The sequence below is a fragment of the Megasphaera paucivorans genome (genome assembly GCF_900103535.1).
Taxonomy (GTDB): Bacteria; Bacillota; Negativicutes; order Veillonellales; family Megasphaeraceae; genus Megasphaera_A; species Megasphaera_A paucivorans.
On the sequence record NZ_FNHQ01000010.1, the window covers coordinates 1 to 57,671 of the forward strand.

The 57,671-nt window shown below is 43.6% G+C and carries 56 protein-coding genes (1 of these 56 running past the window's edge); 39 read left to right on the forward strand and 17 right to left on the reverse strand.

The window, feature by feature from the left end; translation table 11 throughout:
* The first annotated feature begins 169 nt into the window (after nt 1-169).
* On the forward strand, nt 170-1,063 hold the full coding sequence (locus BLR11_RS05840; protein ID WP_091649335.1) for a hypothetical protein: 894 nt from the start codon (nt 170-172) through the stop codon (nt 1,061-1,063).
* 496 nt (nt 1,064-1,559) lie between these two features.
* Here the strand turns inward: BLR11_RS05840 and BLR11_RS05845 are convergent, their stop codons facing one another.
* The 4 genes from BLR11_RS05845 to BLR11_RS05860 all read right to left on the reverse strand — a co-directional run bounded on the left by BLR11_RS05845 (nt 1,560) and on the right by BLR11_RS05860 (nt 4,166).
* Nucleotides 1,560-2,468: a DMT family transporter gene (locus BLR11_RS05845; RefSeq protein ID WP_091649337.1), complete on the reverse strand. Its 909-nt coding sequence runs from the start codon at nt 2,466-2,468 to the stop codon at nt 1,560-1,562.
* A 57-nt stretch (nt 2,469-2,525) separates the two neighbouring features.
* Nucleotides 2,526-3,242 (reverse strand): heterodisulfide reductase-related iron-sulfur binding cluster, encoded by a 717-nt coding sequence (locus BLR11_RS05850; protein WP_091649340.1) that lies wholly within the window; start codon nt 3,240-3,242, stop codon nt 2,526-2,528.
* Nucleotides 3,243-3,258: 16 nt separating this feature from the next.
* Nucleotides 3,259-3,483, reverse strand: a complete 225-nt coding sequence (locus BLR11_RS05855) for a 4Fe-4S binding protein (RefSeq protein WP_425433750.1) — start codon at nt 3,481-3,483, stop codon at nt 3,259-3,261.
* 284 nt (nt 3,484-3,767) lie between these two features.
* Nucleotides 3,768-4,166, reverse strand: coding sequence for a helix-turn-helix domain-containing protein (locus tag BLR11_RS05860; RefSeq protein ID WP_091649341.1), 399 nt, complete (start codon nt 4,164-4,166; stop codon nt 3,768-3,770).
* Nucleotides 4,167-4,325: 159 nt separating this feature from the next.
* Here BLR11_RS05860 and BLR11_RS05865 point away from each other — a divergent pair, with 159 nt between their 5' ends.
* Together BLR11_RS05865 and BLR11_RS14110 are read left to right on the forward strand one after the other, a co-directional pair.
* Nucleotides 4,326-4,565: a helix-turn-helix domain-containing protein gene (locus BLR11_RS05865; RefSeq protein ID WP_091649344.1), complete on the forward strand. Its 240-nt coding sequence runs from the start codon at nt 4,326-4,328 to the stop codon at nt 4,563-4,565.
* Nucleotides 4,566-4,709: 144 nt separating this feature from the next.
* The gene (locus BLR11_RS14110) at nt 4,710-4,868 is read left to right on the forward strand and encodes a hypothetical protein (RefSeq protein WP_176762890.1); all 159 of its coding nucleotides are present in this window, start codon (nt 4,710-4,712) and stop codon (nt 4,866-4,868) included.
* A gap of 228 nt (nt 4,869-5,096) precedes the next feature.
* Here the strand turns inward: BLR11_RS14110 and bcaP are convergent, their stop codons facing one another.
* The gene (bcaP, locus tag BLR11_RS05870) at nt 5,097-6,551 is read right to left on the reverse strand and encodes a branched-chain amino acid transporter BcaP (protein ID WP_091649348.1); all 1,455 of its coding nucleotides are present in this window, start codon (nt 6,549-6,551) and stop codon (nt 5,097-5,099) included.
* A gap of 547 nt (nt 6,552-7,098) precedes the next feature.
* Nucleotides 7,099-7,320: a hypothetical protein gene (locus tag BLR11_RS05875; protein WP_091649353.1), complete on the reverse strand. Its 222-nt coding sequence runs from the start codon at nt 7,318-7,320 to the stop codon at nt 7,099-7,101.
* Nucleotides 7,321-7,799: 479 nt separating this feature from the next.
* Here BLR11_RS05875 and BLR11_RS14115 point away from each other — a divergent pair, with 479 nt between their 5' ends.
* On the forward strand, nt 7,800-8,000 hold the full coding sequence (locus BLR11_RS14115) for a hypothetical protein (RefSeq protein WP_091649356.1): 201 nt from the start codon (nt 7,800-7,802) through the stop codon (nt 7,998-8,000).
* A 188-nt stretch (nt 8,001-8,188) separates the two neighbouring features.
* Here the strand turns inward: BLR11_RS14115 and BLR11_RS05885 are convergent, their stop codons facing one another.
* The 4 genes from BLR11_RS05885 to trhA all read right to left on the reverse strand — a co-directional run bounded on the left by BLR11_RS05885 (nt 8,189) and on the right by trhA (nt 10,383).
* A complete protein-coding gene (locus BLR11_RS05885) occupies nt 8,189-8,449 on the reverse strand; it encodes a hypothetical protein (RefSeq protein ID WP_091649358.1) in 261 nt (86 codons plus the stop codon).
* A 229-nt stretch (nt 8,450-8,678) separates the two neighbouring features.
* Nucleotides 8,679-9,191 carry a folate family ECF transporter S component gene (locus BLR11_RS05890; protein ID WP_091649361.1) on the reverse strand — a complete coding sequence of 171 codons (513 nt, stop codon included), beginning with the start codon at nt 9,189-9,191 and terminating at the stop codon, nt 8,679-8,681.
* Nucleotides 9,192-9,301: 110 nt separating this feature from the next.
* Entirely contained in the window at nt 9,302-9,571 is a 270-nt protein-coding gene (locus BLR11_RS05895; RefSeq protein ID WP_091649364.1) for a hypothetical protein, read from the reverse strand.
* Nucleotides 9,572-9,723: 152 nt separating this feature from the next.
* Nucleotides 9,724-10,383, reverse strand: coding sequence for a PAQR family membrane homeostasis protein TrhA (gene trhA, locus BLR11_RS05900; RefSeq protein ID WP_091649367.1), 660 nt, complete (start codon nt 10,381-10,383; stop codon nt 9,724-9,726).
* Nucleotides 10,384-10,612: 229 nt separating this feature from the next.
* On the opposite strand from trhA, the gene BLR11_RS05905 reads away from it, so the two are divergent.
* Nucleotides 10,613-11,158 (forward strand): hypothetical protein, encoded by a 546-nt coding sequence (locus tag BLR11_RS05905; protein WP_091649370.1) that lies wholly within the window; start codon nt 10,613-10,615, stop codon nt 11,156-11,158.
* A gap of 46 nt (nt 11,159-11,204) precedes the next feature.
* Here the strand turns inward: BLR11_RS05905 and BLR11_RS05910 are convergent, their stop codons facing one another.
* Nucleotides 11,205-13,385, reverse strand: a complete 2,181-nt coding sequence (locus BLR11_RS05910) for a Tex family protein (protein WP_091649373.1) — start codon at nt 13,383-13,385, stop codon at nt 11,205-11,207.
* Between the two features lie 175 nt (nt 13,386-13,560).
* Between BLR11_RS05910 and BLR11_RS05915 the strand changes: the two genes are divergently transcribed.
* The 12 genes from BLR11_RS05915 to BLR11_RS05970 all read left to right on the forward strand — a co-directional run bounded on the left by BLR11_RS05915 (nt 13,561) and on the right by BLR11_RS05970 (nt 24,441).
* Entirely contained in the window at nt 13,561-13,968 is a 408-nt protein-coding gene (locus tag BLR11_RS05915) for a Fur family transcriptional regulator (RefSeq protein WP_091649376.1), read from the forward strand.
* 227 nt (nt 13,969-14,195) lie between these two features.
* Entirely contained in the window at nt 14,196-14,432 is a 237-nt protein-coding gene (locus BLR11_RS05920; RefSeq protein WP_091649378.1) for a hypothetical protein, read from the forward strand.
* A 110-nt stretch (nt 14,433-14,542) separates the two neighbouring features.
* Nucleotides 14,543-15,379 (forward strand): deoxyribonuclease IV, encoded by an 837-nt coding sequence (locus BLR11_RS05925; RefSeq protein ID WP_091649381.1) that lies wholly within the window; start codon nt 14,543-14,545, stop codon nt 15,377-15,379.
* Between the two features lie 13 nt (nt 15,380-15,392).
* Nucleotides 15,393-16,544, forward strand: a complete 1,152-nt coding sequence (locus BLR11_RS05930) for an exonuclease SbcCD subunit D (RefSeq protein WP_091649384.1) — start codon at nt 15,393-15,395, stop codon at nt 16,542-16,544.
* Nucleotides 16,541-19,585, forward strand: a complete 3,045-nt coding sequence (locus BLR11_RS05935) for an AAA family ATPase (RefSeq protein WP_091649387.1) — start codon at nt 16,541-16,543, stop codon at nt 19,583-19,585. Before BLR11_RS05930 ends, BLR11_RS05935 begins: the two co-directional genes overlap by 4 nt.
* A 105-nt stretch (nt 19,586-19,690) precedes the next feature.
* Entirely contained in the window at nt 19,691-20,167 is a 477-nt protein-coding gene (locus BLR11_RS05940; protein ID WP_091649389.1) for a YbaK/EbsC family protein, read from the forward strand.
* An 11-nt stretch (nt 20,168-20,178) separates the two neighbouring features.
* Entirely contained in the window at nt 20,179-20,544 is a 366-nt protein-coding gene (locus BLR11_RS05945) for a VOC family protein (protein WP_091649391.1), read from the forward strand.
* Between the two features lies 1 nt (nt 20,545).
* Entirely contained in the window at nt 20,546-21,256 is a 711-nt protein-coding gene (locus tag BLR11_RS05950; RefSeq protein ID WP_091649394.1) for a tRNA threonylcarbamoyladenosine dehydratase, read from the forward strand.
* A gap of 30 nt (nt 21,257-21,286) precedes the next feature.
* On the forward strand, nt 21,287-21,919 hold the full coding sequence (locus tag BLR11_RS05955) for a hypothetical protein (RefSeq protein ID WP_091649397.1): 633 nt from the start codon (nt 21,287-21,289) through the stop codon (nt 21,917-21,919).
* Nucleotides 21,920-22,042: 123 nt separating this feature from the next.
* The gene (locus tag BLR11_RS05960) at nt 22,043-22,702 is read left to right on the forward strand and encodes an HAD family hydrolase (protein WP_091649400.1); all 660 of its coding nucleotides are present in this window, start codon (nt 22,043-22,045) and stop codon (nt 22,700-22,702) included.
* A 60-nt stretch (nt 22,703-22,762) separates the two neighbouring features.
* Nucleotides 22,763-23,938, forward strand: coding sequence for a multidrug effflux MFS transporter (locus tag BLR11_RS05965; protein WP_245675098.1), 1,176 nt, complete (start codon nt 22,763-22,765; stop codon nt 23,936-23,938).
* A gap of 65 nt (nt 23,939-24,003) precedes the next feature.
* Entirely contained in the window at nt 24,004-24,441 is a 438-nt protein-coding gene (locus tag BLR11_RS05970) for a YbjN domain-containing protein (protein WP_091649402.1), read from the forward strand.
* A gap of 118 nt (nt 24,442-24,559) precedes the next feature.
* On the opposite strand, the gene BLR11_RS05975 is transcribed toward BLR11_RS05970, so the two are convergent.
* Entirely contained in the window at nt 24,560-25,816 is a 1,257-nt protein-coding gene (locus BLR11_RS05975; protein ID WP_091649404.1) for a M20 metallopeptidase family protein, read from the reverse strand.
* Nucleotides 25,817-26,053: 237 nt separating this feature from the next.
* Between BLR11_RS05975 and BLR11_RS05980 the strand changes: the two genes are divergently transcribed.
* The gene (locus tag BLR11_RS05980; RefSeq protein WP_091649410.1) at nt 26,054-27,577 is read left to right on the forward strand and encodes a cobyric acid synthase; all 1,524 of its coding nucleotides are present in this window, start codon (nt 26,054-26,056) and stop codon (nt 27,575-27,577) included.
* Entirely contained in the window at nt 27,577-28,104 is a 528-nt protein-coding gene (locus BLR11_RS05985; RefSeq protein WP_091649412.1) for a cob(I)yrinic acid a,c-diamide adenosyltransferase, read from the forward strand. The genes BLR11_RS05980 and BLR11_RS05985 overlap by 1 nt, the downstream gene beginning before the upstream one ends.
* 70 nt (nt 28,105-28,174) lie before the next feature.
* On the opposite strand, the gene BLR11_RS05990 is transcribed toward BLR11_RS05985, so the two are convergent.
* The gene (locus BLR11_RS05990) at nt 28,175-28,945 is read right to left on the reverse strand and encodes a LytR/AlgR family response regulator transcription factor (protein WP_091649415.1); all 771 of its coding nucleotides are present in this window, start codon (nt 28,943-28,945) and stop codon (nt 28,175-28,177) included.
* Nucleotides 28,938-30,659: a LytS/YhcK type 5TM receptor domain-containing protein gene (locus BLR11_RS05995; protein WP_091649417.1), complete on the reverse strand. Its 1,722-nt coding sequence runs from the start codon at nt 30,657-30,659 to the stop codon at nt 28,938-28,940. Before BLR11_RS05995 ends, BLR11_RS05990 begins: the two co-directional genes overlap by 8 nt.
* 169 nt (nt 30,660-30,828) lie before the next feature.
* Here BLR11_RS05995 and BLR11_RS06000 point away from each other — a divergent pair, with 169 nt between their 5' ends.
* The 5 genes from BLR11_RS06000 to BLR11_RS06020 all read left to right on the forward strand — a co-directional run bounded on the left by BLR11_RS06000 (nt 30,829) and on the right by BLR11_RS06020 (nt 36,754).
* Entirely contained in the window at nt 30,829-32,271 is a 1,443-nt protein-coding gene (locus BLR11_RS06000) for a CCA tRNA nucleotidyltransferase (protein ID WP_091649420.1), read from the forward strand.
* The gene (locus BLR11_RS06005; protein WP_245675099.1) at nt 32,243-34,231 is read left to right on the forward strand and encodes a penicillin-binding transpeptidase domain-containing protein; all 1,989 of its coding nucleotides are present in this window, start codon (nt 32,243-32,245) and stop codon (nt 34,229-34,231) included. Before BLR11_RS06000 ends, BLR11_RS06005 begins: the two co-directional genes overlap by 29 nt.
* 10 nt (nt 34,232-34,241) lie before the next feature.
* Nucleotides 34,242-35,081: a bifunctional 5,10-methylenetetrahydrofolate dehydrogenase/5,10-methenyltetrahydrofolate cyclohydrolase gene (locus tag BLR11_RS06010; RefSeq protein WP_091649425.1), complete on the forward strand. Its 840-nt coding sequence runs from the start codon at nt 34,242-34,244 to the stop codon at nt 35,079-35,081.
* 23 nt (nt 35,082-35,104) lie between these two features.
* Nucleotides 35,105-36,271, forward strand: a complete 1,167-nt coding sequence (locus BLR11_RS06015; RefSeq protein WP_091649428.1) for a class I SAM-dependent methyltransferase — start codon at nt 35,105-35,107, stop codon at nt 36,269-36,271.
* 105 nt (nt 36,272-36,376) lie between these two features.
* The gene (locus BLR11_RS06020) at nt 36,377-36,754 is read left to right on the forward strand and encodes a desulfoferrodoxin (protein WP_091649431.1); all 378 of its coding nucleotides are present in this window, start codon (nt 36,377-36,379) and stop codon (nt 36,752-36,754) included.
* A gap of 116 nt (nt 36,755-36,870) precedes the next feature.
* On the opposite strand, the gene rpsD is transcribed toward BLR11_RS06020, so the two are convergent.
* A complete protein-coding gene (gene rpsD / locus BLR11_RS06025; protein WP_091649433.1) occupies nt 36,871-37,458 on the reverse strand; it encodes a 30S ribosomal protein S4 in 588 nt (195 codons plus the stop codon).
* 175 nt (nt 37,459-37,633) lie between these two features.
* Between rpsD and BLR11_RS06030 the strand changes: the two genes are divergently transcribed.
* The 3 genes from BLR11_RS06030 to BLR11_RS06040 all read left to right on the forward strand — a co-directional run bounded on the left by BLR11_RS06030 (nt 37,634) and on the right by BLR11_RS06040 (nt 40,892).
* Entirely contained in the window at nt 37,634-38,623 is a 990-nt protein-coding gene (locus tag BLR11_RS06030) for an asparaginase (protein ID WP_091649435.1), read from the forward strand.
* 125 nt (nt 38,624-38,748) lie between these two features.
* Nucleotides 38,749-39,780, forward strand: coding sequence for an S-layer homology domain-containing protein (locus tag BLR11_RS06035; RefSeq protein ID WP_091649437.1), 1,032 nt, complete (start codon nt 38,749-38,751; stop codon nt 39,778-39,780).
* A gap of 29 nt (nt 39,781-39,809) precedes the next feature.
* Nucleotides 39,810-40,892, forward strand: a complete 1,083-nt coding sequence (locus BLR11_RS06040) for an S-layer homology domain-containing protein (protein WP_091649440.1) — start codon at nt 39,810-39,812, stop codon at nt 40,890-40,892.
* Nucleotides 40,893-40,971: 79 nt separating this feature from the next.
* Here the strand turns inward: BLR11_RS06040 and BLR11_RS06045 are convergent, their stop codons facing one another.
* Nucleotides 40,972-41,628 carry an HAD family hydrolase gene (locus BLR11_RS06045; RefSeq protein ID WP_091649442.1) on the reverse strand — a complete coding sequence of 219 codons (657 nt, stop codon included), beginning with the start codon at nt 41,626-41,628 and terminating at the stop codon, nt 40,972-40,974.
* A gap of 240 nt (nt 41,629-41,868) precedes the next feature.
* On the opposite strand from BLR11_RS06045, the gene BLR11_RS06050 reads away from it, so the two are divergent.
* The 11 genes from BLR11_RS06050 to thiT all read left to right on the forward strand — a co-directional run bounded on the left by BLR11_RS06050 (nt 41,869) and on the right by thiT (nt 54,854).
* The gene (locus BLR11_RS06050; RefSeq protein ID WP_091649444.1) at nt 41,869-43,716 is read left to right on the forward strand and encodes an LPO_1073/Vpar_1526 family protein; all 1,848 of its coding nucleotides are present in this window, start codon (nt 41,869-41,871) and stop codon (nt 43,714-43,716) included.
* Nucleotides 43,717-43,728: 12 nt separating this feature from the next.
* Nucleotides 43,729-44,613, forward strand: coding sequence for a UTP--glucose-1-phosphate uridylyltransferase GalU (galU, locus tag BLR11_RS06055; RefSeq protein ID WP_091649447.1), 885 nt, complete (start codon nt 43,729-43,731; stop codon nt 44,611-44,613).
* Between the two features lie 257 nt (nt 44,614-44,870).
* On the forward strand, nt 44,871-45,638 hold the full coding sequence (locus tag BLR11_RS06060; protein ID WP_091649451.1) for a DeoR/GlpR family DNA-binding transcription regulator: 768 nt from the start codon (nt 44,871-44,873) through the stop codon (nt 45,636-45,638).
* Nucleotides 45,639-45,657: 19 nt separating this feature from the next.
* Entirely contained in the window at nt 45,658-46,875 is a 1,218-nt protein-coding gene (locus BLR11_RS06065) for a four-carbon acid sugar kinase family protein (RefSeq protein ID WP_091649454.1), read from the forward strand.
* 325 nt (nt 46,876-47,200) lie between these two features.
* Nucleotides 47,201-48,184 (forward strand): 4-hydroxythreonine-4-phosphate dehydrogenase PdxA, encoded by a 984-nt coding sequence (pdxA, locus tag BLR11_RS06070; protein WP_091649457.1) that lies wholly within the window; start codon nt 47,201-47,203, stop codon nt 48,182-48,184.
* A gap of 75 nt (nt 48,185-48,259) precedes the next feature.
* Nucleotides 48,260-49,132: a 4-hydroxy-tetrahydrodipicolinate synthase gene (gene dapA / locus BLR11_RS06075; protein WP_091649460.1), complete on the forward strand. Its 873-nt coding sequence runs from the start codon at nt 48,260-48,262 to the stop codon at nt 49,130-49,132.
* A gap of 21 nt (nt 49,133-49,153) precedes the next feature.
* Complete coding sequence (locus tag BLR11_RS06080; protein ID WP_091649462.1) at nt 49,154-50,131, forward strand: hydroxyacid dehydrogenase; 978 nt, start codon at nt 49,154-49,156, stop codon at nt 50,129-50,131.
* 61 nt (nt 50,132-50,192) lie between these two features.
* Nucleotides 50,193-51,515 carry an MFS transporter gene (locus tag BLR11_RS06085; RefSeq protein ID WP_091649465.1) on the forward strand — a complete coding sequence of 441 codons (1,323 nt, stop codon included), beginning with the start codon at nt 50,193-50,195 and terminating at the stop codon, nt 51,513-51,515.
* A 35-nt stretch (nt 51,516-51,550) separates the two neighbouring features.
* Entirely contained in the window at nt 51,551-52,834 is a 1,284-nt protein-coding gene (locus BLR11_RS06090) for a nickel pincer cofactor-dependent isomerase, group 22 (protein WP_091649468.1), read from the forward strand.
* Nucleotides 52,835-52,864: 30 nt separating this feature from the next.
* Nucleotides 52,865-54,013: an iron-containing alcohol dehydrogenase gene (locus BLR11_RS06095; protein WP_091649470.1), complete on the forward strand. Its 1,149-nt coding sequence runs from the start codon at nt 52,865-52,867 to the stop codon at nt 54,011-54,013.
* 307 nt (nt 54,014-54,320) lie between these two features.
* Nucleotides 54,321-54,854 carry an energy-coupled thiamine transporter ThiT gene (thiT, locus tag BLR11_RS06100; RefSeq protein WP_091649473.1) on the forward strand — a complete coding sequence of 178 codons (534 nt, stop codon included), beginning with the start codon at nt 54,321-54,323 and terminating at the stop codon, nt 54,852-54,854.
* A 131-nt stretch (nt 54,855-54,985) separates the two neighbouring features.
* On the opposite strand, the gene BLR11_RS06105 is transcribed toward thiT, so the two are convergent.
* Complete coding sequence (locus BLR11_RS06105) at nt 54,986-56,026, reverse strand: hypothetical protein (RefSeq protein ID WP_091649476.1); 1,041 nt, start codon at nt 56,024-56,026, stop codon at nt 54,986-54,988.
* Nucleotides 56,027-56,161: 135 nt separating this feature from the next.
* Here BLR11_RS06105 and BLR11_RS06110 point away from each other — a divergent pair, with 135 nt between their 5' ends.
* Nucleotides 56,162-57,671 carry the 5' portion of a nucleoside kinase gene (locus BLR11_RS06110; protein ID WP_091649479.1) on the forward strand. It continues 137 nt past the right edge of the window, so 1,510 of the gene's 1,647 nt are visible here — the first part of the coding sequence; the start codon lies at nt 56,162-56,164; its stop codon lies off the right edge, out of view.

The window sequence follows — 57,671 nt, forward strand, 5'->3', positions numbered from 1 at the left end:
CTAAAATTATTACCGAGCTTCAACTACAATTAGCAAAGACTGCTTAATCCCATTCGGAGGTTGATGGTTTTTGCGAACATTGCTTGACACTATCACTTTTTAATTTGCAGGAAGGTTATATATAATAACGTGAAAAGGTAGCCTGCTTATTCAAAATTTAGGAGAGAATATGAATGAAGTAGCAATTCAATATCGTATCGAACGTGTAAAGGATGGAGTTAGTTTGCAATCTACGCATAGACTTCCATTCGAGCCCAAGGGTACATTGTTGAAAATGAGAGAGGATTTAAAGACAGCACTTTGGAATATGCCATATGAGCAAGAACAAATATTATACGGTACCTATTCTTTTGTTGAAAATGGTCGCAGAGATGTCGATGTAGATAATATTCTTATTTATAATGTTCAACAGGGAAAAAATGGGTCCACCGTATTTCAACATCTTTGCAGAAACGGATTAATATTAGAAAAATTTAAATATCCTCATTCTTTAGAAAAAGACAAACAAGTACCGTATCAATATTTTCAACAGTACACTATGGTGGATGAAAGGAAACAACAAACCTATTGGAATTTTAATAAATTAATTATTTCTTGGGAGGATATAAGGATACGGACATTATACAATGATCTGGTATTGTACTGGAAAGATATAAAAGACAATCATAATCGCATATATATTGCTGCAAAAGATGATGTTAAAGACGAAAAGTATGGGATGGAAATAATCTTATATACTAATACTGAATATAATCTGGCAGGTAAATTGAAATATATGATAGATGGTATTACTGCAGCATTTCATTCTCATACAGGTAAAGATTTATCGGAGATTTCTCAACGAATAGCAGTGAAATTATCTATTCCAGCACGGGATATAGCGGATATATTGATTGATTCTCAATATGCTGTATTAGGGAAAAGACGATTGGTTTGGCTTTTTAGAAAAGGTATTCAGTGGAATCCGGCAGACGATCGATTTGCTTTTATTAAGATATTGATAAAACCTTCTGCTGATTCATATACTAGATTGAGTGGAAAAATTTTTACTGTTAGTCAATAAAAATCATGAGATGTTAATAAAATATTAGGGATAGTGTGGCAGGTATCAGTAGCAATTTTGCCAAATAATAAAAAGCCTCAACATTGCTATGATGGGGCTTTTTTGCTGTCAAAATGCGTGTTGCAATATGTTCTGGTATAAAAATGCATTTATGTTTTTTTAGGGTCAGCTATCGTGTTGGTAAAAAATCACATCAGTGTTTTCCTGTCATCTTTTAAGAAACGTGATAACCATGCGCTATGGGACATATGTAGATACACGCAAAAATGGCTTAATAATACTTGGAAATCCTGTATAGGGTGAAAACTCTATACAGGGTTCAAATCCCTGTCTCTCCGCCATACGATAAGATGGAACCTGCTTTGGTGGGTTCTTTTTTTTATGTCTGAATACGGAGCGACTGTCAAAAGTCTTGTTAGTATGAGGCATACTAATTCCCGAGAAAATGTTTGCGAAAAATAGGGTACGGCATAGGGGGATTAGAAGGACGGGGGAGTTATATTTTCTTTCGCTGGTTTAAATAACTGAAACCAATCGTACCGATCAGTATAGCTGTAATGCCGATGTACTGATATCCGTAAAGAAGTTCTTTCAGATATAGGACTCCGGCTAAAATAGAAATCACCGTAGAAAGATTGTTGAATTGCCCGACCGTAGAGGCTTCTAATTTTCCCAGAGAATACGTTGAAAGCAGAGAGGTTAACAGGGACGATGCAATGCCTAAGTATAAAATGGGAAAAACAAATGATAGATTGGTAAAGGGGGCAAAATAAGCTGTAATTGTTCCTTCCAGGAGATGGCGAATGATTGAGAGGATATTGAAACTTATACAGCCCAGTAGTGTCATTATATATGTCAGGATGAAGGTAGAGTAATGGTTAGATAATTTTCTTGTAAATACGGTACATAATGCGGCGGAAACAGCAGATAAAAAGATGTATAAAAATCCTATGTACATACTATTTTCGGTGTCCTGTCCGCTCATTATGTTAATAAAAACGACACCGCATATGGAGAGGGACATCAATGCTTTTTGCTTCGGGCTAATGGATTCCCCTAACACGATGTTGGCAATGATCAGCGTGAGAATAGGCGTAATTGCATAGATGATCCCGGCTGCGGTAGAAGATACAATATTCAGTCCCAGCGTTTGAAATAAGAAAAACAAGAAGGGATACATAATGCTTAAGGGGAGTATGTTTAATACATCGCGCCATTTGATGGAAATAGTATTGGATTTGCATATCCGGAAGATAAGAATGGCTATCGCAGCGATTGTAAAGCGATGAGCTAGTAGATCCATAGGATGGGTACTTTGGAGCGCGATTTTTACAAACATATAAGAAAGTCCGATAATACTTGATTGAAGTGTTATTGCATAATATCCTTTAGTAGTATCTTTCATGAGAGATTCCTTTTTGAATGCAGCGTGCGGGATTGTTTTTTTACTGTATAGGGCAACCTATATCGATTGGATTTTTTTCTGTGCTTCTATATAGGCTGTTACTTTTGCGTGATATTCATCCAGTGTATCCGGCATTGGTTCTGTAAGACGGTTCAGTATAAGATCCGGCAAATAGCGCGGTTTTTTTCCGCCTGCGGTCATGGCACGCACGCAGCCGATGCAAGTGACGACGACATTGTCGCAGGGAAATTGATCTGCTCGTTCCTGAATTCGTGCTTCTACTTGTTCGTTCGGCACATGTCCGTAAAAAGTATCCCCGCAGCACACGGAACGGGTCCCGCTGAAGGTTGTTTCTATCATCATGATATTCATCTTGCAGAGCAGGCTGCGAATTGCGTTGTGTACCTGCGGTTTGTGCCGATACCCGCAGGAATCATGGACAGAGACGGTCAACCCATGATAATCGGGCAATCGCAGGTCTTCCAGGCTGTCCAGTACTTCCCAAATGGAGAGAGTGCGGATCCCTTTATACAGAGAACGGAATCGCCGGTCACATCCTGCACAGTTGTTGATGATTGTGGCTCCTTTCGGAAGAAGCGGGTCATGATGACAGCAGATGGGATGGAATGGTACCTCTTCCCAGTAGGTTTTCAGCAGCTCCCACAGCAGGCTGGGGACTTCCGGCTTATATACGCTCATGGCGCAGCCCGGATTAAAGTAACAGCTATTTTTGTTGATTTGACGGAGGGAAATACTTTCTCTTATTGTTGTCATTTCTGTTAGTCTCCTTTTATACAGGGTGCGGGACGCCTAACGGGCAGATGTAAGAGCAGGTCCCGCAATCAATACAAAGAGAGGGGATGATTTCATATTGCCCATTGCCCTCGAGGATTGCGTTTACCGGGCATGCTTTTACACAGCAGCCGCACATGACGCAATCGTTGGAAATAACGTAATAAAACCTATCCTCTACACCGGGAATAATGGGTGGGGCGCAGCACGTTTCACTGTTCACAAGCTGGATCCTCCTGTCTTAATTTCAAAGAATAAAATATGAGATGGCAGTCGACTCTAAGGGAGGGGGATATATTCTTTCCCGTAGATCCGGTTTCTTTGATTGTATCGGATGTATACCGGTATGTCCATCTTTTTATGAAAGGATGGAATTTTTTTGCTGAATCATAGGGCTGCTAGCAGAAAAATAGCCTTCGTATGCTTTTTATTTTTATATCCTGCATGCGAAGGCTGTGTGTGCTTGTATTTATAATAAATAAAAAACATAGGTGACAGAATTTCGAATTAATCTGCCGTATCGTTACTGATTTTTTGGGTTGCGGCATTGTATTGGATATCTATAACAGCATCTACGGTTGCTTTGCCTTCTGAAGGCAGGCAACGGTATTTTTTTATCATATCCTTTTCCGACGCGGTATATCCTTCTGTGCTGTAGTGTTTTATATCGTTTAAAACGTATTGCAATTTTTCAACAGAGAGAATTTTATCATCAATTAAATACAGTAATGGGATTTTTAATTTATCTGCATATTCTTGGGCTACCGTGATTTTAGGAGTACGCTGATTTGTTTCATATCGACTAATCACTTGTTTCGAGGTATGTAAAAAAACAGCTAATTCTTCCTGAGACATATTCTTAGACAATCTTATTTTTTTTAATTTATCTCCAAATTTTTCAGTCATAATAAATCTCCTTTTGTGTATAAATTAATTAAAACATATATTGTCACCAAAATCAATACAATTATATAAATATTGTAACCAAACGATTGACACAACGCAAACTGAATGATACTATAATTATAAAATCACCAAACAGACTACAAGAATGAGGCGAAGAAGATGTCTAAAAAAATAAAAGAATTAACAGATATTATTTATGATAAATTTCATACGGAAGCGGCATGTGCTGAAATGCTGGGCTGGTCCAGGCAACGATTGAATAAAATAACGAATGGGAAAAAAATACCAGATGTAAGTGAATTGAATAGTTTGTCTAATGTTCTGGATACCTCTGTTGGCTCGCTGGCCATTATTTTTTTGCAGAAAAAATCACCAAATGAGCAACGAAAAATAGTATGATATATACGGTGAAAATAGTAATAGAATTATACCATTAAAAGCATCTGGAAGCATCAAAACCGTATAGATATAGAAAAAGTTCAAGATGGACAAACGCGGGAAATAGTGACGATACAACAGATGCGAAATAGGAGACATATCAAAATGCAATGGATCATAAATGCAATTGTAGAAGCGGATGCTGTCATGGAGAACGAACAAAAAGAACATAAAAACCGGCAGTATACATTTGAAAAGTACGTTATTAAGATCAATTTAGCAATAATAGGTATTGCAATCCTTACTTTGAGAGGAGGCATGTGACGCAGCGCGTAATGTATGCAAGTATAAAAGCAGCAAGTTTATCTACAAGATAGATATTGCTGCGCAGGAACAGATACGATTGAGAATGATTTATAGTAGTACATCGTGTATAAAATAACCCGCCCGCATCGATTGGAAACTATGTATTTCCAATCGATGCGGGCGGGTTATTTTATATTCTGTGGAGAGTAATACACGACTGCGTATATGATGGTCCGCAGGATGCGCTTATTTGTTTTTAGCAGTAGGCGAGTCATCGTGCTGCCCCGAGGGTTTCATAGAACCGCTGAAGAGTCCTCCGGAGATAATGCTATGATCATAGCTATAACCAAAATAGATAATTAATCCTAGTATCAGCCAAACAATAAAACGAATTTGCGTAACGACCGGCAGCATCCAAATCAATATGCCGCAGAAAATAATAGCTAGTGCCGGTACAACGGGAACCCAGGGACACTTGAAGGCTCTGGGACGATCCGGCGCTTTTTTGCGCAATACAATAACGGCAGCGGCTACGATCATAAATGCACAGAGTGTGCCGATGTTTGTAAGTTCAGCGACGATGCCGATGGGCAGGAAGCCGGCAACGATAGCCGTAATAATACCAATGATCAAAGAGCTTCTGGCCGGGGTTTTATATTTTTGATTAATATGGCCAAAAATACCCGGAAGAAGTCCATCACGAGACATAACAAACAAAATTCTGCTTTGTCCAAATAGCATGACCAGCAGTACGGAGGTCAAACCACAGATTGCACCGACAGAAATTATGGCAGCCCCCCAATGATAGCCTACTTGCTGCAATGCAAATGCAACCGGCGCCGCTTGGCCTTTAAAGTCAAGATACGGAACCATGCCGGTTAAAATAGCAGATACAATAATATATAAAACGGTACAAATAATTAATGATAAGATGATACCGCGCGGCAAATCTTTTTGTGGATTTTTCACTTCTTCTGCAGCCGTAGATACAGCATCAAAACCAATATAAGCAAAAAATATAACAGAAGCTCCGGACAGTACCCCGTTCCAGCCGTAAGGCATAAACGGATGCCAGTTGTCTGGATTTACATTACTGAATCCCAGTACAATAAATAATAAAACAACAGCTAGTTTAATGGCAACAATGACGTTATTGACAGAGGAACTCTGACGGACACCCATGATATTGATCCATGTTACCAGCGCAATGATCAGCATAGCCGGAAGATTGACGATACCGCCGGCATAAGGAGCGTTTGTCAAAATAGCGGGCAGATTTATACCGATATTAGACATGATATTGGCAAAATAACCGGACCAGCCGATGGCAACGGCACCGATAGCAAATGCATATTCCAAAATCAGATCCCAGCCGATGATCCACGCCCAAAATTCACCGAGAGCAATATACCCATACGTATATGCGCTGCCGGCGACAGGTACCATGGCGGCAAATTCCGAATAACATAAGGCGGCACAGCCACAAGCGATAGCCGCAATAATAAAGGAAATAACCAAAGCAGGTCCCGCATAATCCGCTGCAGCGACTCCGGTGAGGACAAATATTCCTGTCCCGATAATACAACCGATACCTAACATGGTAAGCTCGAAGGTTCCCAGTACTTTATTCATGCCGCCTTCTTTTTGCGTCTCTGAAATAAATTCATTGATACTTTTCGTTCTGAAAATTTTTCTAGTCATAATACCCCTCCCATGTGATTGCTGTCAGAAAATTAAAATAAAAAGCAATATAAAGAATATGGCAGCAAATGATACTATATATAAAAAAACTTCTTTTCAGATATCTGAAAAGAAGTTAGTAAGCAGCAATATACACGTTGATGGCCCTTGGAAAAAATCAATTTTCTTATATATGACTATCTAGCAAGTAATATGTAACACTCCATAGCACTGAAAATAACAGCGATTCTTCTTTCCGATACAGCATGTGTTAAGTATTCGTACAAAATTATAGTAACATAAGTATATTAATATAAATTAATTATTTTGTAAAGTGTATCTTGTTATTTTATATTAAATTTAAGTTGTTTTGCGGATTGTTGCAAAAAAAACATGAACTTCATTTTCTTATAATATTTTTGTATACATTGAGGCGCAGGAGACATGCCCGATGCGGATATCATGTGGTTTGTAACGGGACGGCATATAGTAATTTTTTGCCGGGCAGAAAAAAACGGACTGCAGTTTTTTGCACTGCAGTCCGTTTAGGGGATGATACATTATTTTTTTACGGAAAAGGAGGTGCCGGTGGTAACGTGGGCGGTGCCGGCGGCAATTTCGGCGGCGGTGGAAGATGCGGGCCGTGATGATGCGGCGGCGGGGGAAGCGGGGGAAGCGGGGGAAGCGGGGGAAGCGGAAACGGAGCAGCACCCGCAGTACTGGGACACCAACCCAGCATGAATACTGCCAGTAGGGTAAACAATAATTTTTTTACGGGGGTACTTTTCATGGATATTTTTCCTTTTTTATAAATATGCAATTATATTACATGATTATATGACACGGCGGTATCTGCAATACGATCTGCAGCAAAAGCTGCAGAGATAGAAAGATATCTGAATAGGTAAAAACGTCTTGTACCTCGTGAAATATACAAGATGTTTTTACCTATTGCGGAGATCGTATAGCTGTCAGCTGCTCCGTGTTTCTGCATGTAGTATATACTGGTTTTACTATAAACCATAGTAAAAGTCAAGCAGGAATCCTCTGATTTTTTTTAGCTAAAATAGGATAAAAGACGGGAGACTTTTGCTGTTGTTGTAACATAAGGCATTTCGAAAGAATTGATATGTATTTGTCAAAAAGAGTTTCTTTTTATTTGTTATTTTGATACACTAAAATGTAACAAAATAACAGCAGGTATCGTAAAAATATATTGAATAAAACGGTATCAAGTAATGAAATGAGTTGTGAAGGGAGCGATAGAGTATGCTAGGGTATATACAATATGTAATGAATCGGTATGCAGGAGAAAAAGGACAGGGACTTACAGAATATGCAATCATTTTACTGCTCGTGGTGTTGATTGGGGTTATGATATGGTTTGGCTTTCATGTCAGAGGGTCCGTGTCGATGCTGTATAGTAAAATCGGCAGTGATCTTTCCAGTATTGCTTCCTCATCGAACTAAAACGGATAATTATACGAGAACTATTATTTTCACGAGACGACATAATGAAGAGTCTACATGCAGAGGCTCTTTTTTGTTTGCAGAGGGGAATCCTCTATGATGCTTCTCTTTTTTGAAGCAGTGACAGTGTACATAAAAATAACGCACAACGATGCGTCTTAGCCTCGTTGTGCGCTGTACTGCCGTCCTTAGGATTTTGTCGGCGGCATTTGATGACCGTCATGCTGATGACCTTCTGCTTTTTGTTGGTGTTGATGACAGTTCTTATCTTTACAGTTTTTATTTTTGCAATTCATCTGAGGGCAATTCATGTCCTTGCAGTTTTTGTCTTGGCATTGCTGCTGCATTGGCATGGGAGGCGGAGGTTGTGCTGCGAATGATACAGATAAACCCATCATAAACATACTGCCTATGAGCAATGTTAGCACGTTCTTCCAGGATTTTTTCATGGTATCACTTCCTTTGCATTACAATACATAAATTATAATTGTATAATTTAATTATAGCTTATAATTGTAAATATTTCAACACATATACATCGAATATTTTAGCATATGATGTTATGTTCATAAAAATGATGCGAATATATATGCGTAGTTTTTTCGGAAGTATCCGTTATAGAAGACGGGCGGTAGTTTTTCTGCAGAGAGCCGCATGTAACGTTTTTCTCAGGGGTGTTCAATTTTTCTGCCAGGTTGGCAGCAGTGTATATATGGATTTGTATGCCAGAAAGAACAGCGAGATTTCCATAGGGAAACAGAGGATGTTCTTGAGTAAGCGGCTTAAGAATATAGCTGAAACAGCCTTGCCGTAAAAGAGCGTAAGCCATAGTGTATTGAGTCCCAAATGAATGCAGATAGTGACGAGCAGAAAGGGGAGAACGACTTGACGAAGCGTTATTTTTTTCTGATATAAAAAATGCCCGAATAGCCAGCCTGTCAAAAATCCGGATAGGACAAAACCGGGAAAGAATATACTGAGCCCCAATACGCCGGTTCCGATAACATCTGCCATAGCTGCCACTATTCCGGCTTGCCTCGGTCCGAACCGCATGGCGTACAACGAGATAGGGAGAAAGCCAAACGTAATATGAACAAAGGTTGTTCGGATGGCAAACACATAGGAAAAAATAACGGTTAAGGCAATACATATTCCTGCATATACGATGGTACGGGCTGAATCATTTGACATACGAAAGTAGACATCCTTTCTATTCTGCAATACATTTCCGGCATTGCAGTTTGGTGCGCGGGGGATTTTTATATCGTGACAGGCAGTACGATGGGACCGGAAACGGTCGTTTATTTAGAGAGTAGTTGTTTTATATCCTCTGTTATTTTTTTATTGTTGGCTTCGATTAGATCGGAAACAAAAGGATATAAGATATTTTCCGTATATACAGCGGAAAATATTTCAAGTGATGCGAATACATCTTTTGTGGTTTGAGAGTGTAAATGGCGGATCGTATCAAAATACAATGCATTGAACACCGTATGATACTTTCTGTTGTTCAGATGACGCATGGTTTCAAACACTTCTTTTTTAGTCATTCCAATTATTTTTTCACTCACGGTAATCATCTCCTTTGAGACGATTATAACATAAAAATAAAATAGGAGAATACGGGACAGTTTCAAAAAAAGATGGGACAGATGACCGCAGCAGCCTTATATTGTGCAATATAAAGCTGCTGCGGGAGATTGCATATTATTTTTAACTACTTTTAAAAGATTTCAGATATAGGAAGAACAAAAAAGAAAATACAGTAGAAATGCGTTGCGCTGCCGGCTAAAACAAACATATGCCAAATGGCATGCTGGAACGGCAGTTTTTTCCAAAGATAGAAAATGGCACCTACGGTATAGCAGACCCCTCCGGCGATGAGCCACATGATCGCGTTCCATGACAGATATTCTATCAGCTGCGGCAGCAATAGAACGGATATCCAACCCATTGCGATATAGCAAAGCGTAGACACAATATGAAATCTATGTACGTTGAAGCACTGCCATACGATACCCAGCGCGGCAAGCAGCCAAATCACGGCAGAGATGGCCAAGCCGGAGGACTGGCGGAGCGTGATCCACAAAAAGGGAGTATAGGAACCGGCAATCAGTATATAAATTGCAGAATGATCCAGTATTTTGAAAACATAGGAAACCTTTGGCAGTTTAAAAAAGCTGTGGTACAACGTACTCATTAAATATAAGAGAACCAAAGAAGCGCCATATACAGTAACTGAAAGTACATGCCAGGTTCCTTCATGATGAACCAGGGTCATATACAGCATAATACCGAGAGCCGCAATGGACAACACGGTACCGACGCCATGGGTTACTGCATTTGCAATTTCTTCTATCCATTTTTTTGATTGAAGAGTCATGATATTTCCTTCCTTTCTTTTTCTGCTTTTCGTATCATAAAAGATACAGCAGACGATTTTTCTTTCGGACTATATTATATACCTTATTATCCGAATCGTCATGTCGGAGTCAATGATTTTACAATGCGAGGGAAATAAAATTGATTTGCAGGATTATTGCTTTTCATTCCCAGTGAAATTCAGTATAATAAAACTAAGATCGGCAAGGTTAAACTAAGGAGGCAATTTCATGAAAAGAACATTAGCTATAGTAATGGCTGTCTTGACTATGTTTTTAATAGCCGGATGTGATATGGGTTCTACGGCAACGCAGAAAAATTCGACGCAGCAGGGGCAGCAGGATACAAAGAATACGCAATCATCTAAAGCTGCTGCGCGGCAGGCCGTAGTTTGTGAACTTCCCGGCTTAGGAGATACACGTACGGCATGGACGGCAGAATGGGGCAGTCCGACAGCACAGGGAGATACGATTAAATTGTTTAATAATGGGGCGTATAAAACCATTTTTGAGGGGGATAAAGCGATTACGATAACGTTTGCTTCCAAAGACGGCAAGAATCCACTGTCTGAAAAAATGGTTCCTAAAGATGGCAAGAAGCTCTCCGAAAACAGTAAAAAAACAGGAGATTCCAAAATGATCGTGCAAAAATGGCATAGCGATTTATTGGCGGCGGCTATTCCGGAAACAAAAGGCAATTATACGATCATGCAGCATATGGAAGGAACGGCATATACCAATGTTACGGTAGACTGCACACCGAATTTAAGTAAATAGAGATAAAAAAATGCTGTTCTCATAGGAACAGCATTTTTTTATCTCTTTATTTTTGTGATTTATTCGTCTCTAATTGTTTAATTGAAAGACCGATACGGCTGCGTCCGGCATCAACAGAAATAATGACGGCGTCGATGATATCGCCAACGTGAATGATATCCAGCGGATGCGTAAAGGAATGGGAACTCAGTTCGGAACGATGAATCAAGCCGGGCGTTTTGAGCCCAATATCGACAAAGGCGCCAAAATCGACTACATTATGCACCGTACCGCGTACAATAGTGCCGACCGGCAGCTCATCCAGAGAAACGACATGTTTGCGTGTCAAAGGCTGTGGAAAACCGTCGCGTATATCGCGGCCGGGTTTGCGCAATTCTTCTAATATATCCCGGATCGTAGGAATGCCGGCTTGTAATTTAGCGGCTAATTTAGGAGCTGCGTTCATTTGTAATTTGCTTTGCAGGAGCCGGAGCTTTTCTTCATTTTCTAAATCCTGCATAGTAAAATCATACATCTTGATTATTTCTTCAGCCAGTGGATAGGATTCGGGATGAACGGAGGTGTTATCCAAGGGATTGCTGCCGTTTTTGATACGAAGGAATCCGGCACACTGCGTAAAGGCGGCGGGTCCCAGGCGATTGACGCTGAGCAGTTCCCGACGGTCATGAAACGGACCATTTTCATTTCGGTAGGCAACGATATTTCCCGCTGTACTTGCCGTAAGTCCGGAAATGTGCTGCAACAGGGCGGGAGAGGCTGTGTTTAAATCGACACCTACATAGTTTACGACAGATTCGACGACGTCATCCAAGGTTGCCGACAGTCGTTTTTGATTGACGTCGTGTTGGTATTGGCCGACGCCGATTGATTTAGGATCTATTTTTACTAATTCTGCCAGCGGGTCTTGTATGCGCCGGGCAATCGATACGGCACCGCGTATGGAAACATCGAGTTCCGGTAATTCTTCACGGGCCAGATCAGAGGCTGAATATACGGAGGCACCGGCTTCATTGGCAATGCAATAGCGGCAGGTTAAACCGTTGTCCCGGATCAGTGAGGAAATAAATTGTTCTGTTTCATAGGATGCCGTGCCGTTGCCAATGGAAATGAGCGTAACGTGATGCTGCTGTATCAAGGCGCTGAGGGCCGCGGCACTTTCTTCCCGCTGTTTTTGCGAGCTGGTTAGATAGTAAGTACCATAATCCGCCACATGACCGCAGGAATCAATGACGGCACATTTGCAGCCGGTACGGTATCCCGGATCCATGCCCAAGATGGTTTGGCCTGTAAACGGCGGCTGCAGAAGAAGCTGGCGCAGATTTTCGGCAAAAACGGTGATGGCTTGTTTTTCTGCACGTTCCGTTAATTCATTGCGTATTTCCCGTTCCATCTGTGGAAAAATAGTGCGCTTGTAACTGTCTGCGGCGGCAGCTTCCAGCAGTGCTGCATAGGGGGAGTCCTGCTGGACCAGCAGACTTCTCAAATGCTGAATATAGATATCATCAGCAGCCGTCAGTGTGACTTTTAATACTTTCTGCGCTTCGCCGCGGTTGATAGCTAGAATGCGGTGGCTGGGGAGATGACGGATACTTTCGCTGAAGTCTTTATAGGTAAGCATTGCTTGTGCATCTTGTTCTTCGACCAGCAGCGTACATTCCAGCTTTGCTGATTTCCAAAGAGCGGAGCGGAGGTAGCGCCGGAACGCTGCCAATTCGGACAGATGCTCGGCAATAATATAACCGGCCCCTTGAAGGGCGTCTTCCACTGTCGGCACCTCTTCGCTGAGGAATGAACCAGCCAGTGATTCGGCCGACGGTCCTGCCGGATTTTGTTCCATTAGCAGTGCCGCCAGGGGTTCCAGTCCGGCATCACGAGCCATGGAGGCCTTCGTGCGTTTTTTCGGCTTATACGGAAGGTATATATCTTCTACATCTTGCAGACGTTGTGCGTTTTCCAGCTTTTCTGCCAGTTCTTCTGTAAGCTGTCCTTGTGAAGCGATAGATTGACGCACTGTTTCTTTTCGTTGAGCCAGTGCCATGTCATATTCAAAGTTTTCTTTTATTTGCCGTAATTGTACTTCATCGAGTTCGCCGGTTGCTTCTTTTCGGTAACGAGCGACAAAGGGAATCGTATTGCCTTGATCGAAAAGAGTAAGGGCGGCAGCGACTTGCTTGGGTGTGATATGAAGTGCTGCGGCAATCTTTCGGATAATTTTTTCTGGTTGCATATATATCTCCTCTCTTCTCTATTATGCGTAAAAAAAATGTATACGTCAAATGAAAAAAACATTTGCTATTTTCTTCAATAACCATTACAATGTAATAGTACAAATAATTAACAATAAAGATTATTAAAAAATCTTAAATTGGTAAAAATTGTTGTCCGAAAGGAGGATATAGGTTATGAACATTACTGAAGTTCTGCGTGAGCATGGTTATAAGGTTACGCCGCAGCGTCTGGCTGTGTATGAAGTCATTGATCAGAATAAGACGCACCCGAATGCCGAAGCAATTTATAAAGAATTGCAGCCACGTTATCCGTCTATGAGCTTGGCAACAGTATATAAGACAATGGAAATTTTTGCAAAAATTGGAGTTGTCCAAATCTTGCAATGTGAAGAAGAATCACATCGCTATGATTTTAATGTTTCGCCCCATGCCCATATCCGGTGTACGATTTGCAACCGTGTTGATGATGTGAATGTTGATATGGAAGCATTAAAGCAACAGGCTGCAGACGAAACAAAATATAAAGTAAATGGTGTCGGTGTATCTTTTACTGGTGTGTGTGCAGCATGTCAAAAAAAGTAAGCTGTATCAGCAAGGGAGCTGTCTTCTAACGGGGATGGCTCCCTTGTTTTTTTCATGTTATATCATGAAACATAGATGCTTGAAAATTTTACATAAATGCCTATCTTTTTACTGGATTTATACCATAAGCTGTGTTATACTTTTAGCAATCAAACAACATATAGATGAACGTTGGCGCGTACAGGACATTTGTACATACCGTACGTTGACCGAATGGGGGGCTGACCATGATTAAACATTTGACAGTTGAAAGAGATGATTTTTCGCTGTATCGTGATTGGATGAAGTCACAAGGGTTTATATCGGCAACATATTTTTCGGTAAACGGTTTTGATTTGAAAAAAATGAAGAAACTGGCAGAAGCGGGTAAATTAAATGCAATTTGCTGTTCTGTCGGCAAATCTGTAAAGTGGTACTATGCCGAAAACCAAACGGAATTAGCCTATTTACGCGGTGAAGTTTAATCTATAGTTGTACAAGTATTCTGCAGACCGGAGCGATATGCTTCGGTCTTTTTTGCTCTTTTTGAAGTAGTTGTATATAATAGAAACTAATTATATGATGAGGTGAGACCATGTTACATATAGGATGTCATTTATCTATTTCCAAGGGATTTCTGCATATGGGGCAGGAAGCAGTTTCTCTTGGGGCCGATACATTTCAATTTTTTACCCGCAATCCCCGCGGCGGTACCGTACGCAAGCTGGATATAGATGATATACAGGCGCTGAATTTGTTTCGGGAGGAGAATCATTTTGCCCCCATACTGGCGCATGCCCCGTATACCCTGAATGCTTGTTCCGCCAGTGATAAAACCCGGGAGTTTGCATTTCATGCGATGGCGGAGGATTTGCAGCGGCTGGAGTATGTCGCACAGTGCCGCTATAATTTTCATCCCGGCAGTCATGTCGGGCAAGGTGCGGAAATAGGGATCGCACGCATTGTGGAGATGCTGGATGCCTGTATGTTTGAAGGGCAGAAAACGACGGTGTTATTGGAAACTATGGCAGGAAAAGGATCAGAAGTGGGCAGAAATTTTGAGGAATTGGCCAGAATTTTGGAGGCAGCCCGTCTGTCTGATCATATCGGGGTATGTTTGGATACATGCCATATATTTGATGGCGGGTATGATATTGTGTCTGATTTGGCGGGCGTCTTGGCTGAATTTGACCGTATTATCGGCTTGGACCGACTGCTGGCCGTTCATCTTAATGACAGCAAAAATGTCTTGGGCAGTCATAAGGACCGGCATGAAAAAATCGGACAGGGATACATTGGGATGGATACATTTACCGCTATTATCAACCATCCGCGCCTGCGGACTTTACCGTTTTATTTGGAAACACCCAACGATCTTGACGGGTATGCCCATGAAATAGCGTTGCTCCGCAGCGCATACATCGACAGATAAGGGGGACGGGAGTATGCGTATATTACATACGGCAGATTGGCATTTGGGAAAAATGTTTTATGGTGAATATGTGACGGAAGATCAGTCCTGCATTTTATCGGAACAATTGCTGCCGATGGTGCGGGATGAAGGCATTGATGCGGTCGTTTTGGCGGGAGATGTCTATGACCGCAGCCTGCCGCCGTCAGAAGCAGTGGAATTATTTGATGAGATAGCAACCAAACTTACGTGTGATCTTAAGGTGCCCCTGCTGGTTATCAGCGGCAATCATGACAGTGCGGTCCGGTTATCCTTTGCCAGCCGCTTGTTGAGGCAGCAGCAATTGTTTATCGCCGGGGAACTGACAAAATTGACAGGTCCCATCGTATTGGAAGATGCTTTCGGACCGGTAGCTTTTGTTCCGGTCCCGTTTGCAGAACCCGCCGTGGTACGGCATTTTTTAGGAAATGAAGAAATAAAAGATCATCAAACGGCCTTGGAATGTTTATGCCGGGTGCAGTCCCAAAATCTGCCGGAAGGCATGCGTACTGTCTGTATTGCCCATGCGTTTGTGACCGGAGGTAGTATCAGCGATTCAGAACGTCCATTATCTGTAGGCGGTTCCAGTTGTGTGGATGCAAGTATTTTCAAGCCTTTTTCGTATACGGCATTAGGCCATCTGCATGGTCCGCAGCAAGCAGGACGTCCGGAGGTACGGTATGCCGGCAGCCTGATGAAATATTCTTTTAGCGAAGCACAGCAGCAGAAGGGCGCTGTGTTGGTGGATTTGCAGGAGGACGGACAGGTCGCGGTAAACCTGCTGCCGTTTATTCCCAAGCATGATGTACGCATCATAGAAGGGTCTTTTGATACGATTATGAAAGCAACGGACGACCACGAAGATGATTTTGTTTTGATACGGCTTAGTGATGCAGAACCCATACTCGATGGCATGGCCAAGGTGCGTCGGAAGTATCCAAGAGCGTTGGCACTGGAAACGCCTAACCGGCAATATGAAGGCAGGAACGAACGTGATTTTGACGTACGCAATACAACGGAACGGCAATTGTTTGCAAGCTTTACCGAAGCTATGCGTCCGGAACACCCCTTGTCTGAAGCGGAAACAGCCTGTGCCAATGGATTGTGGGAACAGCTGATCAAAGACGAAGGAGAGGGACTGCTATGAAACCGATCTGTTTGGAAATGAATGCATTCGGCCCGTATGCAGGGCGGCAGATTATTGATTTCCGGCTGCTGCGGGACCGTAAGCTGTTTTTGATTTATGGACCGACGGGGGCCGGAAAAACAACGGTGCTGGATGCGATTTGCTATGCCTTGTACGGAGATACAAGCGGCAATACCCGTACGGGAGCCAATATGCGCAGCGAATATGCATCACCGGAACAAACAACCTATGTGACCTTTACCTTTGCCATCGGGTTAAAAACATATAGAATCGAACGGCAGCCGGAACAGGAAATCGCTAAAAAGCGCGGAACTGGTTTAAAAATAGAATCGGCTTCGGCTGTTTTATATGAACTTTGCGATGATGGAACAGATAAGGCCGTACTGGCCAGTAAAATGGTGACTCCCGCAGTAGAACAGCTTCTCGGGTTTAAGTCGGAACAATTCCGCCAAGTTGTGTTATTGCCGCAAGGTGATTTTCGTAAATTATTATTGGCAAATTCCAATGATCGCCAGCAGATCATGCAGGTCTTATTTCATACAGAACGATACAGCCGCTTTCAAGAGCTAGTCAAGCAGCGGCATGATGAAGTAAAAGAGAAATATACGGCGATACAATATAAAATAGATCAATATTTGCAGACGAATGATGTCGCGCAGGAAGACTCCCTGGAATGGCTGCGGCAGGATCTTTTGGCACAGCAAAAAAAAATAGAAGCCGAAAAGAAAACGGCACTTGCCAGCAGAGATGCCTATCAACAAGTCGTGCAGCATGCACAAGTATTGGCCGATCATTGGCGGGTATTGAAGCATAACCGCAAAGAGAGGGAAGGACTGCAGCAACAGCAGGAAATGATGGAAAAACGGCGCAGTCTGATTGAGCAGCTCAAAAAAGCCCAACTGCTGGCGGAACCATGCCGTACCCTCGAAGAGATACAGCGGCAGGGCATCGCGGCAGGGAAGGCACTGGAGGAAGCGGCGGCAAAATCAAAGCAAGCGGCGGCGGCACTTCGGGATATTGCTGCATATCAGCATGCCCTGGAAGCACAGCAGGAGGATATGCGCAAAGAGCGGGAACGAATCGTGCAGCTCCATGGGTATGTGGAAAAAGCTCATGAATGTACCGAACTGGGAAAGCAGTACGATATGCTCCAAAAAAAATCGCAGGAGGCAGCGCTTCGCCTGCAGCATATACTTTCGCAAAAAGAAGACTGCAAAAAGGCAATAGAAGCGGCGGCTCCTATTGTAGAAAAACAGCAGCAGCTTTTTGTTGCCTTAGAAAAGAACAAAGGAGAGGAAAAAAATCTCCGGGACCGCCTGCAGCAGGAACAGCATATAGACCAGCTGATGACGACGATCAGCCGTACACAAAAACAAATGACGGAGGCAGTACAGGCTTATACGAAACAACAGCAACAGGCACAGCAGGATGCCGTAGACTATGAGTCGGTGCAAACACTGTTTTTACAGGGACAAGCTGCTCTGCTGGCGCAGGGGTTAAAAGAAGGAAGTCCTTGTCCGGTATGCGGTTCCCGGGAACATCCTCAGCCGGCTGCGGCAGCCGCACACCTTCCGCAGAAGGAAGATGTGGAGCGCCGCAAACATATCGCTGCCACCAGTGAAAAAGGACGGCAGCAGGCGGCGGGAGCCGTACAAAAACTGGAAGCCGTATTGGCGGAACAGCAGCGTCAGTATAAATTACTTCGTTCTGCATATGCAGAAGAGGGAAGTGTGGCAGAATGGGCACAGCGGCTGGCTGATAAAAAAGCTGCCGGAGCAGTGCTGGAAAGTGCCGCGGCACAGACGAAGCAGATGCAGAAACAGTTGCAGGATCGTCAAAGCGAATTAAAACAATGGGAAGAACAGGAAACTGCGGCTCGCAGCAGTGCGGAGGAAGCGCGCTTGCATTTTGCGCGGACGGCAGAAGCTAAACAACGAGCAGAAAATGAACTTCCCGAAATATATCGTATAGAACAAACACTGCGGCAGGATATCCAACGGTTGGAAATGAAAGTTACTGACTATGAGAAGAAAACAGCGACAGCCCGGGAAAATCTAACGGCTGCGCAAAAAGCTGATGCAGGATACCAGGAGCAGGTCAGATTACTGACGCAGCAAGTGGAAACACTGCGCAATCAATATTCTGAAAGCATGGAGGGGTTGAAAAAACGGGTGGTGCAGGCCGGATTCGCTACGGTCCAGGAATGCCGGATGCTGCAAAACGATATTCCCCGCCTGCCGGAAGAAGAAAAACAATTGGCCCGCTATGAACAGCTTCTGCAGCAGACAGCCGGACGGATATCGCAGGAGGAAGCTGCAATCGGTCAGGAACCGGAACCCGATGTAGAACGGTATGCAAAGGAACTGCAGGCGAAAAATCAAATATGGCAGCAGCTTTCTGATCAGGAAGCTGCTGTCAGAAGCCGGTATGATACCTTGAAGAAAGGACTCGGACAGCTGCAGTCCTGGCATGCGGAACAAGCAGCGCTTACAGAACAATATAAAACAGTAGGTTCTTTGTATGACTTAGTTAGCGGCAAAGTGACAGGAATCAACTTTGAACGTTATATTTTAGGCGCACTGCTTGATGAAGTACTGCGGGCAGCCAATCTGCGGCTGGGAGACATGAGCCGCAGGCGCTATCAATTGCAGCGATCTCATACTTGGGAGGATAAGCGCATCAAGCAGATCGGTTTGGATATTGAGGTATTTGACAATTATACGGGGTACGCCCGTCCGGCCAATACCTTATCCGGCGGGGAAACCTTTTTGGCTTCGCTGGCCTTGGCCTTGGGATTGGCAGACGTAGTGCAGGCTTATTCCGGCGGCATCCATTTGGATACAATTTTTATTGATGAAGGGTTTGGCACACTGGATGCGGAGACACTGGATTTTGCTTTGAAGGCGCTGCTGGATTTACGGCAGGATGGACGACTGGTGGGAATTATTTCACATGTGCCGGAACTGCGGGAACGCATCGATACCCGGTTAGCCGTGCAAAAAACGGACAGAGGCAGTACCGCAGCCTTTGAATTATTGTGAATAATAAAATTATATAAAAATATTTGATAATTCGACACCTAAAAGGTATAATATTAGGCAACAGCAATTTTAGTTAAAGATGGGATGGAAAAGAGGGGGAACAGAGTGTCTATTGAAAAAGTAAAAGAATATTTTTCACAATGGAACATGCAGGACCGAGTCCGGGAATTGGATCATTCCAGTGCAACCGTGGAAGAAGCGGCGGCTGCTTTGCATACAGAAGGGAAACGGATTGCCAAGACGATGTCCTTTATGGTAGATACGCAGCCGATTCTTGTGGTCATGGCTGGGGACGCACGGGTGGATAATCATAAATTCAAGGAACGATTTCATAAAAAAGCATCTATGATCAAAACCGACGTAGTCGAAGACGTGATTGGTCATCCGGTGGGCGGGGTCTGCCCGTTTGCGATCAAACCGAATGTCAAAGTGTTCCTGGATGATTCCTTGAAACGTTTTACAACCGTGTTTCCTGCCTGTGGGACGGGAAACAGTGCGATTGAATTAACGCTTTCGGAATTGGAAACATATTCTCATTCGTTAGCATGGGTACATGTTTCTAAAGACTGGCAAATCGGATAGGAGGGATAGCTATGCAATATACTTTTAAACATACTAATTTCAACGTTTTGGATTTACAGAAAAGCATGGATTTTTATCAGGAAGCATTGGGCTTGACGGAAGTCCGCCGTATTGAAACGGATGCGTTTACAATCGTTTATTTAGGCGACGGCGTATCGGATTTTTGTTTGGAACTGACCTGGCTGAAGGATCGGAAAGAACCGTATAATTTAGGAGAAAACGAATTCCATACAGCTTTCAGTGTTTCTGATATAGAGGCATCGCATAAAAAGCATGAAGCGATGGGGTGTGTCGTATACGATAATCCGGCCATGGGAATTTATTTTATTGCGGACCCCGATAGATATTGGTTAGAAGTAGTACCTGAAAGGAAATAAGATGAAAAACGAATATACACAGCGGACGGTGCGTCTGATCGGACAGGAAAAAGTAGATATCCTGGCAGAAAAAACAGTATTGATTTTTGGCTTGGGCGGAGTGGGCTCTTATGTTGTCGAGGCCTTGGCAAGAGCGGGTGTCGGCACCTTGATCCTGGTAGATGGAGATGTGTTTGATCCGTCCAATATCAATCGGCAATTAGGTGCGACTGTTGATACGATAGGCTGTTACAAGACAGAAGTCATGGCAGCCAGAGCACGCACTATCAATCCGGATATCACCGTACGCTCCCAGTATTTATTTTATCAGCCGGCTAAGGATGAAGGATATATTGCCGGTTCTGGAGCCGATTACATTGTGGATGCCATTGATACGATCAGCAGTAAAATCGGTATTGTTGAAGAAGCGTATCATGCCGGGATCCCCGTCATATCATCGATGGGAGCAGGAAATAAACTGCATCCCGAATTGTTTGAGTTAGCGGAAATTGAAAAAACATCGGTGTGTCCTATGGCAAAAGTCATGAGACGTGAATTAAAGAAACGGAATGTTCGCCACATTAAGGTCGTGTATTCTAAGGAAGCACCGCGTCCGATACAAGTACCGGATGATGCGGTACATCCCAGTCCCGGCAGCATTTCGTTTGTGCCATCCGTATGCGGCTTGATTATTGCCGGTGCTGTGGTACGAGATTTAACGGGATTACCATAATACAATACGCAGACGTAAAGGAATATGAAAATGGAAACGAGGGTATTGCAGCATCCTGCACGATTACAATTACATAAAAAGGATGGAACAACGATCTATGGGTATAATCAGGATTGGTTCCATACCTCATGGCAGCGGGCAAGCGGCTGCGGACCGACAGCTGCCGCACTGTTATCCGGCTATGTACTGCAGCGCGACGGATATATGCCTGACAATGCGTTGGATTCCATAGGCAAACGCCGGGAAGCGATGGAACGGGTGTGGGACTATGTGACTCCCAGCCACTGCGGTGGCTTGTACAAAACGGAATGGTTCAGAGATGGGCTGCAGCAGTATCTTGAAGAAGCCGCACCGGCGCGATACTGTGTGGAAATGCTGCCGGTGTATCCGTTTCATCTTTGTGAAAAAGGCGCCAAGGATATTGTGGATTTTATCGGAGCCGGCCTTGCCGCGGATTCGCCGGTCGCTTTTTTAAATCGCAGCCGCGGCAATGAACTGGAACTTAGTAATTGGCACTGGATTTCCATCGTGGCCTTGCTGGGACGCAAACACTACCAATCCCTTTGCTATGACAGCGGCCTGATGACGAAATTTGATCCCGCACGATGGTTTAAAGAAGCTGTATTGGGTGGAGGATTTGCATATATTAGACGTGCAGGGTGAAGTCCATGATTTCAAGAGACCGGTCTTGTACCGGTCTTTTTTTTTAAAATTACAACTATTTTCTTGCAAATATAAAATGATATTTTATAATAGATTTACATGTAAAAAAAGGAGAATAGCCTAATGAATACACCTGAATTGCTTATTTTCGATATGGATGGACTCATGACAGATACAGAACGATTAGCGGCAAAATGCTTAAAAGAAGTGGGACATACATATGGGTATACGTTTCCTAAAACGTTATTTGATAAGATAAACGGCATGGATAATCGCCGCATCGGATCTGTTTTTCGAACCGAATACGGAGAAGATTTTCCGTATGAACAAATATATGCGGAAAAAAGAAAACTGGCAGCTGCCTATATCGAAGAACATGGTGTACCGGCCAAGCCGGGATTGCATGATTGCCTTGCGTATGCCAAAAGCAGGCATATACGCTGTGCCGTAGCCTCGTCGACACCGCTGACGCGCGTCCGCCAGTATCTGGAGCAGCTGGCAGTTCTTCCGTATTTTGAATTGATACAAAGCGGCGAAGAAATCGAACGCGGCAAGCCATTTCCCGATATATTCCTTACGGTTTGCAATAAACTGGGAACGGAACCGGCTAAGGCAATCGTATTGGAGGATTCAGCGAATGGATTGCGGGCAGCGGCAGCGGCGGCGATTCCTTCTATTTGGATTCCGGATATGGTGGATATTCCGGCAGAGGTGAAAAAAACCGTATGGAAAGAATTGCAGAGCTTGCTTGAAGTCCCGGCAGCCCTGGAAGAACTGCGGTAAGGAAGAAAGGGTGTATATACATTGATAATAAAGGGTTCTTCGGCGTATATGAGGAAGGCCTTGATCGTATTTTTGGGAATGCTGGCGGCGATAGCGCCTCTTTCGACGGATATGTACTTGCCGGCACTTCCTGCGATGATGACTGATTTCTCCGTAACGCCCTCTATGATTCAAATGACGTTGACCGCTTCTATGGCCGGTATGGCGGTGGGACAGATTTTTGCCGGACCGGTTAGTGATGGAAAGGGCCGCAAGGGGCCGTTGGCTGCGGGGATGTTGATTTTTACTGTTTCTACGGTTATATGTGCCTGTTCGTCGTCTATTTCAGTTTTTCTTGTATTTCGATTTATTCAGGGATTTTCCGGCGGGGCCGGTATTGTAATCGCTCGTGCAATTGCCAGAGATGTATGCAAAGGACCGGCATTGACCCGGTTCTTTTCTATTTTGATGCTGGTCAATGGGATTGCTCCGATTTTGGCACCCGTCATAGGCGGTCAGATTTTACGCGTTTTTTCCTGGCGGGCTATTTTTCTACTTCTCGTATTGATTGGCATTGCGTTAACGGCAGGGGCCTTGCTGATACGGGAAACACTGCCGACAGCGCAGCGCATTACCGGCGGCTTGCTGGATCATTTAAAAAGTTTCGGCAGTTTATTCGGTAATCGGTATTTTATGGGGCATTGTATCATGCAGTGTTTTGCATTTGCCGCCTTTTTTGCTTATATTTCCGGTTCATCTTTTGTGTTTCAAAATATATATGGCGTATCGGCGCAGATGTTCAGCTATATTTTTGGGATCAACGGCATCGGACTGATGATCAGCGGTGTTTTGGTAGGAAGATTGACTGGCTGTGTGGAGGATTGGAAACTTCTTCGCATTTCTTTGTATCAAGCGTTGATCGGAAGTCTTGTCCTGCTGTTGTGTTTTATAATGACAGCACCTCTTCTGCTGGTTGTCTTGGTATTGTTTTTGACGATTCCGACGCTGGCAGCACTCAGTACAAGCAGTTTTTCCATGGCGATGCAGGCACAGGGTCGAAATGCCGGTGGCGCCTCGGCCTTGATTGGCTTTTTCTCCATGATATCCGGCGCTGTGATGGCTCCGTTAGTAGGTATTGCCGGCAGTTATACAGCGATGCCGATGGGACTTATTATGGCTGGCGGGGAAATAGGCGCTATAGCTGCTTTTTATCTATGGATTTATCCTTTTCATAAAAACATAGAAAAAACGAAATAACTTTTCTTTTTTTTTATCAATGTGTTAAAATATAAAAAAAGACGATAGGGGAAAGGAACATTATTATGAATAAAAAAGCGGAAAAGTTTGAAGCCATGCTGAAAACCGAAGGGATTACAGCTTTTACTATGCGGGAAATGGGAGATGATTTCCATGGCAGCGTATATCACTCCAACTTGCAAATCAAGGGACAGCAGCTGCCGCTCATGGTTATCCTGGATGACAGTATTTACGCTATACTGCGTGTTTTTGTTGCCGTCAAGGTGGTAACGGCGGAAAATAAAGACAACATTGCAGCGTATCTCAATGAATGCAACAAGAAATTCAAGGTTTTTAAATATTATATTTCCGATGACGGAGATATCGTGCTGGATAGCTGTCTTGTTGCCAGTGATGATGCCTTTGATGCGGATATGGCCCGGACTATTATCGACGTGATGTTGCAGCATTTGGAAGCGACCTATACCGATACGATGCAGTGCATCTGGGGAAGTCCGGCATAAGTCGTACGTATAGAGACATAAACAAGGTACCGCAGCGTGAACAGCCCCCTGCAAGTTGGATTTTTAAATCTAACGGCAGGGGGCTGTTCCGTGAAGCGGTACTTTGTTGCATATACGATTATAGATTTCGCGATACTAAGTCTTCCATGGAGATGATATTGCGGTGGAAGGGAATGTCCGGCTGTTCTGTTAAATAGTCGAGAGCATAGCCGACAGCGGTTGTTACGCCGTATATAAGACCGTCTTCATCAATGTCGAATTCCGGAGTGTGGTGATTGGCGCCGCAGCCCTTTTCTCCATTAGCAATTCCCGTGAAGGTAAGTACACCGGGATACAGCCGCATGGTGAGTGCCATGGTTTCCGAGGCCATCCAGGGTTCGCAGGGTGTCAGTACGGCATCGCCCAAGTATTTTTGTATGGCCTGTTCTGCACGAGTTACGCAGATTTCTGTATTGCGTGTTTCATACAGCGGCTTTTTCATATGGATAATCTCATAGGAACAGTTATAATTTTTGCAGTCATTTTCCAGCAGTTTTAAAAATTCTTCGTAAAACATTTTTCCGGCATTGTCGTAGCTGAAAAACCGGCTGGTACCTGAAAAAGTCAAATCATTCGGAATGACGTTCAGTACATCGCCGCTATGGAGGCTGCCGATGGAGACCGTCAGTGTTTCCATGGGAGAGACAGCCCGCATGCGCAATGCCTGCAGGTCTTTGTAAAATGCAGTAAAGCAGTCGATGGGGCTTTGTGCCAAATCAGGACGGGAACCATGGCCGCCGTGTCCTTTGATTTTTATTTTGAATCCGAAGCCGCCGGCCATAGCAGGACCGTGGCAGACCGCCATCTTTCCGGCAGGAATATCCCAGCGTACATGAGTAGCATAGCAGGTATCAATATTCCAACCGCTTTCGTTTTCTAAATACGGCAGTAAATATCGTACGGCATCAGAACCTTCTTCTCCTTCTTCAAACATGAGAATGACTTTTCCCGGCCAGGTGTCTTTTTGTTCCTGCAGTAACTTAGCTTCCATGAGCAGCATGGCAATATGACCATCATGACCGCATGCATGCATTACGCCTTTGTTTTGAGAAATACAGGCGCGAGGGCTGTTGAGGTTCTTTTCGTCTTCGACAATAGGAAGTGCATCTATGTCGGCACGCAGCAGAATCGTCTTGCCGCTTCCCTGGCCGTCGATCCAGCCGAAAACACCGCCATTTTTGACGTAATGGTGAGAAATACCATAACTATCCAATTTTTTTTCAATATATTTCATGGTTTCAAATTCTTCAGCCGACAGTTCCGGATGTTCGTGGCAATAGCGGCGGATGGTTTTTAATTCTTCAAAATTTTGCATTACTGTTTCTTTTACATTCATTTTATATATCATCCCTTCGTTTTTAGTATGTGATTACAGGCCATTGACCGAAAACGATCAATGGCCTGTAATCACATACGTTACTCGAATATGCTAACATTATAATCAGTCTTTCCGGCAAAGTCAATGCAGGAATCCGTTCCGGATGTGTTGAAAAAGCGGAAGCGGTGATGCTATAATTATTTATAAAGGCAGGTACGAGCGGTACATAGTGATGATATACAGGAGGAGATTCATATGGCAAAGCCTATTATGGTTGTGGGGACGATGACAAATACAGGAAAAAGCTGGATCGTTACGGGATTATGCCGGATTTTTCATCAAGACGGCAAATCCGCAGCTCCCTTTAAAGCACAAAATACGGCAAGTAGTTCTTTTATTACAGATGCAGGAGAAGAAATCAGCAGGGCGCAGGCTGTTCAGGCAGAAGCCGCGGATATTGAACCGACGAGTTTGATGAATCCCGTACTGCTGAAGCCTGCGGGGGAAGCGAACGTTCAAGTGATTGTACAGGGACATCCCGTGGGCAGCATGACGATGGATAAATTTCAGATATATCATGATAAGAAGCTGGGAGCTGTTTTGCGGGAGTCCTATGAAGCATTGGCGGCTGCCTACGATATTGTTATTCTGGAAGGGGCGGGCAATCCCTCGGAAGTCGATTCCAGCGAAGATGACCTGGCTAATATGGGAATGGCTAACGTGGCACAGGCACCGGGGATTTTGGTTGCCGATATGGATAGAGGCGGCGTATTCGCGACGCTGTTTGGGACTATTATGTTAATGCGGCCGGAAGAACGGGCGATGATAAAGGGAATTATCATCAATAAATTCAGTGGAGAACCGGACAGCTTGACGTCGGGGCTGCGCATGATTGAAGAAAAAACAGGAATTCCCGTGTTAGGAGTTGTTCCTATGGCTCCTATCGATATTGAAGAGGAAGATAATCTGTCGGCAAGTATCAAGAGCGATGATGTGGAAAAAATCATTACGATCGATGTTATTGCGCTGCCGCATATTTCCAATTTTACGGACTTTAATGCATTTGAACGCATTCCCGGAGTCGCTTTGCGCTATATCCATAAAGAAAGTGAATTGACCGATCCGGATATGATCATTATTCCGGGGACGTTGAATACGATCGGTGATTTGAAATGGATGCGGCAGAATGGCATAGAAGAAGCGATCCTGACAAAGGCACGGGAAGGTGTCGTAGTATTCGGTGTCTGCGGCGGGTATCAGATGATGGGAGAAAAACTGGCAGATCCCTATCATGTAGAAGAAGGCGGCGTACTGAAAGGGATGGGATTGCTCAAAACGGTTACGATGTTTTCCGACCGGAAACGGACTTTTCGCGTGGAAGGATTTTTTGGCAATGTCCGAGGCATTTTTCGCCAGTTAAAAGGAAAGAGTTTTTATGGATATGAAATTCATTCAGGAATTACCGATTTTCCTACGGAAAATTGCCTGACCCATATGCGGCCGACATATGAACCGGGAGAAATCGTACCGGAAGGGTCTCAGTATGTTGACGATGTGATGAATGTGTATGGAACTTTTATACATGGCATATTTGATTGCGAAGGCGTAGCGTCGACGATGGCCCGGGCACTGTTCGCCAAGAAAGGAAGAAAACCTGCTGACATGCAGAGTGTTAATTATCGCTCTTATAAACAAGAGCAGTATGATAAATTGGCGGACTGCCTGCGTCGGCATATCGATATGGATAAAATCTACAAGATCGTGGAGGAAGGGTTATAATGGAGACCGGACTGATTCATGTATATTGCGGTGACGGCAAGGGAAAAACGACAGCAGCGCTGGGACTGGCTGTCCGCTGTGCGGGAAGAGGCGGAAAGATACTGTTTGTCCAGTTTCTCAAGGACCGTCCGACAGGAGAACTTGCGTCTTTGAAATTGATTCCTGGAATTACCGTAGTACGGGGGACGGGAAATAAAAAATTCACTTTCCAAATGACAACGACCGAATTGAAAGAAGCGCATGATATACAGAATTCCTTATTTGATACGGTGCTGGAGCAATGCCGTGTCCTGCAGCCGGATATGCTGGTACTAGATGAAATACTGGTGGCCTGCAGTACCGGCCTGGTCGATGAATCGAAACTACTTGCGTTTCTGCGAGCTAAGCCGGCTAAACTGGAGGTCGTTCTGACGGGACGCGGTCCTTCCCAAGCGGTGATAGACGCTGCTGATTATGTATCGGAAATCTGCAAGCGCAAACATCCGTATGATGCAGGACATGCGGCGCGGATCGGCATAGAAGAATAGTTTTTCAAGGTAGAAGTGCGGTGTGTGCGGATGTCTGAGGATAAAAACAGGAGAGAGCCGAGGCTCTCTCCTATTTTATTCCCAATAGTTCCTTGATTTCTTTGAGATGGCTTTTCCCTACAGGAATTTCACCTAATTCTTTTTTCCCGGGCAATGGGATTTTCAGCCAATAGGTACTTTTATACCAAGGAAGAATTTCCCGGACCTGGGACAGATTGACCAGATAGCTGCGATGTACACGCTTGATCGGCGTATCCTTTAATTTTTCTTCTAAGGAGGACAGCGTATCATTATATGTATACATACCGCTTAACGCAATTACATGGACGACGCCGTCGGTTACGTGGATATACAGTATTTCCGACATGTCGATCAAATTGATGTGGCCGTTTTTTTCTACGACTAACTTATGGAGTGGTCTGGGAGAGAGTTTCGGCAGTGAATCATCAATAGAATGAAGTTTCCTGTTTTTTTCATCAGAAGTCAGTTTTTTTAAACGGGAAATAGTATCATCAAGCCGTTCTTCCTCAAACGGTTTCAGCAGATAGTCTATGGCATGGACGTCAAACGCATTGATGGCATATTCATCGTATGCCGTAGCAAAAACGATCAAAGTGTTCTGTGATAATTTACGAATAATACGGGCCGTTTCTATCCCGCTGAGGCTGCGCATCTGGATATCGAGGAATACGACATCCGGTTTCAACTGCGCGGTTTGAGCAATGGCTTCTTCACCGCTGTCGCACTCGGCACAAATGGTTAAATCGCTGTAGCGGGATAATAAATAGTGGAGTTCATCGCGAGCCGGTTTTTCGTCGTCTACAATGATGACATTAAGCATGAACTATAACCTCCTTTGATTTTGACACCGTTGTTGGCAGCAATTGTTTCGGCAAATGAATGAAGACCGTGGTTCCCTGTCCTGCGGTGCTTTCGATCTTAAGGCCGTAGCGGTCTCCGTACAATCCTTGCAGGCGTGCATTGACATTATAGAGTCCAATATGATCTTGCTGTTCCTTGAATATTTCGTTGGTTACCGTCATGCCGATGCCGTCGTCGTGGATGATAAAGCAGAGGGTATCCTCTTCTATAAATCCTTTTATGGACAACGTACCGCCGTTTTCTTTTTTGTGCAGACCGTGCTGCAGCGCATTTTCAACAAGAGGCTGCAGCGTCAGAGACGGGATTCCGTAGGAGAAAATTTCAGGGTCGATATGTTCCGTAATGGATAATTTATCGCCATCCCGTATTTTCGCAATTTCCAAATACGCGTGAACCTGAAAGAGCTCTTCACGGATAGAAATAATTTTTCCTGTTTTTTGCAGGGAAAAGCGGAATAAGGCGCTTAGCTTAGTTAAAATATGACGCGCCGTATCCGGTTGTGTACGGATAAGCGATGAAATCGTATTTAACGTATTAAATAGGAAATGCGGGTTGATCTGCATGTGGAGTGCCATTAATTTAGCTTTGTCAGCCAGTTTTGACTGGTTGTCCAGTTCAGCTAAATCAAGCTGAGTCGAAAAAAGCGTGCCGATATCTTTGGCAAAAACAAAATCGGAATGGCTGATGGCATTGGTTTGTGTATAATACATTTTTAAGGTACCGGCTAAATGATTGCGTTTAAATAAAGGTACGACGATTGCCGAGGCTAGTTTGCAGCCGGGATAGGAACAGCCGATTTCCTCATGATTGGCAGCGACGGTTATTTTTCCGGTTTTCAAGGTGTGGCAGGTAGCACTGGTGAGACCGGCATTGCGGTGGGGACCATGGTGCGCACTTTCGACGCCGGCAAATCCCAGTACTTCCGTTGTATTCGTCAAAGCAACGGCCTGATAATCGGTTGTTTGGAGAATAATATTGACGGCGGCCTGGGCGTTTTTTTCCGTTAGTCCCGTACGAAGGTATGGCAGGGTATGATTTGCGATATGCAGTGCCCGATGAGATTGTTCGGCAGAAATTCTGTCTTCCTGTTCAAAGGCACGGCGGACGATCACCATAAAGATGACAAGTCCCATGGAATTGGCGGCGGTCATGGGCAAGCCGATCGTATTGACTAATTCCAGTGCACGTGAAAACGGATATGCCGTGAGCAAGATCATGACCATCTGCAGGATATTGACGGTGATGCCCAATGTAAAAGTAACGATCCAGGGGATTTTCTTCTTTTGATAATAATAGCAGACAAAACCGGAAATCAGACCGGAAAAGATACAGGATAAGGAACAGGGAAGTGCAGTGAAACCACCCATTGTATACCGGTGGATACCCGTAATGATTCCGACGACGGTGCCGATGATCGGCCCGAATAACAGGCCGCAGAGCATGATGATGACTTCGCGGGAATTGGCAATGGCATCATGGATGGGAACGCCAGCATAGGAGCAAAAAATACCCATACTGCTGAATAAAAGAATAATAACAACATTTCCCATAGAACCTATTTTACGTGTGAGGACTTGATGAAATACAGTTGTTTGCGTCAGCATATATCCCGATATGGCGACCAGGCTGATACGTTCCAGCATTTCTAATAACAAATTGGATATGACAAGCATCTTTATATAAATCCTTTCTTGTAGACAGATAGTAGAATACCATCTTAGTATAGCATATCTGCATGTACATTCAATCGGCAGAAAGAAAAATTGATTTATATGAAAGACGCTCTATGGTATAATTAAACTATTACAGTATATTTATCTGTTGTGTGAGGTGCGTACTCAATTGGAACAAGCTGTGCGAAAAATATTAATAGCATTTAATGCCAAAGGCTATGAGGCGTATATCGTCGGAGGTGCTGTGCGGGATTTGCTGCTGCAGCAGCAGCCCCATGACTATGATATTACGACTTCTGCCCGCCCGGAGGAAATCCGTGCGGTTGCCGATGAGCAGGGCTGGCGTGCGGTAGATATACAAGGTGCCAGATTTGGTATTATCGCGCTTCTTGTAGATTCTGTAGTTGTAGAGACGGCCACGTTTCGTGGGGAATCTTATGGCACCGATAGTCACCGGCCTGAAAAAATATGGTATGCAGATACGCTGCAGGAGGATGTATGCCGACGCGATTTTACGGTGAATGCACTGGCAATGGATGCGGCGGGGACTATATATGATTATGTAGGCGGACGCAAGGATATACGTAAGAAGCGTCTGACGGCCGTAGGGGATCCCGTGCGCCGGTTTCAGGAAGACGCACTGCGCTTGTTTCGTGTGTGTCGCTTTACCGGGCAATTGGATTTTTTGCCGGACAAGGACGTATTGGTTGCGATGCCGAATGCGTTTTCCCGGGTAGAGGGTCTTTCGTTGACACGCGTTGTTGCTGAAATTGACAAGCTTATGGTTGCACCGTATGCGGCCAAAGGCCTGGATATTCTCGTGCGGTCCGGATTGGGGGACTGCTGCTGCCGAAAGAAAAAAGACGGGATCTATACACCTGTTCCGATTTTACCGGAACTATCCCATTTGCCGCATACACCGCAATCCCGTCCGTTTCATGCCTTTGACGCATGGATTCATACATTGGCGGCGGTGGCGCATACCCCGCCGGAACTGACAGTGCGGTATGCGGCGCTGTTCCATGATGCAGCCAAGGGGCTTCCCGGTATCCGCGGTATCCATCAGGGACGGCTGACGGATTATGGGCATGATGAAAAAGGTGCCGCAATAGCCGCACAGATTTTGACTCGCTGGGAAAAACCGGAGGCTATGGTCCGCCGCGTGTCCTGGCTCGTAAAAACACATATGAAATTCCATTATTTTGCGAATACAGGGATGGGAGACGTGGACAAGTGGCTGCGCAGGGAAGCACAACAGGGCCCGTTCCGCAGGACTGCGGATCTTACGGAGGCAGTCGGACAGGCGACGCAGCTGGCCATTGGCGATGTGCTGGCTTGCGGAGGTATTTCTGATACCAGCGGGACAGCATCCTTTGGGGAGTATATGCGGCTGCTGGCTGAACAAATGCCGATCCATACGAAAGATTTGCACTATGACCGGCGTATACCGGAACAGTGCGGTAATTTAACGGGGACTTGTCTGCAGATATTGCTGCAGCGCGTGCAAAATAAAAATTTACAAAATGATCCGGAGATATTAGCAGAAGCTGCCGGCAAATGGTTACAGCGGCAGCGTGGAGCTTATGACAATAACGATGAAAGAAAACAATAAAACTCGTATGAACAATCGAATACGCAGGAGAATCAGCACTTGCTTGATCCTGCTTCTCGCCATGTGCATGGTCATCGGAGGACGCCTTTTCTGGCTGCAGGTCGTTCAGGGAGGCATGCTGGCAAAACGGGCAGATATGCAGTCGGAAGAAGACCGTAAACTGCAATCGCCGCGGGGAACTATTTTTGATAGAAACGGTAATATACTTGCCGTAAGTTCTATGGCAAAATCATTGTATGCGGATCCTACGATGATCAATCGGTCTCCTGCGGAATTGGCGGTACTTTTAGCGCCGTATATTCATCTTAAACCGCAGCAAATCCAAGAACGGCTGCAGCGGGATACCGCGTTTGTCTGGTTGCAGCGGACGATGGATCACGAGAAATACGAAGCCCTGGAAGCGATGATCCAGCGTGAAAAACTCAAGGGTCTGGTATTTATTGATGAAAGCTGCCGTTCGTATCCTAATGGCAGTTTGGCTGCCCAACTTGTCGGTTTTGTCGGGGACAATGACCGGGGGCTGGATGGGATCGAAATGGTGCTGGACAAGGAAATTAAAGGGGATGTCCGTAAATTTCGCCTGACGACAGACCGCAATAATATACCTATTTTTGAATCGACGCTGGAGCAAATTTTGCCGGATAAACAGCGATCTGTTCAACTGACGATCGATAATACGATCCAATATGTAGCAGAAAAAGGACTGGATATGGTCGTGAAGCAAAGTCATCCGACCGGTGCGTCTGTCATTATTATGAATCCGAAGAACGGAGAAATCCTGGCTATGGCCAGCCGGCCTACGTTTGACCCCAACCATTACGGCAAGGGAAACAGCGAATCCTATAAAAACCGGGCCGTGATCAATATGTATGAACCGGGTTCTACCTTTAAAGCCATTGTGGCAGCAACTGCTCTGGATGCGGGAACGTGGGGCGTAGATACAACGTATGATGACGTAGGATATATTAATGTCGATGACCGGCAGATCCGCAATTGGGATGAGACCGGCATGGGCATCGTGACATTAAAGGATATATTGAAGTTTTCCATTAATACAGGTATGGCTAATATCGGGCTTCATACAGGCGGAGATATTTTGACCTCGTATGCTAAGAAATTTGGATTTGGCAAACCAACAGATATCGAACTTCCCGGAGAAGGGACGGGAATACTCTTCAATCCCAAAACGATGAGCCGTGTCGATGTTGCAACTATGTCCATCGGACAAGGCGTGGCCGTTACGCCGCTGCAGATGGTACAGGCCTTTGGGGCGTTGGCAAACGGCGGACATATGATGCGGCCTCACGTCCTCAAGGAAATCGATAATCCCGATGGATCGGTATATGAAAAAATGGAACCGCAGGAAATAGGTACGCCTGTTTCGGAGGAAGTGGCGCATACCATCGCTTCTATTTTAGAGCAGGAAGTATCTTCTGGCGGCGGACAGAATGCCAAAGTCGAAGGATATCAATTCTGCGGCAAGACAGGGACGGCACAGCGGTTGAATGCCGAGGGAACCGGATATGCAGAAGGACAGTATATCGGTTCTTTTATCGGATTTGGACCGTATGATGATCCGCAATATGTAGTGCTTATCGTTGTTGATAATCCTTCGGGAACCTATTATGGCGCGCAAGTGGCAGCACCTATTTTTAAAGAAATGATGACGCAGATCGTCCGTATTAAAGGGATACGGCCGACGGCTTCTGCGGCTAATGCAGATTTTCCTAAAAAGCAGGAGGCAATCAAAAAAAGAGTGATTCCGGATGTGGTGCAAAGTGGGGAGGGAATTTTGCTGCCTTCTTTTATCGGCTGGGATACGAGAGATGTAAATGACTGGCTGGATAAAGCGAATCTCGGATTTGTACCTAACGGGACAGGCCGCGCCGTTTATCAGAACCCAGCTGGCGGCCGGTATGTGGAACCGGGAACGGATGTCCACATAACATTTATGCGATAGAGGTGATATGATGCAGATATTAGACGGAAAAGCCGTGGCTGCGTTTCATAGAGAACGGATCGAACAGAGATTGGATGATTTGCACGAGCGGCAGATTCATCCGGAATTGGCGATCCTATTGGTCGGTTCGGATAAACCGTCTGCCATGTATGCCAAATCAATGTGCAAGGTAGCTTGTTCAATGGGACTCAAGGCTGAAATATATACAGAGCCTAGTACGGTCAGGGAAACCGAATTGATTGCTATGATCGAGCATTTTAATGAACAGCCGTCGATTTTCGGCATCTTGATGATGATGCCGCTGCCGTCACATATGAATGCGACTCGGGTTATAAATTGTATTGATCCCCGCAAAGACGTGGACGGGTTAACAGATAAAAGCATTGCCGATTTATTTACCGGACGCCCGGGGTTTGTTCCCTGTACGCCGCGGGCGGTTATTTCTATCTTGGATTATTATCATATTTCCTTGTCCGGTAAAGAGGTGGCGATTGTTGGCCGCAGCAATGTAGTGGGAAAGCCGCTGGCTCAATTGTGTCTTAACCGCAATGCCACCGTGACGCACTGCCATACCCGCACGCGAGAACTAAGCAAGGTGACGCAGCGGGCCGATATATTGATTTCTGCTGCCGGACGCGCTAAACTAATACGTGGGGATATGATAAAACCCGGAGCAGTAGTAATTGATGTCGGGATCAATCGATGGGAAGGGAAGACCGTCGGTGATGTCGACTTTGAAGAAATAAAAACCATCGCCGGAGCTATTACACCAGTACCGGGAGGCGTTGGCGCCGTTACGACGATGATGATCGTTGAAAATGTAGTTTGCGGGACAAAGCAAACAGAGTGAGTGTTTAAAAAGAAGGTGTAAAAATGCATTTAGCAGATAGTTTTCTAGTACATTATTTGAATCGTTTCGATAAGTATTGCTTTAATGTGATTCTTCACGGAAAAACCTATACCGTAGGAGAAGGAAAACCTGTATTTCAGGTTACCATTCATCGGGATATCCCTAAAAGTGAATTGCTGGCATCTACTTCTCTGGCGCTTGGCGAAGCGTATATGCGTAAGGACATTACCATTGACGGAGATTTATTTACCGTGCTTAAATGCTTGCTGGAACAGACCAGCCAGTTTTCTTTAGATAAAAACGCGTTGGGAAGCATCCTATATACGCCGGAATCTAAAGCCAAGCAGAAAGTACAGGTTTCTTCCCATTATGACTTGGGCAATGATTTTTATAACTCGTGGCTTGATCCATCCATGAGTTATTCGTGCGCTTATTTTAAGCATACGGATGATACGCTGGAACAGGCTCAACATAATAAGGTTCATTATATTTTAGATAAGCTCCATTTAGAAAGAGGCATGTCTCTTCTGGATATTGGATGCGGCTGGGGATACTTGCTGCTGGAAGCGGCCCAAAAATATGGTGTAAAAGGGTATGGCTGCACGCTGAGCAAAGAACAATGGAAGAAAGGGCAGGAGCGGATTCAAAAACTCGGTTTGGAGGGCCAGGTGCAAATCGATTTATTGGATTACCGTGATTTAAATGAAAGCGAACGCAAATATGATCGTATCGTCAGTGTTGGGATGTTGGAACATGTTGGGCGTTCCAATTATCCCTTGTATATGGAAAAGGCGAATCATCTGCTGGTCGATGGCGGTGTATTCATGCTTCATTATATCAGCGGGCATGATGAAGAAATCGGCAATCCCTGGATGCGGAAGTATATTTTTCCGGGCGGTACGCTGCCCTCGCTGCGGGAAATCATCAGTTTAGCCTATGATTATGATTTTCAAGTGCTGGATGTGGAAAGCCTGCGCCGTCATTACTATAAAACACTGCATTGCTGGTATCAGAATTTTGAAAAAGTTCGGGATGCGATCAGCCAAGACAAGGGCGAAGAATTTGTGCGGATGTGGGAACTATATCTGTGCGGCTGCGCTGCCTCTTTTTATATCGGTAGTATCGATATACATGAAATCCTGATGACCAAGGGTACCAATAATCAGCTCCCTATGATCCGGTGGTATTAAAAATACGCTGTAATTATTGAAAATAAGAGATTTTTGTAGTAAGATGAAACCATAAAGGGTATCAGTATTTTTACTGATAATTCAATTACGAAGGAGGCTTTTACTATGACACAAGTAGAATTTTATCGCTGTGAATTATGCGGCAACATTATTGCAATCGTTCATGATGGCGGAGGCAGAGAATTGACCTGCTGCGGACAGGCTATGAAGCATTTGGAAGCAGGTGCGGTGGATGCAGCTAAGGAAAAACATGTTCCGGCTATTGTGAAGGAAGATGGAAAGATAAAAGTTACGGTTGGGTCAGTGGAACATCCTATGCTGCCGGAACATTTCATTCAATTTGTGGCGCTCGCTGCCGAAGATAGAGTAATGATCAAATATTTGAAACCCGGTGATGCACCTAAAGCGGAGTTTTGTGAAGTTCCTTCTGGCACGGTATATGAATACTGTAATCTTCATGGCCTTTGGAAAGCGGATTTTTGATTGCCTTGCAAGTACTGTATATAAAAGGATCTGCGATGCAGATCCTTTTTTTTCAAAAAAAAGCAGATTGGAAATCAGTGATTTCCAATCTGCTGTAATTGTGTAACAGTGTACTATTATTTTGAATAGAATTCGACGATCAATGTTTCGTTGATTTCAATCGGAAGTTCATCACGTTCCGGAATACGAGTCAACGTACCTTCAAAGTTATCAAAGTTCTTTTCGATATACGGAAGATCGAATGTCTTTAATTCCTGGAAGACTTTTTTGAACATTTCGTTGGAACGGGAGCTTTCTTTCAAAGAAATCACCGAGCCGACTTTAACGTTAGCGGACGGAATGTCGCAGCGTTTGCCATTTACCAGTACATGACCGTGGTTGACCATTTGACGGGCCTGACGGATGGAGTTGGCAAAACCGATACGATAAACAACATTATCTAAGCGGCATTCGAGCAGCTTAAGCATGTTTTCACCAGTGATACCGCCTTGTTTTCTGGCTTTATCATAATACCGGACAAACTGACGTTCGAGCAGATTGTAGTATGCTCTGAGCTTCTGTTTTTCCAATAACTGTGTACCATATTCAGAAACTTTCTTTTGACGCTGATCTTTTTTTACACGTTTCAATGCCTTGGGATGTCCGTACACATTAAGTCCGAACCGGCGACATTCTTTAAAACGTGGGTCTCTCCTTGTTGCCATTGATACATCACCTCATTCATTTATTTCTGCCTAAAAAGCAGTACTAAAATAATACCATGAATGGCTGTAAAAGTCAATGAAACGGAGGCTTTTTTGATTGAAAAAGTGCAGGAATCCGTGTGGACAGAGCACGGGAAAATCAGTATACTGGAGAGGTAGAAGGGAGAGTGTATATATGACGCATGCTCATGTTCATATTATTGCCTGCGGCGGCACGATTGCCGGGAAAGCAGAGTCGGAAAAAGAACTGATTGGGTATAAAGCAGGAAAACTTACGATCGAAGAACTATTGCAATCCGTGCCGGAGGTTACGGAATATGCGGATATTACAGGGGAACAGTTTTGTAATATGGACAGCACAAATATGACGGAGGATCTGTGGCTGCGTCTGGCTCGATGCGTAGAAGCGGCAGCGGACAGAGCGGATGTCGACGGTATTGTCATTACACACGGTACGGATACGATGGAGGAAACCGCATACTTTTTAAATCTGGTGGTCCATAGCCGCAAGCCGATTGTGATGGTTGGTTCCATGCGGCCGGCTACGGCACTGAGCGCAGATGGACCGTTGAATTTGCTGGATGCGGTTCATATAGCGGCTTGCCGGCAGGCCGGAGAGTATGGTGTTCTGGTGGCTATGAACGGACGTATTTGCGGAGCCCGCAGTGTAGAAAAAACGGACACTACACATGTAGATACGTTTCGTTCCAGGCAAATGGGATATATGGGAATTATCCAGAATGGGATTCCCTACTTTTATCAGCAAAGCTTGCGGCGCCATACCTATCTTTCGCAGTTGTCCTGTCAAGGAATTACGAAATTGCCTGCTGTATGTATAGTATATTGTTATGTGGGAATGTCACCGGCACTGATTCGGGCAGCTGTCGCGTCCGGTGTTCAGGGAATAGTGACAGCCGGCTTGGGACATGGGAAAATTCCCGAAGCCGTACTTAAAGAATTAAAGATAGCAGCACAACAAGGAATCGTTACGGTATGTACATCGCGTACCTTGGGAGGAATCGTCAGTACAACGGAAGACGATTCTGGATTTTTCCGTATTGCGGGAGACAATCTTCCGGCACATAAAGCTAAGATAGTATTGCAATTAGCTTTATTGCAGACCCGGGATCCAAATACCTTGCAGCAGTTCTTTGATTTGTACTGAGAAATGCCTGCGATGCGGAACCGTATGCATTTATTGAAATAGAATGGTGTCTGTGTTACAATGAATTTATGTGTTGAGATATAACATAGATGGAATGATTACAAATAAGATGGGAGCGATCGGTGATGAAAAAATATGCAGCCTTATTGGCAGCCGCAGCATTGACGGCAACAATCAGTATGTCCGCTTTTGCTGCTGCCGGTACGACACAATTAAAAGATATAGATAATTATTGGGGCAAGGATGCAGTGCAGTATTTTTATGATAATCATTATGTCAACGGCGTCAACGGCAGTTTTTATCCGGACAAGGCGGTTACTCGCGAAGGGGTAGCTTCTATTATCAGCAATATGATCGGCAATGATGCAAAAGCGAAAAGCGCTTTTAGTGATGTAAAAGGCCGCTGGTCGGAAAATGCGATATCTTCACTTTGTGAAAAAGGAATTATGAACGGATATAACAATGGAACGTTTAAGCCGGAACAGAATGTAACGCGTGAAGAGTTTGCCGTTATCGCGTATAATTATCTAAATTACCGGGGGGTTACTACGGGGACCGTCGTTGATACCAGTTATGTCGATGAAAATCAGATTGCACCTTGGGCGCAGAAGGCAGTAGATGCACTGGCGGCTGCGGGCTATATGGAAGGAACCAATAATGTATTTCATCCCAAGGATAATGTGACACGCGGCGAAGCTGTTTCGGTTTTATACCGCATTTTAAAGGGAACACAGGCAGACAATGCAGCAAAGACCAAGGTAGAAAACCAGGTATTCAGTGATATTACGACTGTTTACGGCAGTGTGAAGAGTTTCGCCGGAGATGGAATTATGTACTGGCAGGCAAATAAACTTCATGTAGGAGCAAAAACCAGTAAGAAGCGGGATAAATTGACCACGGCTATTGCAGCTGATGCGGCATTGCCGGCGGATACGGTGTATGTTCAGAAATCGAAATACAGTTATAATGAGTATAAGGCTATGATGACACAGGCGGAAAAGATTTATCGCGCGACGGAACCGGCAGATGCCAAGGTTTCGACGGATGTGGATTATTTAAATGAAAAAATTGTTCTTACATGCAGCTCCATTACGCCGGAAACGCAGCAGGCTCTTAATAAAGCATTAGGCAATACTGTTAAAATTGTAATTCAATAAGGCACAAACCATGAAGGAGTACAGTTCTCATGAAATATATTAAAGCTGCGGTTGTGTTGACGGCAATGGTGCTGACGGCTGCGAATGTTACGGTTTTTGCGCGGGCCCCGTACACGGATATTGGAAATACGGCGGCAGAAACAGCAATCAATTATCTGTATGATACAAAATGTCTTACCTTTGCAGGAACAGCGGATATCCGCCTTTTTCATCCTGATCAAGCTATCACGCGCGGAGAATTAGCACAGCTGCTGTGTGATACGATGCCGGTCTTCCGGACTGCCGGCGATGCCGGTAAAATAGAAGACCCCGTTCAGACAGGCGCTAGAGCTGTGTTGGCTATGCTGCGCTGCGGGATCATGACCAATCAGGGAGATGGCACATTCCATCCAACTGATATTGTTACACGGGAAGAACTGGCAGCAGTCATATATCGCTATATGGCGTATTATCAAATGGAAAATGCGGATACAACTGGTACGCCTTTTGCTGATGAGAAAGAAATTTCTGCCCAATATCTGCCTATGGTTCAGGCATTGCATCGGCAGTATGTTATCGGGCAGAAGACAAATTATTTTAGGCCGCAGCAGCCTGTGACACGAGCGGAAGCGGCATCACTGCTGTTCCGTTTGATTAAACCGGATGGAACTTATATTTCTCATGTTGATGTACAGAAGCAGGTAATGAAGACATTAGGGACTCTGTATGGATCCTCTCTGAGCTATTTTGATCAAGGGACGATGTACTGGCAGGGCGATACGTTGGTACTCGCGTTGAAGGGGGATATTCCTTCGGGATTGGTACGGCGTTTGAAAGATGAAATAACGCCGCCAGGTGTCGTTGTTTTGCGCAAGGCAAAATACAGCCATTCCGATTATATCCATATGAGGGATAAAGCCGTCCGTATATTTGTCAAGGATGAAGGAGTACAGAATTATGTCGGAGCAGAACCGGATTATGCAAAGGAACAAATTGTCCTTACCGCGCACTATCCGGTGCGTCCGGATACTGCCGCCGCTATAGCTAAAGCCGTTGGCAATCATGCCGTGCGGATAGAAGTTTTGCCGGCTATTGGACAATACGGCGCGGCAGCAGTGAGTGTACAAAAATAAATTACATTTAATTCTTACAGAGGAACATAAAAGAAGACCTTGTCAGTGGCAAGGCCTTCTTTTTATGTGTATGTGAAATTTATCTTGCAGGAATAAATAAGTGTTTCAATTCTTTTGGAGAGGATACCAGATAGTCCGGATGTAAAGATTGCAGCAGTGGCTTATCTCGAAAACCCCAAGTAACTAAGGCGGAATCCAATCCGGAGTTATCTGCGGTTTTTTTGTCTACTTCGGAATCACCGATATATATCGCTTCTTGTGCAGAACTGCCGAGCCTCCGTAAGGCTTCCCAGACCATATCGGGTTCCGGCTTCTTTTTATAGTTAGCCGATTCACCAAGAGAAAATTGAACGAGACCTTCAAAAAATTCTTTGTGAAGTTCCGTTACGGCCGCTTGTCCCTTGTTGGAAACAATCGCTGTTTTATATCCGGCATCGCGGAGTGACGCTAATATTTCAAGAATACCTTCATAAGGTTTCGTGTGCCCTTGGCAGTGTGATCCGTAGTAGCTTTTGAACGCATCCTGTAATTCCAACTGAAAATCTTGGTTTGCTTCCGGGACCGCTTGGCGGATTAATCCGGCGTAACCATAGCCTAAATATGAACGGACCTGCATTTTTGTTTTTTCCGGTAGCTGGTACTTCCGCAATATATAATTTAAGCTTTCGGTAAGCTCGTCCAAGGTATCGAGAACGGTACCGTCCATGTCAAAAATAATTGTTTTATACGTATTCATCTGTACTGTAATAATTTGAAAACGTGGCGGTGAATTTCAAATTATATGCCTCCTTATCTTGTAATAAAAAAAGTGTCTGAACCTATTATAGCGGTGAATAGACTGTTTGTCTAATTTTAGTGTCTTTAAGAGCTGTAAAAATATATAAAAACATGTTAAAATGAAGCTTATATTATGTTACAATAAAAAAGAAAATACCTATTGGATATTAGGTGGATAGAGATACAAGGAGTGGATGTTATGACGAAGTTTTTGCCGTATGTTATTTTAGCTGGTGTGGTTATTATATTTTTTGTGATCTGTTATATTATGTATTCCGGGCATGCAACGGAAAAGCCGGCGAAGAAAAAACATAAAAATATAGCATTGGAAGCACAAAAAAAGCGGAATGAAGAACACGCGGCATGGGCAACTTTAGAAACGCTGCACTCCAAAGGCCCGGCATCTTTGAAGGAAGATACAACACCCGTTCCAAAAATTTCTAATGTAAAAGTCAAGGAACGTAGAGAAAATCCGGAGGAAACAGGATTTGTTACAACGAAAGGCGAAGTTGTGCATGCGGGAGATCAGATGTATTATGAAAAAACAACTTCTAAAAAAGCGGCAGATGATAGTTTTGGAACGACCCAGGTAATTTCCCGCGAGGAAGTACTGGCAGCGATGAAGGAAGCGGATAAAAATAAAGAAGCCAAGCAGGAAAAAATCGCAAGTCCGATTGCGGGCATGGCAGCGGTTGTTGCGGCTGATTTGAAAGAGAAAAAATCACAAGAAACGATGAGTGCTGCGGCACCTGTGATACATTCCCCGGCACCGGCAGCTGCTGAACAAAAACATGTTCTTTCCGACGAAACTATGATTATGGATCCGGGAGCTTTAAAGACGAAACTTGCAGCAGCGGGGGCGGTGGCTGGAGCTGTGGCGGTGACAGATGTAACGACTAAAATGGCACCTGTCCACGTCGATACAGCGTATACGAAAAAGGAACCTGTAAATGAAACGAACCGCACGGATATATCATCTAAAAAAGCGGCATCCCAAAGTCCATGGGGCAATGTACTTCCTAGAACTGAAAAAACCACGGAGGCATTACCTTCAAAATCTATCTGGGCCCAGGATACGCATATCGATTCGCCTGTTATCAAGATGTGTATTGCACATTTTCTCGATCATTACGGAATCGTAACACCGGAAATGAAACGCCAAATTGAATTTATTACAGCAGCGGCGTTCCAGCAGGCGGGAGTTTCTGATGAAGCAGAACGGGAGCGTATTATAAAACCCTTTATTATACAGGATGCGCTGCAAGATGTGCAAAAAACCTATTCGGCACATCCGGAGGAACATGCAGCGGCAGTGGCACTGCGGGCTTTTTGTGATGTGCTTCATTGTCCGCCTACATCGACACGTCATTTGGTGGCAATCAACACATTAAAAGTAATGCCCTATCTTTCACAGGAACACTATCGTATTTTAGCTATCTTGCTTGTCTTCTTGTATTCCCGCAACTCCCATAATGTAGACACGGAAACATTTAGGCAGTACATCGATAAATATGTAATGCCTTTCTTGGAACGCTTTCCAACGGAACGTTCATTTTATCAGCAGTTGGATTATTTGCATTGCACGGCGCTGGAAACCAAGGAAACACCGTTTGCCGAAATATTGGCTGATTCATATCCGCTGTTGTTCCGATATCGGGGATTTACGCTGGAAGAATTACAGACCTCCCTGCGGGGAAAACATATTCCGCCGGAATTTATTGTTCCATCCTTTAATTCTGATCTTTATAAACTCGCGCTGGTGGATGAAGGAATGGCTTCGCGCTTTTTCCGACAGACGGGTATCACTGACCGCAATACGCAAAATCACTTGCTGCGGTTGGCTAAAAAACATCCTACGAGTTTCAATGGAGAAGAAGCTTTGGATATTTTGGAAGAAATATCCCCGGTATTTGCCGATATGGGAGATCTTTGGGACAGCACGTTGCTGCGAGTATCGACATTGTCTCTCCTAGGTTTATATTTAGCACAGGCATATGTGAAGGAAATAATCGGGGAAGAGTTTGATTTATTCCGATGGTTTGAATAAGGAGGAAGGAACATGAAGAAGATACGCAAAGCTGTTATTCCGGCGGCCGGATACGGAACTCGTTTTTTGCCGGCGACAAAGGCGACTCCAAAGGAAATGCTGCCTATTGTAGATAAGCCGACTATTCAATATATTGTGGAAGAAGCCCTTCAAAGCGGCATTGAAGAAATATTGATTATCAGCGGGCATGCCAAGCGGGCGATCGAAGATCATTTTGATACGACCTTAGGCTTGGAAATGCACCTGGAGCAGCAGGGGAAAACAGATTTACTGAAAATGATCCGGGGCATTTCGGAAATCAATATTCACTATATCCGCCAAAAACATATGCGTGGATTGGGGGATGCTATTCTTTGCGCCCAGTCTTTTATCGATGATGAACCTTTCGCAGTGCTGTTGGGGGATGATGTTGTTTATAATGATGCCAATCCGGCCTTGCGCCAGATGATCGACGTATATGATAATGTAGGTGCGACTGTGCTCGGGTGCCAGGAAGTACCGCGGGAACGCGTCGCTTCTTATGGCATTGTAAAAGGAAAACGACTGGACGATTCTCGATTGATACGTGTGACCGATATGATCGAAAAACCAACTATCGAAGAAGCACCCAGCCGATGTGCTGTGCTAGGGCGATATATTATTACACCTGATGTATTTGAAGTACTGCGCCGTACGGAACCGGGAAAAGGCGGAGAAATACAGCTTACAGATGCTTTAAAAGTGATGGCTGGGCGAGAAGCTGTATTTGCCTATAATTTTGAAGGGAAACGGTATGATGTGGGGGATAAGCTGGGATTTTTAAAAGCAACAGTAGAATATGCTTTGCGGCGGGATGATTTAGGAGAACCCTTCAAGGCATACTTAAAGGAGTTATTTTCGGGAAAAGATTCTTTTTAATATAATGTGGGGATGCATCAACGGTGGGAACATATTGTTTTCACCGCTTTTTTATAGTTAAAATAAAGATGTTGTTCATCTTGGATGTAAAATAACAATGCATATTATGTATGTAATATGGCATGCCAGATAGGGGAAATTCAAAATAAACAAAGCAAATATGCAATTTTTGATTGACGGTATATCCTAGTCGTTGCTATAATTAAATAAACAAAAACGAACATATAAGAACAATTAAAAGCCGAGGAGGAATATATATGCTGCCAGCAGAACGACGCCAATATATTTTAGATAAGTTATATAAGAATAAAGCAGTTGAGGTAAATGACTTGGCCAAGGAACTGGAGGTCACTCCGATGACGATCCGGCGTGATTTACAGCTTTTAGAGGACAGCGGCCTTGTAGAAAAAAGTCATGGTGGAGCGATTCTTACGGAATCTGTCGTCAAGGAAGCTACCTATCGCAATCGAAAACTCGTACATATTACGGAAAAAAGACGGATAGCAAAAGCGGCACTTTCTTTGATAGAACCTTCTATGAGCATTTATATGGATGCTGGAACGACAAACTATGAATTGGCGGCACTTATAGCAGAACAGTATTGGTCTGACTTAACAATCGTTACGAACGATTTGGCTATCGCCCAATTATTGAGTGCTGTTTCCGGTGTTCGTGTCTTGATGGCGGGAGGAACGATTGATGCCGAATCTGCTGCTACTTGCGGTGTTTTTGCGACCAGCATGGTGAAAAGTATGCACTTTGATATTTGTATCTTAGGAACGCAGGCAATTACTCCGGATTGGCGGATTATGAGTGCCAATGTGGAAAAGATAGGAGTTAAGCGCGCCAGTATTGCGGCTTCGGATAAAGTCGTATTATTGGCAGATCATTCAAAATTCAACAAACACAAGTTGTATTATTTATTTGATTTGTGGGAGGCCGATATTTTGGTTACAGATTACAGAGCCTCTGAAGCAGAAAAAAATGTATTTACGGAACATGACGTTGAATATATCCAGATATAGAAAGGGAAGGAGAAAGACAATGCGTGAATTTGTTATAATTGCAGATGATTTTACCGGTGCCAATGATACAGGAGTTCAAGTAAGGAAACAAGGCATACCGATTGATGTATTACTGGAACTGGACCCGGCTGCCCAAGGCGAGGGCAGTATTGTTATTGATACGGAAAGCCGGGTCATTCCGCCAACGGAAGCCTATGCCTGCATGGTACATATTGCGGAGACTATCGTACAGCAGGGGGGCTGTCGGTATTTATATAAAAAAGTCGATTCTACTTTACGAGGCAATTTGAAGGAAGAAATAAAAGCGCTGCTGGAGATATATAATCCGGAACTCATTATTTTTGATCCGGCATATCCGGCCCAGGGAAGAACCGTGGAAAACCGCCGTCTTTGCGTATACGGAAAACCGCTTCTTACTACAGAAATAGCGGCTGATCCCCGCAATCCCGTTTTTGAAGATGATATTGCGCAGTTATTATCTTCGTATACAGGAACGGCGGTAATACATGTGACGGAAAAGGAACTGGCATCGGAAACTATGCAACTGACGTCTGGGGCATATACGTTTGATACGACCCGGCAGGAACAGATGGAACAAATAGCCAAGATGGTCCTGCAGACAGGCAGAAAAACCGTATGGATCGGGTCGGCAGGATTGGCAGCGGGATTGTTGTCGTCTGTCTATCACAAAGCACCTGTTCTTTCCGTTATCGGGAGCGTCAGCAGTAAGACAATGGAACAAATCGCATATTGCCAAGAACGCGGTATTTCTGTTGTGTGCGTCGATATGACTCGTATTTGTGAAGGAGACGCGATGGAAGAAGCTATTAGGCCTGCCGTTGACATATTGCAGAAGGGACAGGATGTTATTGTGACGGCAGCAGCGACTCGGCAGGATTACGAGACTTTCCTGAAGTACGGTAAGGAGTGCGGTAAAGAACCGGCAGTATTAGCGGAAATAACAAAGCAGACATTGAGTGCAGCGGTTCCTTACCTCGTGTCCAAGGTCCGGATTTGTGGGATTTTTCTTACCGGAGGGGATACGGCGATTGCAGCGATTCACCGTCTGCAGGCCTCTGGTTCTCACATTGACAGTCAAATACTGCCGGGTTTTGTGCAGGGACGGCTGATGGGAGGTATATGTGATGGACTTCCTATTGTTACTAAGGCGGGTGCTTTTGGGGTGGACTCGGATATATACAACAGTATGATGAAACTAAAGGAAATAGTAGGATAACATAGTACAAATATTGCAACGGATAAAAAACAGGTGTCGTAGTAACTAGCGACAGCCTGTTTTTTTATGTTGATATAATAACATAAAAGAACAATGCATATCAGTATAAGAAAACATAAAAGAAATAAAATTATGCATATTTGTAATACATAAAGGGCGTTTCATCAAATTATATTACCAATAAGCATAGAGATAATGCTGTTTTGTATTGACTGTTACAAAGTTATATTGATATAATGGATACGAACAAAAGCGAACATCAAATAACATAAAAGAACATTAAAATTAGTTCGTTATAGTGGCTATAGTAGTAGGAGGTAATGAAGTGAAATCAAAATTTGTAGGAATTACCATGGGAGATCCGGCAGGTATTGGTCCAGAGATATCGCTGAAATCTATCGAAAAAAAGGAAGAATATAAAAAATCCGTATTGATTTATGGGAGTTACGATATACTTTCCTATTATCATACACTGCTGAAACTCACAACACCGTTAGTACAAATAGACAGTGTGGCTGATTTTCAGGAAGGAAAAATCAATGTTATTTCGGTTGTGGATTTACAAGTTGGCCGGGATATTGAAATCGGTCAAGTTTCTCCTGTAGCCGGAGATGCAGCCTACCAGTATGTAGAACGGGCAATCGCAGATGCCCTGAAGGGGGATATCAGCGTGGTAACAACGGCACCTCTTAATAAAGAAGCGCTGCATAAAGGCGGACATAATTTTGCAGGGCACACAGAAATATTTGCTGCTTTAACAAAAACCAAATCATATACCATGATGCTTTGGAGCGACAGGATATCCGTTGTGCATGTATCTACGCACTGTTCTTTGCGGGAAGCTTGTGACATGGCAACAAAAGAAAGAGTGCTGGAATGTGTTCATCTTGCCGATAACGCGATGAAAAAACTCGGTAAAACGATGCCGAAGATTGCAGTAGCAGGCCTTAATCCGCATAGCGGAGAAGCAGGAATTTTCGGACGTGAAGAAATTGATGAAATCGAACCGGCAGTCAAGCAAGCACAGCAGGAAGGCTTGAACGTGACAGGGCCGGTACCGCCGGATACGGTGTTTTTAAAAGCCTACAACGGTACATATGATGTGGTCGTAGCCATGTACCATGATCAAGGGCATATTCCAATGAAAATGGTGGCATTTGACAGCGGCGTGAATGTGACATTAGGTCTCCCTATTATCCGCACATCGGTAGATCACGGGACTGCTTTTGATATTGCGGGCCAAGGAATCGCCAATGAAGAAAGCATGCTCTATGCTGTGGATTTAGGCAAACAGTTTGCTGAAGGATAAAAAATGATATGTTTTTATTATCGTCCAATTATATATAAAACCTAATTTTTATTTATTACAAAGGAGCGTAATACTATGTTTAAAGCAGAAGGACTTATAACACCCGTAGTAACAGCATTAAATGAAAAAGAAGAATTCAATAAGGCGGAATATGTTACATTTATTGATCATTTAATTAAGGCAGGGGTCAGCGGCATTTTTCCCTTAGGTACAAATGGGGAATTTTATGCCTTCTCTATGAAAGAAAAGCTGGAAATCATCGAAGCGGCGGTAGAAGCTGTCAACGGACGCGTACCTGTATATGCCGGCACTGGTTGTGTTACGACCAAAGAAACGATTGAATTATCAAAAGCAGCGAAATCTATGCAGGTAGATTGTCTTTCTATTATTACCCCGTATTTTGTAAAAGCCTCTCAAGCGGATATTATTGCGCATTACAGTGAAATCGCAAAAAGTGTGGATATGCCTATTCTTATGTATAATATACCCGCTCGTACCGGCAATTCCATTGAATATAAAACAGTTAAAACCTTAGCAAAATTCCAGAATATCATCGGAATTAAAGATTCCAGCGGTAATTTTGATACTATGCTGAAATATATTGAAAATACGGATCCGCGTCTGAATGTATTAGCTGGCAGCGATTCTCTTATTCTTTGGGCCTTATTGGCTGGCGGCAGCGGAGCTATATCCGGATGTTCCAATGTTTTCCCGGAACTGATGGTCAGCATTTACACGTATTGGAAAGAAGGAAATATTGAAAAAGCAAACGAAGCCCAGAAGAAGATTCGTCCGTTCCGTAACGTTATGCAGATGGGAAATCCGAATTCTGTTGTTAAATTGGCAGTCAATATGCGGGGCTATCATGTAGGACCGGCCCGTCAGCCGTCAAATTGTACTGATCCAGCTATCAAAGCCGCACTTGAAGACGTCTTTAAATTGTATTAATGCTTAGGAGGTTTATGAATTATGGCAAAAATTGTTATTTCCCATAGATTACATGATGATGGAATGGCTGTATTGGAAAAATCAGGTGTCGATGTAGTTATTACTAATAGCGGTGAACCGGAAGATATGTTGCCGGAATTAAAAGATGCAGATGGAGTCATTATACGTATTGGGCATATCGATAAAGCGACTATGGAACAATGTCCGAATCTTAAGGTTATAGCTCGCCCCGGTGTGGGAGTCGATAATGTCGATGTAAAAGGAGCTACTGAATTGGGAATACCGGTAGTTATTGCGCCGGGAGCCAATACACGTTCAGTGGCAGAGCATTCTATGGCTATGATGTTTGCTTGTGCCAAGGATATGCTGCATAGTGATATTGAAATGCGAAAAGGAAATTTTGCTGTTCGCAGTGCGTATAAGGCGTATGAATTATTTGGCAAAACGCTGGGTCTTGTCGGCTATGGTCATATTGGCAGCGTATTTGCTGAAATGGCGACAGGCATTGGGATGAAAGTCCTTGTGTATGATCCATTTATTAATGAAGAAGTAGTAGAAAATCAGGGTTATGGGTATAGAGCTGATGTACATGACATTATTAAAGAATCGGATGTTATTTCGGTACATACACCGCTGACACCGGAAACACGGGGGATGATAGGAGAAGCAGAATTGAAGATGATGAAACCTACAGCGATTGTGATCAATTGTGCCCGCGGTGGTATTGTCGATGAAGCAGCTTTAGATAAAGCACTGACTGAAAATTGGATTCATAGCGCTGGTTTAGATGTTGTCGAACATGAACCCATAGATCCCAATGATCCTCTGTTTAAACATGAAAACATTATTGTTTCTCCACATATGGCGGGGCAAACGCAAGAAGCAGCCTCTGGAGTCGCTACGATGGCAGCCGAAGGAGCTGTAGCCATAGTCAATGGTCAAAAATGGGACAAAGTTTGTAATCCTAAAGCGTATGATCATTTACGGTGGCAAAAATAATATAGAATAGTTGTAAAAACTTTGTGATGGACAAAATATTTAATATTGAGGAGGATTATATATGTCGAGTCCAAATGAAACAACGATAGGGTTAGAAGTGCAACAATCACAAAAACGTACACATGTTCGTTGGATTGTTGCAGCGATGATGTGGGCGGCTATCGCTATCAATTTTATTGATAGAACAACTCTTGCTATTGCAACTCCGCATATCATGAGGGATTTAAGTATTACAACCGAAGAAATGGGAATGTTAATGTCAGCTTTCTTTTTGTGTTATGCTTTATTGCAAATACCTGCCGGTTTTATTTCGGAAAAAATTGGTCAGCGTAAAGCATTAGGCTTGTCCGTGCTTTGGTGGTCTATTGCAACGGGGCTTACTGGGGTGGCAACTGGTTTTAAGTCTTTGCTGGGATTGCGTATGATTTTGGGTGTTGGCGAAGCGGGAGCTTATCCGAGTAATGCTGCTATTACGAGAAATTGGTTTCCTAAAAGTGAACGAGCTACAGTTGGAGGACTTTTTGACAGTGGGCAAAAGTTTGGAGGTGCTTTTGGAATACCTATTTTGACTTGGCTAATGATTCAAATTGGATGGCGGGAAACCTTTGCAGTTTTAGGCGTTTTAGGCGTTTTTTGGGCAGTTGCATGGCATTTTTTCTTTAAAGATGATCCGGCTAAACACAAAAGTGTCAATGCTTCTGAATTGTCATATATTAGAGATGGTGTTGATACTGCAAATGAAGACAAGACAATGCCGTGTAAGTGGTATCAGTTGTTGAAATATCGTAATGTTCAAGCTATGTGTATTGGATTCTTTACAACTAATTATAGTTCTTATTTTTTCATCACATGGCTTCCTATGTATCTTATGAAAGATCGTGGTTTAAGCTTTGCAGAAATGGGGTTTGCAGCTTCACTTCCTCTGCTTTGTGGAGCTTTTGCAGAAGTTATTGCGGGCTGGGCTTCTGATAAAGTCCATTCATCTGGTAGATTTTCTCTTACTGCAACTAGAAAAGGTTTTATGTGTGGTGGTTTGATTTTAGCGTCATTTATTGGATTTGCTGCAGTTACAGAATCATTGTATGTCACTTTATTCTTACTTTGTTGTGCTAAGTCGGGCACTGTTATTGCAGCTTCTCAGGTGTGGGCTATACCTAGTGAAATCGCTCCACGTAATATGACGGGTATCGTTGCTGGCATACAAAACTGTATTGCTAACTTTGGTGGAGTGGTAGGTCCTATTGTTACAGGTTTTATTGTTGGATATACGGGACATTTTGAATTTGCTTTGTTATTTACAGCATTTTTACTCTTCTTAGGGTTATTAAATTACATTTTTTATTTGGGGAAAATTGAACCAATACAAATAAACGAAACAAAATAAGATGTTTTGTTTATTAAAAATGGGAGATGGTAGGTATGCAATTGTTTGAGAATTTATTGAATGATGTACCAATACCAAAGTTTGTTAAAGTAAATTATCAAATCATACAGAATCATATAAAAAATCCTGCAGATGAATTATGCCAAGCTATTCAGAAAAGAAATATTTTACAAAAAATTAAAGAAGGAGATTCTGTTTGTATTGCATGTGGAAGTCGTGAAATAGCACATTTATCAGATATTGTGAGAGCATTAGTTCAGGAAATAAAAAAATATGGTGGACATCCCTTTATTATTCCTGCTATGGGGAGTCATGGTGGGTCATCTGCTGAGGGACAAAGAGAAATTCTATTAAATTTCGGATTATCAGAAGAAAACGTAGGAGCTCCTATTAAAGCTACAATGGAAACTATTTATGTTGGGAAATCAGCTTCAGGATTAGAAGTGAGATTGGATAAATATGCATCTGAGGCAGACTGGATTATTCCAGTAGGTAGAATAAAACCACATACTGCTTTTCATGGAATTATTGAAAGTGGTATTCAAAAGATGATTACGATTGGTATGGGAAAACAACACGGTGCTAATATTTGTCATTCGCGTGGGTTTGGACAAATGTCAAAAAATATTCATGAATTTGCTCATACAACACTAGAGCATTATCCGAATATTAATGCGATTGGTATAATTGAAAACGCTTATCATGAAACTTATAAAATTATTGCATTTCCACATGATACAATTGAAGCAGAAGAACCTGGATATTTAGAAGAAGCGCGAGCATTAATGCCTAAAATTCCTTTTAAGAAAGTAGATGCGATTTTTGTAGATGAATTAGGAAAAAATATTAGCGGAACGGGGGCTGATCCTAATATAATTGGACGGTCTCCTGTTATGGGACAATGGGAACCTAATGCCGATTCAATTGTTATGTTTGATCTAACAGATGAATCTCATGGAAATGTAACTGGTATTGGGAATGCGGATGTAACTACAATGCGTGTATATAAAAAATTTAATATGGAAGCTACCTATCCCAATAATATTACAAGTTTAGTTCCTAAAGCTGCAAAAATTCCACCAGTTATGCCAAATGATAAATTAGCTATGAAATTTGGATTAAAAATTTGTTTTAATGCTGATCCAAAATATGGACCTAAGGTTGTTTGGTTGCATAATACGCTCATGATGAAACGATTTTGGGTTTCTGAAGGATTAATTCCAGAAGTGGAATTAATCCATAATTTGAAAATTATTTCTGAACCTCAAAAGATTACATTTAATAATGATGACAATGTTGTTAATTGGAATTGGGATTAGGAATTATAGTTATTGGGAGGTAGAAATAGTATGAAACAATATCAATTGACGATTCCGGCTATTACCTATGCAGGACAAGGAAGTATAGAAAAAATTACGGAAATCATTGAACGTGAACAGGTTCGTTCTATCCTTATTTTTACGGATAAGGGGGTACGGGAATCTGGGCTTACCAAGCGAATTGAAGAACTTTGTTCTAAGAATAGTTACACTGTTATTGATGATCTTGCATCGGAACCGTCGTACCAGGATGTAGAACGAGTTATTGAAGAAACGAGAGGGGCTTCCATTGATTTTATTGTAGGTGTAGGCGGCGGCAGCGTTATGGATGCTTCCAAGCTGGCCAGCATTGTAATCGGAGCCGAATATAGCGTTCGTGATCTTTTGCAAGATCCGACGATTGCTAAAAAATATATTAAAACAGTAATGATTCCTACGACCTGCGGCACTGGTTCGGAGGCTACATGCAATGCTATTGTTGCTATTCCGGAAAAACAATCGAAGCAGGGCATTGTGAATAACTGCATGATTCCTGACTATGTCATACTGGATGCCGATATGATCAACCATCTGCCGCCTAAGATTATTGCTGCGACCGGTGTAGATGCATTGGCTCATGTAGTAGAATGCTTTACGTCCAAAAAAGCAACGATTCTTAGTGATACCTATGCCAAAGAAGGTGCTTGCAAAATTTTTCATAATATCCGTGAAGCGTATGCGGATGCGGCGAACATGGACGCGAAAATGGAAATGATGATGGGTGCTTTTTATGGCGGAATTGCTATTACCGGGTCGGGAACGACGGCTGTTCATGCATTGTCATACCCATTAGGCGGCAAATACCATATTGCTCATGGTGTATCGAATGCCATTCTTTTCGCCCATGTCATGGAATTTAATAAGGATGCCTGTGCCGATCGGCTTGCGCTGCTTTGTGATGCCGTATATCCGGAAAAATACAATGAGTCCGTAAATGTCAAAGCAGATTATATTATTGAAGAAATAAAAGATATTGTAGACAAAGTAAATATTCCGACAAATTTGGAAGAATTAGGTGTAAAAGCCGAAGATCTCGATTTTCTTGTAGAAGCAGGCAGTCAGCAGCAACGGTTATTGGTGAATAATTGCAAGGAATTGTCTTTGGATGATATCCGCTATATCTATAAGAAATTGTTTTAAAAATATTGGTTTCATTGTGATCGATTATATAACAAATGATATATAGTATTTTGCTGGATTCTGTTTGTATAGGATCCAGCTTTTATTTTTGGATAATTTATACTATATAAGTTATATTAAAAAACATAAAAATATATATATTCTACTTTTATTCATGAGAAACAATTAAATGTGTTATAATTTAATCATTGACATATATGCTGCATACTTGTCAATAGAGACGTAGAAGTGTTTGTGTTCTCGGCCGCGCGATTGATAGGATACCGTTTGCTGCGGTTTCTTAAGATGCAGCGGGAGGAAGTTTTTGATGATGCATACTCGTTTTAACATGATAGTGGAAGCCGGTCTGGCCATTGCTTTGACGTATATCCTTAGTCTTATTATTTTGTTCCAATTGCCGCAAGGGGGGGCTATTCATCCCGCCAGCATGGCTCCGCTTATCTTTTTTGCTTTTCGCTGGGGCGGACGAAAAGGGATATTAGTCGGGGTCGTATATGGGATGTTCCATTTCCTGCTGGGACTAAAATTTACGATTCATCCCATGAGTATTATATTGGATTACCTTATGGGGTACGGAATATTGGGAATTGCCGGATTTATCAGACCGTCTGCTTGTTGGAAAATAGCGGCGGGAACGCTGCTGGCTTGCATGGGGCGATGTGCGCTTTCCATTATATCCGGGGCGGTCATATTTGCAGCCTATGCTCCTAAGGGACAAAATCCGTGGATATACTCCGCTATATATAATGTTTCTTATATTGTACCGGAAATGATTTTAACCGTTATTGTCGCTTATATTTTTTACCCCAGGATTAAAAATAAGATATTGGAATTTCGATAGGGGAGAGACATATGGCAGGATACAATTGGCTGCCGACGTGTAGGCATGTAAAAAAACAATCTTTTCGAACCTAGCAGGTTCAAAAAGATTGCTTTCTGCCGCGATATGACAGACACGGTCTGTTTTCTTGTTTATGTTTCTGGCAACGCATTGGCCAGTTTCCATGTTGTACCGTCTTTAAAATGAATGGCAGTCACCGATAGGGAGGCTGTTGTTGCGGAAAGATCGGTGTATCCGATGAGTGTATATTGAGAAGGAATCAACGGATTCAGAAGAAATTGACTGGTGCGGACTGTTTCTGCAGAATCAGGATAGATTGATACATCGGCATAATAAAGCAGTGTATTGTCATCGCTGCGCTGCAGTGTATACGCAGCTTGTATATCCTTGATGCGTTCCGGATTTCCTTTGATGATAGGTGTATACTGGAGACGCAGGAAGGTTTGTTTGTTATCGTTGCTGCGGACCAGCTGAGAGGATAACCGGCTGAGGGTGACAAGGCGGTTGATTTTATCTCGGACCGGTTGGTTATATGCTGCTAATTCACTTTCGTAAGCGCTGTGCAGGCTTTTGAGAAACGTATCTGCATGTGTGATCCCGGTGATATGCCAGTCGTTTTTATCATAGCGGGTCATAATGACGGTTCCGGTTATATTTTTGTTGAGAAGGTCTTGATGGAAGGTTATATCTATTTCTGCTGTGTTGTCATCTATGCGGCGGCTGAAGGAAGAAGAGACATAATGCCAGCCCTTCATGGGTATGGGAAAACCAAATGTACGGAGCCGGTTGTCCATATCTTGTTCTGTTTTCTTAAACGAAGGAGTATCTATGTCTCCGGTGATACGGCAATGCAGGTATGTTTGTGTGTTGGCCGTGAATTGCGTTTTTAGCGGCCGCCATGCTAATTGCAGCAGAAAAGATGGTTGTTCTGCTGTATCGGTATCTTGGATCATAGCATCAAACAGCTGGCCGGAGATGGCTGTTCCGTCCGTCATTTCCTCAAAGGCCGAGGCATCGCCGGACTGGGCAGCGGTAATGATGCGCGATAAGGAATAATCAGGAGTTGCTTTATACATATATCTATATGTATAGGCGGCAGCAGCCAAACATAGTATAATAATACATAAGGCAGTCCAGATAGAAATATCCGGAGCAGGAATGCGGCGTTTCATAGGAATCCTTCTTTCCTGACAAGTCTTTTGTCACGTGCTTTCATTATAGCACATTTATCGGCAGAAAAAGGAAAATGGTATATTTTCCTGAATAGTTTAACATGATATACGTATCATGTTTCTGGAGATGAGTATATGGTCAAAATCCAAGATATAACGAATCATGCAGCCTATGAAGTAGAATATGGCACAACACTGCTGGATATCAGCAAGCAGTACTGTGCAGATTCAAAGACGCGTATTGCGTTGGCGCTGTTTAATAATCAAATGGTCGGACTGCAGACAAAGGTCATGACCGAGGGGACCGTGGAATGGTTTTCCCTGGCGACGATCGAGGGCAATAATTGTATGCAGCGAACGGTTATTTTATTGCTTGTCAGAGCGGTTGCTGATTTATATCCGACGGGAAAGGTTTATGTCAAACATGCACTGAGAAAGGCGCTATATTGTGAACTCAGCATAGGACATACCATAACTGTCGAGGATGTACGGTCTATCAAACGGCGGATGCAGGAACTGGTGGAGCAGAACGTGGATATCCGACAAGTAACCGTTAGTGCGGAGACCGCTAAGGATATGTGTCTGAACCGTAATATGGAACGGGAGGCAAACCTGTTAAGCCATGTAAATATTGATCATATTATGACCTACCAATGCGGACAGGTCTTTGACTATTATATGGGGCCGCTGCTGCCTGATATGGGATATGTTACGATTTTTAATTTACGTTCGTATGCTCCCGGTGTTATTTTAGAATATCCTAAGGTGGATGCTCCTGAAGAATTGCCGGAATATATGGAAATTCCCAAATTAGCACGTGTTTTTTTGGAATCTGAAGAATGGGGACGCATCGTGCGATGTCAATATGTGTCTGATTTGAATAAGTATATTGAGGAAGGGTCTATTCAAGATATTGTGGATATGGCCGAGGCACTGCAGGAAAAGAAATTAGCTCAATTAGCTGATTTTATTGTAGAGCAGCGGCCTAAAATAAAAGTAGTCCTTATTGCCGGCCCTTCTTCAGCCGGGAAAACTACATTCTGCAAGCGTCTGGTTACGCAGCTCCGGGTTATAGGACTGCGGCCGGTACAGGTGTCATTGGATGATTATTTTTTAAATCGGGAGGATACACCGCGAAATAAAGACGGCAGCTATGATTTTGAATCGCTGCGGGCAATCGATGTGTCTTTATTTAATCAGCAGATCGATGCGCTCCATCAGGGGCATGAGGTTCATTTGGCACATTTTGATTTTGTCTCGGGACATCGGCGTTTTGATGAAAAAGTTACTGTTTTGGAGGAAGGCCAGCCTATCGTTGTAGAAGGACTGCATGCGTTGAATGATTCCTTGACCTATATGCTGCCGCGCTATGAAAAAGTGAAAATATCGTTAGGCGTATTGACGCAGATCCGCATTAACGATCATAATCGCATATCGACGTCTGATACACGGATTTTGCGCCGCATGGTACGGGATCATCAATTCCGTGACCGCGGGCCGGATGCGACATTGGAAATATGGAGTGATGTGCGGGAAGGGGAAGAAAAAAATATATATCCCTATCAGGAAGATGCCGATACGATTTTTAATACGGCACTGCCCTATGAAATCGCCGCGTTAAAACCATATGCAGAACCATTATTGA

Excerpts from the sequence above, each read along its gene's own strand:
- trhA (WP_091649367.1), bottom strand. The coding sequence starts at position 10,383 with ATGACTCTTCAATCAAAAAAATGGATAGAAGAAATTGCAAATGCAGTA.
- BLR11_RS06040 (WP_091649440.1), top strand. The coding sequence starts at position 39,810 with ATGAAATATATTAAAGCTGCGGTTGTGTTGACGGCAATGGTGCTGACG.
- BLR11_RS05960 (WP_091649400.1), top strand. The coding sequence starts at position 22,043 with ATGAATACACCTGAATTGCTTATTTTCGATATGGATGGACTCATGACA.
- BLR11_RS05995 (WP_091649417.1), bottom strand. The coding sequence starts at position 30,659 with ATGCTTGTCATATCCAATTTGTTATTAGAAATGCTGGAACGTATCAGC.
- BLR11_RS06065 (WP_091649454.1), top strand. The coding sequence starts at position 45,658 with ATGCGTGAATTTGTTATAATTGCAGATGATTTTACCGGTGCCAATGAT.
- BLR11_RS06030 (WP_091649435.1), top strand. The coding sequence starts at position 37,634 with ATGACGCATGCTCATGTTCATATTATTGCCTGCGGCGGCACGATTGCC.
- BLR11_RS05850 (WP_091649340.1), bottom strand. The coding sequence starts at position 3,242 with ATGACAACAATAAGAGAAAGTATTTCCCTCCGTCAAATCAACAAAAAT.
- BLR11_RS06015 (WP_091649428.1), top strand. The coding sequence starts at position 35,105 with ATGCATTTAGCAGATAGTTTTCTAGTACATTATTTGAATCGTTTCGAT.
- rpsD (WP_091649433.1), bottom strand. The coding sequence starts at position 37,458 with ATGGCAACAAGGAGAGACCCACGTTTTAAAGAATGTCGCCGGTTCGGA.
- BLR11_RS05945 (WP_091649391.1), top strand. The coding sequence starts at position 20,179 with ATGCAATATACTTTTAAACATACTAATTTCAACGTTTTGGATTTACAG.
- galU (WP_091649447.1), top strand. The coding sequence starts at position 43,729 with ATGAAGAAGATACGCAAAGCTGTTATTCCGGCGGCCGGATACGGAACT.
- BLR11_RS05910 (WP_091649373.1), bottom strand. The coding sequence starts at position 13,385 with ATGCAACCAGAAAAAATTATCCGAAAGATTGCCGCAGCACTTCATATC.
- BLR11_RS05985 (WP_091649412.1), top strand. The coding sequence starts at position 27,577 with ATGGAGACCGGACTGATTCATGTATATTGCGGTGACGGCAAGGGAAAA.
- BLR11_RS06080 (WP_091649462.1), top strand. The coding sequence starts at position 49,154 with ATGGCAAAAATTGTTATTTCCCATAGATTACATGATGATGGAATGGCT.
- BLR11_RS14115 (WP_091649356.1), top strand. The coding sequence starts at position 7,800 with ATGCTAGGGTATATACAATATGTAATGAATCGGTATGCAGGAGAAAAA.
- BLR11_RS05975 (WP_091649404.1), bottom strand. The coding sequence starts at position 25,816 with ATGAATGTAAAAGAAACAGTAATGCAAAATTTTGAAGAATTAAAAACC.
- BLR11_RS06050 (WP_091649444.1), top strand. The coding sequence starts at position 41,869 with ATGACGAAGTTTTTGCCGTATGTTATTTTAGCTGGTGTGGTTATTATA.
- BLR11_RS05865 (WP_091649344.1), top strand. The coding sequence starts at position 4,326 with ATGTCTAAAAAAATAAAAGAATTAACAGATATTATTTATGATAAATTT.
- BLR11_RS05925 (WP_091649381.1), top strand. The coding sequence starts at position 14,543 with ATGTTACATATAGGATGTCATTTATCTATTTCCAAGGGATTTCTGCAT.
- BLR11_RS06105 (WP_091649476.1), bottom strand. The coding sequence starts at position 56,026 with ATGAAACGCCGCATTCCTGCTCCGGATATTTCTATCTGGACTGCCTTA.
- BLR11_RS06020 (WP_091649431.1), top strand. The coding sequence starts at position 36,377 with ATGACACAAGTAGAATTTTATCGCTGTGAATTATGCGGCAACATTATT.
- BLR11_RS06095 (WP_091649470.1), top strand. The coding sequence starts at position 52,865 with ATGAAACAATATCAATTGACGATTCCGGCTATTACCTATGCAGGACAA.
- BLR11_RS05950 (WP_091649394.1), top strand. The coding sequence starts at position 20,546 with ATGAAAAACGAATATACACAGCGGACGGTGCGTCTGATCGGACAGGAA.
- BLR11_RS05905 (WP_091649370.1), top strand. The coding sequence starts at position 10,613 with ATGAAAAGAACATTAGCTATAGTAATGGCTGTCTTGACTATGTTTTTA.
- BLR11_RS06090 (WP_091649468.1), top strand. The coding sequence starts at position 51,551 with ATGCAATTGTTTGAGAATTTATTGAATGATGTACCAATACCAAAGTTT.
- thiT (WP_091649473.1), top strand. The coding sequence starts at position 54,321 with ATGATGCATACTCGTTTTAACATGATAGTGGAAGCCGGTCTGGCCATT.
- BLR11_RS05875 (WP_091649353.1), bottom strand. The coding sequence starts at position 7,320 with ATGAAAAGTACCCCCGTAAAAAAATTATTGTTTACCCTACTGGCAGTA.
- BLR11_RS05915 (WP_091649376.1), top strand. The coding sequence starts at position 13,561 with ATGAACATTACTGAAGTTCTGCGTGAGCATGGTTATAAGGTTACGCCG.
- BLR11_RS05930 (WP_091649384.1), top strand. The coding sequence starts at position 15,393 with ATGCGTATATTACATACGGCAGATTGGCATTTGGGAAAAATGTTTTAT.
- BLR11_RS06045 (WP_091649442.1), bottom strand. The coding sequence starts at position 41,628 with ATGAATACGTATAAAACAATTATTTTTGACATGGACGGTACCGTTCTC.
- BLR11_RS14110 (WP_176762890.1), top strand. The coding sequence starts at position 4,710 with ATGCAATGGATCATAAATGCAATTGTAGAAGCGGATGCTGTCATGGAG.
- BLR11_RS05890 (WP_091649361.1), bottom strand. The coding sequence starts at position 9,191 with ATGTCAAATGATTCAGCCCGTACCATCGTATATGCAGGAATATGTATT.
- BLR11_RS05840 (WP_091649335.1), top strand. The coding sequence starts at position 170 with ATGAATGAAGTAGCAATTCAATATCGTATCGAACGTGTAAAGGATGGA.
- BLR11_RS05970 (WP_091649402.1), top strand. The coding sequence starts at position 24,004 with ATGAATAAAAAAGCGGAAAAGTTTGAAGCCATGCTGAAAACCGAAGGG.
- BLR11_RS05935 (WP_091649387.1), top strand. The coding sequence starts at position 16,541 with ATGAAACCGATCTGTTTGGAAATGAATGCATTCGGCCCGTATGCAGGG.
- bcaP (WP_091649348.1), bottom strand. The coding sequence starts at position 6,551 with ATGACTAGAAAAATTTTCAGAACGAAAAGTATCAATGAATTTATTTCA.
- BLR11_RS05955 (WP_091649397.1), top strand. The coding sequence starts at position 21,287 with ATGGAAACGAGGGTATTGCAGCATCCTGCACGATTACAATTACATAAA.
- BLR11_RS05990 (WP_091649415.1), bottom strand. The coding sequence starts at position 28,945 with ATGCTTAATGTCATCATTGTAGACGACGAAAAACCGGCTCGCGATGAA.
- BLR11_RS06035 (WP_091649437.1), top strand. The coding sequence starts at position 38,749 with ATGAAAAAATATGCAGCCTTATTGGCAGCCGCAGCATTGACGGCAACA.
- BLR11_RS05980 (WP_091649410.1), top strand. The coding sequence starts at position 26,054 with ATGGCAAAGCCTATTATGGTTGTGGGGACGATGACAAATACAGGAAAA.
- dapA (WP_091649460.1), top strand. The coding sequence starts at position 48,260 with ATGTTTAAAGCAGAAGGACTTATAACACCCGTAGTAACAGCATTAAAT.
- BLR11_RS05920 (WP_091649378.1), top strand. The coding sequence starts at position 14,196 with ATGATTAAACATTTGACAGTTGAAAGAGATGATTTTTCGCTGTATCGT.
- BLR11_RS06010 (WP_091649425.1), top strand. The coding sequence starts at position 34,242 with ATGCAGATATTAGACGGAAAAGCCGTGGCTGCGTTTCATAGAGAACGG.
- BLR11_RS06060 (WP_091649451.1), top strand. The coding sequence starts at position 44,871 with ATGCTGCCAGCAGAACGACGCCAATATATTTTAGATAAGTTATATAAG.
- BLR11_RS05885 (WP_091649358.1), bottom strand. The coding sequence starts at position 8,449 with ATGAAAAAATCCTGGAAGAACGTGCTAACATTGCTCATAGGCAGTATG.
- BLR11_RS05845 (WP_091649337.1), bottom strand. The coding sequence starts at position 2,468 with ATGAAAGATACTACTAAAGGATATTATGCAATAACACTTCAATCAAGT.
- BLR11_RS05860 (WP_091649341.1), bottom strand. The coding sequence starts at position 4,166 with ATGACTGAAAAATTTGGAGATAAATTAAAAAAAATAAGATTGTCTAAG.
- BLR11_RS06085 (WP_091649465.1), top strand. The coding sequence starts at position 50,193 with ATGTCGAGTCCAAATGAAACAACGATAGGGTTAGAAGTGCAACAATCA.
- BLR11_RS06005 (WP_245675099.1), top strand. The coding sequence starts at position 32,243 with ATGACAATAACGATGAAAGAAAACAATAAAACTCGTATGAACAATCGA.